The sequence below is a fragment of the Paracholeplasma manati genome (assembly GCF_025742995.1).
In the GTDB taxonomy this organism is placed as follows: Bacteria; Bacillota_I; Bacilli_A; order Acholeplasmatales; family UBA5453; genus Paracholeplasma; species Paracholeplasma manati.
Genome location: NZ_JAOVQM010000003.1, coordinates 115,344 through 173,014 on the forward strand (window position 1 = coordinate 115,344; position 57,671 = coordinate 173,014).

Here is a 57,671-nt window from a genome sequence, read left to right on the forward strand (position 1 = left end):
GTGTTTGCGTACATCGGGATGTTCTATTTGGATGCGCGTTTGGCCTTATTCACCTTTGTTATTTTCCCATTTGTATACATTTGGTTGAGATACTTCATTAAGAAACTCAATACCATCGCGGTTAAAGTCAATGAACAAAATTCGATGATTACAGCCAATCTAAATGAGATTATCAATGGTATTTCCGTATTACAAATATTCAACTTTGAAGAACAAACGTCGGAAAAATTCAATCAACTCTCTGAAGATTTCCTAAAAGAAAAACTGAAGGAAACCAAACTTCACTTGTCGATTGGTTGGAACATGATTCGATTGATAGGTCAACTTGTGACCGCATTTGTCATTTTGTATTTTGGTGTATCGTATTTCAATGTGGCAGGATTTGTTGTGACCGCAGGGGTCATTTATGCATATAATGACTATTTATCGCGGTTGATTGAACCTGTCGGTACGCTATTTAGAGAAATTGGGAACTTACAACACGCCATTGTTCGAACCGAACGCTTATTTGTCATCATCGATGGTGAACAAGAGGATGGGGATTTTCATCCGATTGATCGTTATCAAGGTAAAATTGTCTTTGATAATGTTTGGTTTTCCTACGAAAAGAATAATCCCGTCCTAAAGGGGATAGATTTAAACATTGAACCAGGTCAAATGGTTGGTTTGGTTGGACACACAGGCTCGGGCAAAACCTCACTGATGAGTTTATTGTTAAGATTCTATGACATCAAACCAGATGATATGGGTAGCATTTACATCGATGGTGAAGACATCAGAACTTATACCAAACGTACCTATCGACAACATATTGGAATCATTTTACAAGATCCAGTCTTATTCAAAGGGACCATTGCTGACAATATACGCTTTGGTGAAGATATTGCTGATGAAGCCATTGAACGTATTTTAAGAGAAATCGGTGGCGACAAGTTATTAGACAAACTGGAAGACGGTATCCATTCTAAAGTATCCAGACAGGGTAGCAACTTTTCGGTTGGCGAAAAACAAATCATTTCGTTTGCGAGAGCGGTTGTTCACAACCCTTCGATCCTTGTGATGGATGAAGCGACTGCGAATATCGACACGGAAACCGAAGTGATGATCCAACAAGCGTTAAATAAAGTTAAAGTGGGGAGAACCACCATTGTCATAGCACACCGATTGTCTACGATTAAAAATGCGGATAAGATTGTTGTCCTTGAAAAGGGTATTAAAGTAGAAGAGGGCACGCATACCGCTTTACTCGAAAAAAATGGGGTTTACGCCAATATTTATCGTTCTCAAATCAAATGATGTAAACGTTACATAGATAACCGTCTATTTATAGGCGGTTTTTTATATTGACATTTTCCTTTATAAGGAATATAGTAAAAATTTGGAGGGATACGTTATGTCTAATAAAATTATTATCATTGGTGGTGTCGCCGGCGGCGCTACCACAGCAGCTAGATTGCGTAGACTCGATGAATTTGCCGATATCGTCCTTTTAGAACGTGGCGAGTACATCAGTTTCGCAAACTGTGGTTTACCTTATCATGTTGGGGGTGTCATTGAATCAAGAGATGCCTTGGTCGTTCAAACCGTTACTGACATGAAAAATAAATTCAATATCGATGTGAGAAACTTCAGTGAAGCCATCAAGATCGATACGAATTCAAAAGTTGTACAAATCAAAGATCTTAAAACCGGTAAAGTCTATACAGAAACTTACGATAAAGTGGTTTTATCAACCGGTTCTGTACCAGTTAAACCGAGAATTCCAGGGATTGAAGAAGCCAAAACATTGTTCACGCTTCGTAACATTCCAGATATGGATCAAATCATCGCTTACATAAATAGCGAAAAACCAAAACACGCAACCGTCATTGGTGGTGGGTTCATTGGTATTGAAATGATGGAAAACCTGCATCATTTAGGATTAAAAGTATCCTTGGTTGAAATGGCACCACAAGTGATGGGCATGTTCGATTATGAAATGGCTCAAATCATCCACCAAAACATTGCGAATCAAGGGGTTGAACTCATTTTAAATGATGGTGTGAAATCTTTTGATCAACAAGGTAAGCAAATCACTTTATCCTCAGGTAAAGTCATCAATACCGATTTAATCATTTTCGCGATTGGTGTTCGTCCAGACAATGCGCTCGCAAAAGAGGCTGGATTGGCATTATCTGACCGCGGGTCTGTCAAAGTCAATGAGTATATGTTGACATCTAATCCAGATATTTACGCGATTGGTGACGTTGTTGAAGTACCTAACCGTGTTTCAAATCAAATGATGATGGCCGCACTTGCTGGTCCTGCAAACCGTCAAGGTCGTATTGTTGCGAATCACATTTGTGGCATTCAAGAAGCTTATCAAGGCACATTAGCAACCTCAGCTGCTAAAATCTTTGACCAAACCGTTTCATCCACAGGTCTCAATGAAAAACAAGTGAAGAACCTCGGTTGGAACTTTAAAGTATTACACATTCACCCAAGCAATCATGCGTCTTATTACCCAGGTTCGGAACCGATTTCGTTAAAAGTCATTTTTAACCCAGAGACCGAAGAAATTTACGGGGCTCAAGCGATAGGTGGCGATGGTGTAGACAAACGTATCGACGTTTTAGCAACCGCCATTTTCGCGAAAGTAAAAATTACTGACCTCAAAAACATCGATTTGGCTTATGCACCACCGTATTCATCCGCTAAAGACCCAGTCAACATGGTTGGTTATGTCGCAGAAAATATGATTAAGGGCTTGACCAAAGTCGTTACATGGCATGAAATTCAAGAATTGGCTGCTAAAGGGGCTTATATTTTGGATATTCGTGAAAATGCTGAAGTTCTCATCAATTATTTATCCGGTTCGGTCCATGTGCCACTCTCTGAGTTACGTTCCCGTTTAGGTGAATTACCGAAAACAGAAACCATTTATGTTTACTGTCAAGTCGGTACCCGTGGTTATACAGCACAACGCATCTTATCACAACACGGATTTAACGCCATTAACTTAGATGGTGGATTCAAATCATTCTCATGTGTATTTGATGCCAATGGTAGTGAAGTTTGTTTCTTCCCGGTCAATGAATTGGGCGACCCAGTATCAAAACCAGTGGTTGAAGAAACCCCAGTATCCAATAAGAGTGTGGTTGTCGTGGATGCTTGTGGCCTACAATGTCCTGGCCCAATCATGAAAGTATATCAAACCATGGAAGGGATGCAACCAGGGGAAATGCTTGAAGTCAAAGCGTCTGACCCAGGTTTCATGAAAGACATTCAAACATGGGCGACCAAGACCGGTAACACCTTGGTTAATATTGCGAAAGAAAATAAAACCATCACTGCCAAACTTCAAAAAGGCAAACCGGTGAAAGCAGAAAAAGAAGATCCGAAAAATGGATCAACCATCGTGGTATTCTCTGAAGATTTAGATAAAGCTATCGCCGCATTCATCATTGCGACTGGGGCTAAATCGATGGGTAAAGATGTCTCCTTATTCTTCACCTTCTGGGGATTAAATATCTTACGTAAGCCAAAACATGTACGTGTTAAGAAATCATTCATTGAAAAGATGTTTGGCTTTATGATGCCAAAAGGCACTGAAAAATTACCAATTTCCAAGATGAATATGCTTGGCATGGGTCCAAAAATGATTCGTTATATCATGAAGAAGAAAAACGTGGATTCGTTACAAACCTTGATGAACAATGCGATGTCCATGGGTGTTAAGATTACTGCTTGCGCCATGTCGATGGATATCATGGGTATTAAAAAAGAAGAACTCATTGATGGCATCGAAATTGCAGGTGTCGCAACCTATTTAGGCGATACCCAATCATCCAATCATAACTTATTCATATAAGAATAAAAAACGTCATTCCGCGGAATGACGTTTTCATTTTCTTATGAGAATTTATCGTAAAAGACATTGTGTTGTTTGATTTCGTGCTTGTTCAATACTTTGATACACGCATTGATCATGCCTGGTGAACCACACAAATAAGCTTCAGCTTCAGTCAAGTCACCGGTCAAACGGTCAACCACATCCGTGATCAAACCCGTTTCACCTTGCCAATTGTCTTCTGGCAGTGGTTCAGACAACGCAGGGATATATTCGAAATTTGGGAATTCCTTTTGAAGTGCGTCGAACTCTTCAGTCATATACAAATCGCGTTTCGATTTTGCACCAAAGAAATATTTGACTTTACGGTTCATACCACGGTCTTTTAAGTAATACAAAATACTTCTGATCGGAGCTTTACCGGAACCACCAGCGATACAAATCATATCGCGATTGGATTGTTCTTGAAGGTAGAAATCACCAAATGGACCTGTTAAAGTGATCTTATCCCCTACTTGAAGGGCTTTGTGCACAAACGTAGTCGCTTTTCCATTTGGAACTTGGCGAATGATGAGTTCGATTTCTTCAGGATTGGCCGGATTGGATGCGATAGAATAAGCACGAATGACATCAATGCCGGGAACGACAATTTGTGCAAATTGACCCGGTTTAAAATTCATCACTTTTGGATTCAATAATTTAAATTTAACCAATTTGATGTCATAGGTTTGATCCGTGATGGAAACCACTTTGGTTTTATAGGATTTCGCATTGAGCAATTGCTTCGGGATTTCGATCTTCATGTCGTCCTTGACTTTGACTTGACAGGATAATCTCACGCCATTTTCTTTTTCAACAGGTGAAAGGAATGGTAATTCGGTGGGTTTAACTTCACCACCACCCTCAATTAAACGGAATTTACACGTACCACAGGTGGCTTTTCCACCACAAGCGGACGGTAAATAAATCTTTTGTTCTGATAATGTATTTAAAACGGTATCCTCATTTTTAACGGGCACGATGATTTCATCGTTGATCATAAGGATCTTTTCTTTACCGCCACCGAGTAACTTATCGACAACGATGAGTAATAGAGTAATGACGATCAATACCCCAACTAATATGATTGGTACAAATATGTTCATCATGATCCTCCTATATGCTTGCCAAGCCAGTTAAACCGATGAATGCCAACGCAAGGATGCCCAATAAGACAAACACAATGCCTTTACCTTTAAGCCCTTTTGGCACATCAGAATACTTCGCCATTTTTTCTCTTAATCCGGCAATCAACACGATGGCTAACATCCAACCTAAAGAAGAACCAAAGGAGAAGACCGCTGTTTCACTAAAGGTATATTCGCGGTTCACAAAGAAGAGCGAAACCGCCAAGACCACACAGTTTACGGTGATCAGTGGTAAGAAAATACCAAATGCATTGTATAGTTTAGGGACAAATTTTTCCATCAGTAATTCAAGGATTTGAACGGTAGCCGCGATGGTGATGATAAACACCAATAACGCCAAACTGGTGGTTTCGGTTTGTTTTAACAATTGGTAGATTGGATAGTTGATGATCCCTGTTAAGGTGACGACCAAAACAACCGCAATCCCCATGCCTTTTGCATTTTTAACGCTGGTAGATATCGCAATCAACGGACACATCCCTAAGATATAAACCAAAGCGATGTTGTGATTTAAGATGGTTGCGAAAAACAGTTCAATGAGTCTGTCCATCGATTACGCCTCACTTTCATAAAACTTCAGCCATTCACGAATGCCCCAAATAAATAAAGCAATCACGAAGAAGCCGCCGGGTGCTAAAGCCATGATCGACCAATTGGTAAAGGACGCGGGCATGACTCTAAATCCTAAAATGGTACCAAATGCTAGAGATTCACGAATAATGGAAACGACCACCAAGACAAAGGTATAACCCATACCAGCGGCGAACCCATCCACAAGTGAATATTTCACTGGGTTTTTCACTGCGTAGGCTTCAGCACGACCCATAACGATACAGTTGGTGATGATTAAGCCTACATACGCACCGAGTTGTGCAGCGATGTTTGGGAAATATGCCTCAAGTGTCATTTGAACCAAGATAACAAAGGTAGAAATGACCACCATGTAAGTAACCATTCTCAATTTGCCTGGAATCAATTTGCGTAAAGCAGAAATGAAGGCAGAAGATGCCATGACAACGAATGTCACGCCTAATCCCATCGCGATCGCATTTTCAACTTTGTTCGATACCGCTAAGGAAGAACAAATCCCCAAAACAGTAACGACTATCGGGTTATTGACGGAAATACCGTCTTTTAGGATATTAAACCACTTTTTATATTTAAGTCGAATGAGTTTCATAGTTTACACCCCCACGACATCCCATTTAGCCTTGTTAGCTGCATAGGTTGTATTTAGGATTTCCATAAATTTTTCAGAGGTTCTCGTGCCACCTGTGATGGCATCCACTTCATTAACCAAATTGTCTTCCTGACCATGTCGGATAATGATGTAAGGAGAAGCGGTTGCGAAAACGACGCCTTGATAAGTATCTAAATACCATCGTTCAGCCACAATACCACCTAAACCTGGGGTTTCGGATTGTTCAAGAATACTGATATTCACGACAGTTCTAAAATCACTTTCAAATGTGATAACCCCACGAATGGTTCCCCATACCCCACCACCTGAGAAGATGTAGGAGATTTGGCCTGTGCGATTGTCAATGTAAAAGGTATCTTCACCCTCATACTGAATCACTTGGATTTCATCTTCAAAAACGTCATGAATATTATTCAAGTTATAGCCAATATCATAGGCATCCAAAATGGCTGATTTAAGGCTCGCTTCTTTATTTAAAGCGATACGGTCTTTGGTGAGTAAATCCATACCGACCAATAACCCTGAAGTCACACCACCTAAGATGATGACGAATAATAACATACGGATGTATTGTTTCACGCTGCTACCTCCAAAGAAGGTTCTTTTTTATAACTATCGATCAATGGTGCGATGGCATTCATGATGACGATGGCAAATGCGGTACCTTCAGGATACGCACCTGCATCGGCACGAATGACCATGATGATGGCACCAATACCGATACCATAGATGAGTCGACCCCAACCAAATGTTGGCGCGGTCACTGGGTCGGTGGCTACAAAGAACGCACCAAATAGAACACTACCTACCAATAAGGATGCGACTGGGTCTCTGAATAAATCCGGGAATAAATATCCGCCCAACCAGTTGATGACAAAGACAGACCCCAGCATACCCAATGGGATGCGCCAATCGATGATTTTTAACACGACTAAAGCAATCCCCAATACCAAAATACCCAATCGGAAGGTTTCACCCAACGTACCAGGGACATTGCCCACGAGTAATTCCCATAAATTGTAAGCCAACGCATTGTTGTTGAGTTGGATGAGTGGGGTAGTAGAAGCTATCACATCGGTTTGAGGGTTCAACCATTGCGTGTTCAAATATCTTGGGAAAGAGATGGACACAAAGATATATCCGACGAGTGCGGGATTAAACACGTTTTTACCCAATCCACCAAATAGCGATTTAGCGAAGAATGTCCCAAACACACTACCTATGATGACGATCCATAATGGCACAGTTGGTGGCATAATCAACGCGAAAATCAATGGTGTGATCAGTAAACTGTAATCCAATGATTTTTTTCTCACTTTTGCAAAAACGAATTCAACCGAGGCTGATCCGAGGATTGCGACCAAAGCGATTAATAAGGCGTAAAGCCCAAAGATGATACTGGATGCGACCAGTAAAATGAGTAGGAAACCTGTATAAATGCCGAGGTTTCGCTTGCTTAAAACATCTAAATGACTAGATGCTTTCGCTGTTTCCATATAATATTCACCGCTTTCTAGGTTGAAGTATTGAACTTCAAACCTTCATATTTAACTGTATTGTATCATAGCGCTTTCAATAATGACAAATCGTTTGCACTGAAAACCGGGATAAAATGTATATGAATAAAAAAATAAACCTGCAGGTTTATTTTTAGAGTGCTTCAATATTGAATGCTAAATTTGTCAAAACGTTTCCATCATAGTTGAAAATACACATACTGCCATTATTTAATAATGTTTGAAAGTTATAAGACTGTGGGTCAGATAATATGAGTAGTGATTTGATGACGTGGGAATGTACTGATAACAAAATTGTTTTAGTTGGGTATTTTAAATAAATGGTTTGAATCGCCTGTTGGATGCGCTGTAATAAGGCTTCATCATGCTCATATCCATCGCATTTAAACCCTTTGACATAGATGATCGGCATCGTTTCATCCACAGACTTGCCTTCAAACACACCAAAGTTTCTTTCGATGAATAACGGTTCAATGACGACTGGTAACTTTATTTTCATGACATTTTGAATGATTTCAACTGTTTTTAAGGTTCGACCTAAAGGTGACGAAACAATGAGATCAAACACACTGTTTTGTTCTTTTAGAAAGTGTCCTAATTGAACTGCTTGAGTCTCTCCATTCGCATTGAGCGGGTTGTCTGACCAGCCTTGTACGATGCGATTTAAATTGTGATCGGTTTGTCCGTGTCGAATGGCGTAGATTATCATAAATTCGCTCCCTTGCCTATTATAACATAAACCATTTCTATATAAAAACGTTTCTATGATATAATGTTTTTACGAGGTGTTAATACGATGAGAATGTTAGATTTAATTACGAAAAAACGCGATGGCTATGCGTTAACGAAAGCCGAAATTGAGTTTATTGTGCATGGGTATACCCAAGGCAATATTCCGGATTATCAAATGTCATCCTTCTTGATGGCCACTTACTTTAATGGGATGACTGACCAAGAGTCTACCGATTTGGCCATCGCCATGATGCACAGCGGTGATACATTCAATTTAGACGATATTGATGGCATCAAAGTCGATAAGCATTCTACCGGTGGTGTGGGTGATAAAGTCACTTTGGTTTTGGGACCATTGGTTGCTGCTTGTGGTGCGAAATTTGCGAAAATGAGCGGACGTGGTTTAGGTCATACCGGTGGTACGTTGGATAAATTGGAATCCATTCCAGGTTACAATATTGTTTTGGATGAAGATGCCTTCAAAGCACAGGTCAATAAGATTGGTATTTCAGTCATTGGACAATCTAAAAATATTACCCCAGCGGATAAGAAAATGTACGCGTTACGCGACGTCACAGGAACTGTCCCTAGTATCCCATTAATCGCATCATCGATCATGTCTAAAAAGCTTGCTTCCGGTGCGGATGCAATTTGCCTAGACGTTAAAGTGGGTAATGGAGCATTCATGACCGATTTAGAAGAAGCGAAAAAATTAGCGATTTTAATGGTTCAAATTGGTAAATTGGCAGGTAAGAGTGTCAAAGCCATTTTGACCAACATGGACGAACCATTGGGCTTTGCAGTTGGTAATACATTGGAAGTCATCGAAGCGATTGAAACATTAAAAGGACAAGGTCCTAAAGACTTAGAGTCTGTTGTTTTAGAAATCGGTTCTTATTTATTAGAAGATGCGGGTATCGCATCCAAACAAGCAGCGATGGATTTATTAAAATCTAAACTTCACAATGGTGAAGCATTGAATAAATTGGTTGAACTTGTCAAAGCACAAGGTGGCGATGCATCCTTCATTTTAAACCCTGAAAAATTCGTTAAAGCCAGCCAAATCTTGCCATTAGTTGCAAAAGAAGATGGCTATATTGATTCGATGGTGACCATCGATATTGGCTTAGCAGCGGCCTTCTTAGGTGCTGGTCGTGAAACCGTGGATGGGATTATCGACCCTGCTGTAGGTATTGTATTTAAAAAGAAGATTGGTGATTATGTCCGTAAAGGTGATGTCATTTTAGAAGTGCATGCCAACCAAAAAGGTGTTCAAGAAGCGATGCAAACCTTAGAAAAATCCATCAAGATTGGACAACAAAAACATGAAGTTGTCTTGATTGAAGGCGTCATTTTATGAGTTACGCACTCATCACGGGTGGTGCGATCGGTTTAGGCAGAGCCTTTTCTGATTTATTGGCAGATCGAGGGTATGATATAATCATTACCTCACGTAGCTTAGACCATCTGGCAACCGCACAAAAAGAAATTCAAACCAAATATCGTGTCAAAGTACAAATATTTGTAGGCGATATTGCGAAATCAGAGTTTAGAGATAAACTCATCGAGTTTGTACAACCCTATGATATCGATTTATTGATTAATAATGCTGGTTTCGGTCATAATGACCTATTCATCGATGCGCCTTTGGATAAAGAATTCAACATGATCGATGTAAATATCAAAGCTTTACAACACTTAATGAAGTATTTTTATAGGTATTTCAAAGAAAAACAAGGCGGTAGAATCATCAATGTAAGTTCATTGGCTGGGTTTGTCCCAGGTGCTTATGCAGCTACCTATTATGCGTCAAAAGCCTATGTGACTAGTCTCACTAGAGCAGCGGCTTATGAAGCGAAAGTGACCAAAAGCAATGTTCAAATTCAAGCGTTATGCCCAGGGCCATTAAAAACACAATTTTTTGAAACCGCTGGCACAAATATCAAGTTTTACAAACGTGACCCTAAACTCGCTGCTCGAGCAGTTTTGGATGCGAAAAGGGTTATAGTTGTCCCAGGATTTAAAGAAAAAATTGCCCATGGTTTATTAAAAATCATGCCTGCAGGTTTATCGGTTAAGTTCGCAGGATTTGGCCAAAAAAGAAAGAAAATGCAATAAGCCTTTGGGTTTATTGTTTTTTTCTGAAATGGCTTTAGATTGCAAAAAAATCAGAAAAAAGATACAATATAAGTGAGGTTAAACTATGAAAACAGAAGATAAAAAAGGACTAGCCCCAAAAGAAGCTGAAAAGTTGAGAGAAAAACAATTAGGTCAACAAATCAGTAAATTTAAGGAAGCCGACAAAGAAGTTTTGAAAATTGAATATGAAGAATACGATGAAGATGAAGACTACGCTGTCATCGATTTGGAGATCAATCAAGAGAGCGATATTTATCAAAAGTTCACCATGTTAAGCCGACGTCGTATCAGTCAAGAAATCATGAATCACTTGGAAGAATATGCGAAATATGTCCCTTTATATAAACCTTTGTTGATTAACGTGACGAGACCAAACCAAACCATCGATGGTGACTTGTTAAAAACGATTGAACTAATGGTTGAGCGCAGTTTAACCAAACGGATCATTGATTTAACTGTTAATATTAAACAGATTAAAGTACTATCGACATTGATGGTTCTTTTTGGGCTAACTGCGATGCTTATTTCGATTTTATTGTCAGAACGATACCTCAATTTATTCATCATCAACGAGGTATTCTATATATCCAGTTGGGTTTTTGTATGGAAAGCAGTAGAAGGTTTTTTATTTGATTTACGTAAAACAACCGAACAAAAATATAAACTACTTCAAATCTATTCGGCAGATTATGTTTCAAAGATTTAAGTCATTTTCATTGTGTTTTGGATAATTTATGATAAACTAATTGTGTACTACGGGGAGCCGCAAGGCTGAGAGGAAGTATTTCGACCCGAATACCTGATCTGGATCATGCCAGCGGAGGAATAGTCACATCACTAGACATTCTTTTGGCATCCCAAAGGAATTTTTTATTTTTATAAGGAGAAATGTCTATGAATAAAGATTTAAGTAAATTAACAGAATCAGCGGTTTTAGTGGCGTTAGCGGTAGTCCTCGAATTGATTTCGAAAATGATTCCAATTTTACAAATGCCTTATGGTGGATCGGCTTCTTTAGCCATGTTCCCCATCTTCATTTTAAGCTATCGACATGGTTTGAAATGGGGTGTTCTATCCGGTTTCGTCTTCGGCATTATGAACTTTTTTATTGATGGTTATGCGTTTTTCTGGGGTTCATTCGTGTTTGACTATACGTTCGCCTTCGCAGCGATAGGTTTGGCTGGTTTATTCAGTAAAAAAGCACTGGATCAAAAGATCAGTGCCGTCTTGTTAGGGATTGTTTTGGGTTCATTTGTTCGTTTCATCATTCACACGTTGTCTGGGATTTTATTCTTCGCAGAATATGCTGGTGATCAAAATGTAATCCTATACTCAGTCACTTACAATGGTGGTTACATGCTGGCTTCGATGGCGCTTTGCTTATTGGTAGCTATCCCAACGTATAAGCGCTTGCTTATGAAAGACTTGGTATAATGATGTCATCGATGATTTTTAAGTAGTCGATGCGTGGATTAAAGCCAAATTTGATGGGATAAGCTAATGTTTTAAACGTCTCATAAGTGATTGATTTTCTACCGCCATTAATAGACGATAGATAATGTTCATAAAGCACATCAAATGGTAAATAATAGTATTCATTATACACAGAAAAATAGACAATCATGAAACCTATGCCACCAGCATCAACGATGCGTTTTAGGTGGATGATTTGATGTTCTGGGATGTTTTTTAAAGGAATCGACGTTTTTGAACTCGTTTCTTTCGCATCAAAGTCAATATAATAACCTTTATATACCCCATTGAAGTCTGTTGTCGATGGGGTTTTATAATACGCTTCCGTGATTTTGGCCTTATTGCGTGCAGGATAGCTGACCGTTACGACTTGTACAGGGGTAGGTTTTTTATAAATCACAGCCCGTTGTTTATCTAGATAAAACTGATTCGTCGCTTCGATATCGCCTTCTAAGGTCATCCCTAAGTTGGCGCGATTGATGAGTTTGGTTGTGGTTTTTTTCGGATTTGGATAGTTAATAGCCATAAAGATCACCTATTTGTATATTACCATAAATGGGGATTTTTTACTTTAAAACCGCAATCAGTCATAAATTTGTAAATGGTGTAATAAACTTGCTGAAATTTTGGTCTCCATGTTATAATTAATTAAACTTTAACGTTTCTAGTATCGAAAGGAAGTATTCTATGAGCTTAATTAAAATTTTCGCCTTAGGCGGTCTCGGTGAAAACGGGAAAAATATGTATTGTGTTGATGTGGATAATCAATTATTCATTTTAGATGCCGGGATTAAATACCCAACTTCTGAATTGTTTGGGGTCGATGAAATTGTACCAGATTATAAGGTATTAATCGACTTTTTACCAAAAATCAAAGGTTTTTTCATGACGCATGCCCATGAAGACCACATCGGTGCCTTATCACACATCTTAAAAGATATTAACGTGCCTGTGTACGCGACTAACTTCACCATGGAATTGATCAAAGACAACCTCAAAGAAGAGGGTTATGACTTAGAAAAGTTGAAACTCCATGTCATCAACCAAAATTCGATCATTAAATTTGATCATGTTAAAATCACATTTTTCACAACCACACACTCCATTCCTGAAAGTGTTGGGGTTGCTATCAATACGATTGATGGGTCAATCATTTACACATCCGATTATACCTTTGACCAAAGTGCTGACCCACGCTATCAAACCGATTTCAAGAAAATCAACGAATTGGCTGAAAAGAAAGTGCTCTGTTTACTGACGGAATCCCTTGGGTCAGGATTGGTTCTCAATGGATCCATTACCAAAGAGCTCGACCACGCCATCAATCAAGCGATTTCAAATGCGCCTGGACGTGTCATTGCGTCGCTGTTCTCATCCGACTTATTGAAAATTCAACGTGTTATTGACATCGCATTAAAACATAAAAAACGCATCGCCATCATCGGACGCCGTGCCCAACGCATCGTCGATATCGCGATTGAAATGAACTATTTAAATATTCCAAAAGAGTCTTTAATCGCACTACGATATATCGATGATAAAAACAAAAACGATGATAAAGACATTGTTGCGTTAGTCACCGGAAATCGTCATGAACCCTTCTTCATGTTACAACGCATGTGCAAAAAGGCAGACCGTTTAATTTACATCGATGAGAACGATTCTGTTTTGGTGGTCGCTTCTCCAATCCCAGGGACTGAAAAGATGGCAGCTAAAACCTTAGATATCTTGTATCGTACAGATGCGAAAGTGACTGTGATTGATAAAAAGATTCTAACCACATCACACGCCACAGCCGATGAAATCAAGATGATGATGAATATGCTTAAACCACGCTACATTTTACCGGTCATCGGTGAATACCGTATGCAATACGCTGTGCAAAAATTAGCGATGGAAATGGGTTATCAAAAAGACGATGTATTCTTAATGGATAATGGCGACGCACTGGTCTTTAAAGACGGTGAACCGGATGTCCAAAGAGCGCGTTTCCGCAGCGGCGACATCCTCATTGATGGGTCCGCGATTGGGGATGTCAATGACATTGTCATCCACGACCGTGAACTGTTATCCGAAGATGGCGTATTGCTGATCGTTGCGAACATCAATCCACGTTCCAAACGCATTTTGGGTGAGATTGAAATCGTCACCAAAGGCTTTGTTTACGTCAAAGAATCCGAACAACTTTTAAAAGAAGTCAAAGATTTATTCATCAAAGCCTGCGACAAACACCTTAAAGGCAAATACATCAATTGGAATGAACTCAAAACCAATGTTAGGGAAGACATCAATAAGTTTTTATACAAAGAAACCAAACGCAGTCCAATCACCATCCCTGTGATTATTGCGACGGAAATATAATATGTTTAATAAAATACTCTATGGGGTTGTGACCCTAATCTTAGTGGTTGTGATTTATATTTCTTCACTGCTAGGCATCATTTATGAACGTCAAGCCATTTTATTAGAACAACTGATCGATGAATCAATAGAAGAACGTGATTTTACCAAATACATCAAGTATTCATCCTTGTATTATAATGAATTGACACCGACGACCATCAATGACCACGACGACTATTTAGTTACCTATTTCCAAACGGTTGAAACCAATCGTGAAGGTAAAACCATCAGTCAATTGATTGTCTTTGTCATGGCAAATAATGAAGTCACGATGAGCGATACTGAAAAAAATGAAGCGGATCAAACCCGCATGGAAGTCTGGTCTGGTACGAATAAAGTATATTCTACCAAAGACGATGACATTTATAAAGATTTCGCCATCAGCTGGGGTTTGAAAGAACAATCATTTTATTACTATAACTTCTTAATTGAAGACAACCAATTTGATGTGAAACTATTTGATTATACAGGGTTTGTCATTGAAATTGCATCCATCGATACACCAGTAGTGGACTTGAGTGATGAAGATGCCATCCGCGATGCTGGGTTCTTAACCTCTTACACTGTGGATGAAATTGAAGTGATGTTAAAGATTGAAGACCATGTATGGAAAATCTATTTGTACATTGGTATTTTTATGGTGATTGATATCGCTTTCGCCTTCTTTATTTTCAGAAAAAAATCAGCGTAAAAGATATGAAAACGACCTGTACGGGTCGTTTTTTACTATGTAAACCCTTTGAATATAAAGATTCTAGTGTTTGGATATGCTGAATTTAAACTTAGACACACTGAAATTAAATGCTTGAAACCCTTTACAATTTTTTTTTGTACGCTATAATGGAAAGTAAGGAAACCGATTTCCAAACAGCGCGAGGTGTCACATGGGAACGATTAATAAATACAATTTAAAGGGATTCAATGGGTACTATTTCCCGCTTTTCAATAAGACGGGATTCATGTCATATGTCACGCCAACACTCTCAGGCGATATCAAATTAGACTATCATCATTATGTCACTGAACCTTTCTCGGAAAAAGATTTGGTCAACAGTCTTTTTTCGCGTAATATCATTTTTAGTGTCGATGGCAAATCATACCATCTAAACGGCAATACTGCTTTACAACAAAATGATTCGATTGATTTGGAAGTAGGTCCACTTTATCAAATCGTCACACGTAAAAATAAGGCACATCAAATCGAAATCACGTCATTTATTGTGAATGATGAACCGATTGAAGTCCATCAAGTGGTTTTCACCAATCTTAAAAAATCTGCCGTAGAACTGAAGGTTTTAACGGCATCACCGTTATATGGTAGAAGTGCAGATAATCTTCGAGACCACCGTCATGTAACATCTTTATTGAATCGTGTTTGGGTGAAAGACCATTTAATTCAACTCAATCCAACATTGTCATTTGATGAACGTGGTCATAAACCCAATGATGTTTTTTATGGTTTTCATGCGAAATCAGAGGATTTAAAGATTGAAGCGTATTATCCTTCATTAGATGAATTCATTGGTAACGGCAATTTACTATTCCCAAAACCACGTCAAGCATCCAATGTTGGTGACTGTGTCGAAGGCTATGAAGCCATGGGTGGTATACAATTTGAGACCGTCAACGTTCTACCAAATGCATCAGTTACACTTTACATGGGTTTTTCTGCGAGTTATGAAGATGAACTGGCAAGCTTGAATCGATTCTTAAACAAAAAAGCATTTAACCAAGCTTTCGAAGCCTCTAAAACGTACTGGCTCGATGAAGTATCGAGACTCCAATTTACTTACGGCAGTGCTTCTAAAACCGCTTTACTCGATATGGTTGCTATCCAACCCATTCTCAGACGTTTCTTTGGCAATTCCTATATGCCACACCATGACTATGGTAAAGGCGGTAAGGGATGGCGTGATCTATGGCAAGATTTATTGTCATTAATCATGTACAATGACCCAACCGTCAAAGAATCCTTAGTCAATAACTTCGCTGGTATTCGTATCGATGGTTCTAACGCAACCATCATTGGATCCAAAAAAGGTGAGTTTAAAGCCGATCGAAACAACATCGTGCGTGTTTGGAGCGACCACGGTGCGTGGCCACTCATCACCACACTCATGTATGTGCATGAAACCGGGGATTTGGACTTCTTGTGGATCAATACCCCTTATTTCGACGATCAATTCACACATTACACCAAACAAACCAAACAAAACTTCCCTAAAGATTACGTCTTAAGGGTTAACAATCAACCTTATCAAGGCACCATTTACGAACACTTACTTCTAGAAAACGTGGTCGCGGCACTGAATATTGGTGAACAAGGTTTTATCAAACTAGAGGATGCTGACTGGAACGATGGTCTCGATATGGCAACCAAACGAGGGGAAACATTGGCGTTCACCCATTTCTACGCGAATAACCTCCGTATGTTGGCTGAAATTTTAGAAGTTTCCAATCAACCTCAAATTACCTTATTCAAATCCTTGGCTGAACTCAGCTTGAATGTCCATAAACATGCGAATTTAGAAAGATTCTTTGATGATGTTCGTCAGTTCCATGGAGAAGTTGTATCTGCGGATACACAAGCATTGATTCGTGCCCTCAAAGCGAAAGCCAAAGCCATGATTAAACACTTAGAATCCTTTGGGGTTCATCCGAATGGGGCATTACAATCCTATATTGATAATGATGGTTTATTCTTAGACCGTAAAGATACGTTGTCCTTAACTGGTCAAGCCATGGCATTATTGTCTGAAACTGTATCTAAAAAACGAGCAGCGCGTATCGCCATCGAAACGAAGAAAGCTTTATTTGACGCCAACATTGGTGGTTATAAACTCAATTCCAATTTCAATGAAGTCAAACTCAACATGGGTAGAGCCTATGGTTTTGCTTATGGCCATAAAGAAAACGGCGCTGTGTTCTCACACATGGCTGTGATGTATGCCTATGGGTTATACCAATATGATTTGGTAGCCTATGGTCATCAAGCCATCAACGCACTCATGAACCGCGCGATACACAAGGATGCGAATATGCTGGCAGGTATCCCTGAGTACTTCACACCTAAAGGGGAAGGTAAGTACAGTTATTTAACAGGTTCCGCTTCTTGGCTATTGAAATTGCTTAGGACGGAAGTCTTTGGTATTCAAATGCATTTAGGTACACTCACCCTCCATCCAAAACTCATGAAATCCGATTTCATCGATGGTAAAGCTTCGATTGAAACTTATTTGTTTGGACAAAAGAGACGTATTACCTATCATAACCCTAAAGGCTTGTCCTATGGTAAATACGAGATTAGAAGCATCCACATGAACCAACGTTTGGTACCAAACTACTTTGTTGAACTCGAAGGCGATTTGGAGGTGCTTTTAGATGAAAGGTATTGAAATCCATCAATTTAATGGCATTGGGTATCAAAAATTATTTCATTTTCAATCTTGGCGCATAGCGATACTCAATTATATCGATGAATTGTTGCCGGAAAACATCCATCGTTTTCAAGCCCATAATTTAACCGATGAGGCTTTTGTGTTACTCGAAGGTGCTTGTACATTATTCATCTATGAAGATGATCAAATCGTGCCTATCCACATGGAAAAGCATCAAATTTATAACATTAAAAAAGGGGTATTTCATTCACATACCCTATCTAAAACATGCAAATTATTGATCATTGAAGAAGAAAATACATCGGATGATAATTCACCGATGATGTACTTAACATTAGAACAACGCAATCAATTGGTTGCATTAGCGAGGTTAAATCATGGCTTATAAATTATTGTGGCAAGACGTTTTTAATCAAGATGGTAAACCCGATGAATCGATTTGGGTCTATGAAACGGGTGGTCACGGTTTTGGTAATGGGGAAGCTCAGTACTATACCGACCGTCTCGAAAATGCGTTTGTCAAAGATGGGATTTTGAATATTGTTGCATACAAAGAAGATTATCAAAAGAACCACTATACCTCTGCGAAACTGACGACTTATGGAAAAAAATCCATTTTATTTGGGCGTGTTGAGGTATCCGCTAAACTCCCTTTGGGTCATGGCACTTGGCCAGCCATATGGTTATTATCTGACGCATTTAAAGCAGGTACATCTTGGCCACTTTGTGGTGAAATTGATTTGATGGAACACGTGGGACATCACCCTGGGTTCGTTCATTTCTCATTACATTCTAAAAGTTATAACCATTTAAATCACCTTCAACCTACCCACATCGTTGAAGATATGAATCTCACCGAAGGGTTCCATGAGTATGCATTTGAATGGGATGAAACAGAATTGCGTTTCTTCATTGATCAAAAACACCATGTCACCTTCCATAAAGGGGATGAACATCGATTGACAGATATTGGCGGTTGGCCATTCCATCAGCCATTCTACCTTATATTGAATTTAGCCTTGGGCGGTTGGTGGGGCGGTAAAATCGATGATTCGATATTTCCTGTCACCATGCAATTCAAATACGTCAAAGTATACGAAAGGATTGGATAGTTTTGAAAAGAACCATTTATACGATTGCTTCAGAGCTTGGCTTATCCCCTGGTACCATTTCGAAAGTCATCAATCGTACCGGGAACGTCTCTGAGGAAACCCGTGAACGTGTCCTAGCCCACATCAAAGAAGTTGGGTATGTACCGGTTACGTCAGCACGCATGTTAAAATCCAAACGCAGCTATACCATTGGTGTCGTCTTTTCTGAAGATCTACACATTGGTCTAGAACACCCGTTCTTTTCCTCCATTCTTCAACATTTTAAAAACTATGTTGAGAATGAAGGCTATGAATTGTCTTTTATTGTGTCTAAATTAGGCAATAACCGTATGAGTTATTATGAATGGTGTATGAATAAAAAAGTCGATGGGGTTTACATTGTGGTCGGTGACTATGGCGATGAAGGGCTATATGAACTCGCGAAGAAGCATATCCCATGCGTTTCCACCGATATCCTCATTCCGGGTATCCATTCCATCATTTCAGACAATATCATGGGTATTCAAGTGAGTTTAGATCATTTATATCATACCAATCGGTTAAAATCTGTTGGTCTAATTGCAGGACCACAACAATCCAAAGCTTTTTTTGAACGTTATGAAGCGTTTAAAGCATATCACGCTGAACATCAGTTGCCGATTCGACCAGAACATGTCGTATTCGCAGAATCATTTGGGTTCACCTCGGGGTATCAGGCCGCATTAAAACTGATTGAAAACCCACTACCCGAAGGCTTATTGGTTGGTTCAGATGATATTGCTTTAGGTGTCCTTAAAGCATTCAAAGATAAAGGCATTCGAATTCCACAAGACATCCAAATCATCGGATACGATGATATCGCATTCGCAAAACACTTCACACCTGCCTTAACCACTGTAAAACAGGACCGTGAATTGATCGCCACCACAGCAGCGAAGAAGCTTTTACAACTGATCAATAATCCGAACATAAAAGTCGAAGAAGTGATTCGAATACCAGTAGAACTGGTGCTTCGAGATACGACTCGATAAAACAGAAACAAAAATGCTTGTAAACGATTACACATTGTGATATTATAATTATATGGAAAGTGAGAAACCGATTTCCTAAAATATGTAAGCGTTTTTAATAAAGGTGGCACAGGGTGCACCCTTTAATTGTTAAATTAAGAAACCGATTTCCGGAGGACAAAATGAAGTCGAATCAACACACCACTTTCATTCAAAAGAATTATCAAAAACAAAAACCATTCTCATCTTTTTTACCGGGGATTGCAGGTAAAAAGGGGATTCCATTATGGAGTTTTTATGTAAATAGAGGTCAAGTCATCACCAGTTTTGGTCGACGTGACAAGAATGGTGCAATCTTAGAGTTTTTCCCAGCCAACGCGGCTTATATGTACACCAAAACGATTGGATTTAGAACATTCATTCGTGTCGACGGGATCATCTATGAATTTTTCAAAGAAGATGGTCTAAATCAAACGCTTTATGTTGAACGCGATTCGGTGTCTATTTCAGAAGTCAATGAAGCCATTCAGGTCAAAGTGACGGTTAAATACTTCACCTTACCAAATGAAAAGATTGGCGCACTCGTTCGAAAAGTAACCTTTGAAAACTTATCCTTATCCAAGAAACACATAGAAGTCTTGGATGGATTGACACAAATATTGCCTTCAGGGATTGATTACGGCGGTTTCAAAGCCATTTCAAACCTATTACAATCTTGGATGGATGTCGATTTTAATCCAGGCTATGCATTTTATAAATTAAGAGCATCTACAGGTGACTCGGCAGAAGTCAGTGAAGTCACCGATGGTAATTTCTACATATCTAAATTAGAAAACGAAACCGTGAAGATCATCGCGGATACAAAATTGGTATTTGATACCGATACATCATTCTCTAAACCTTATGGCTTTATGTACCATGGGTATGACGCATTCAAAGATAAACCTCAAGTCGTTGTAAACCAAGTACCGTGTGCTTTCAGTTTATTTGCATGCGAGCTAGACAAAGTCGTGACATTGAATACCTTGGTTGGTTATACATCCGATAAAAATTTACTCGACGAATACGTCGAAAAACTCAATACCAGTTATCTCATGTCAAAAGACAAAGAGAACAATGAGTTACACCGTGAATTAACCAGTGCCATTGATACCGAAACGGCAGAACCACTGTTTGATGCGTATTTAAAACAATGTTACTTAGATAACTTGTTGCGTGGTGGTGAACCGTTCCCGATTGAAACCAAATCAGGGGTAGCCAGCTATCACTTATTCAGTCGCAAACATGGTGACTTAGAAAGAGATTATAATTTCTTCGTCATTGAACCTGAGTATTATTCTCAAGGCAATGGTAACTTTAGAGACGTTTTACAAAACAGACGCAGTGATACCTTATTCCATAGTTTCGTTAAGGACCACAACCTATGGCACTTCGCTTCATTGATCAGCGCTGATGGTTATAACCCATTATCGATTGAAGGTATTCAATTCGAATATCAAGGTAAAGTCGTTTATAAGGGACTGGATGGTTTCATTGAAAAACCATTTACCCCAGGTTCGATTTATAAAAAGTTAATCGACCTTGGTTATGATGATGAACAAGCTGAAAATACAATGAAGGTGATTTTAAAAGAATCTACCCCAAACATCAAAGCAAGTTTCGGTGAAGGTTATTGGAATGACCACTTCACTTACATCTATGATTTGATTGAAGGATATCTCGATATTTATCCTGAAACAGAACAAGCGTTGTTGTTTGAAAAGAAAGTGTATCGTTTCTTTGATAACCATACCGATGTCTTACCGAGAAGTGAAAAGACCGTTTTAACCAAAGATGGTAAAGTTAGACAATATGGCGCACTTGCACATCATCATGGGCATTCAGACTGGTTACTCATTCAAAATAAACCGGTTGAAGTCACTTTAGCGTCTAAACTGCTCACCCTTGTATTGAATAAATATGGATTATTAGACCCCGCTGGTATTGGTTTATCGTATGACGCGAACAAACCTGGCTGGAACGACGCGATGAATGGTTTACCTGGTTTGTTCGGTTCAGGCGTTTCTGAGATGTTTGAATTAAAGCGTTTAAACCAATATGTCTTGAATGCTTTCAAACAACATCCAGCGAACCACATCGAAGTATTGACACCTCTGGTTGATTTAATTCGTGCCTATGAATCGCTCCAAGGCGAAGGCCACCAACTTTGGGATCAAAGAACCACCGCATTAGAAACCTATCGTGAAGCTTTAAAACAACCATTATCGTTAAGCTGGATCGATACCAAAGCCGCTGTTCGTGTATTAGAAAGAATTCAAGCGGATTTGGAAGTTGCAGAAAGAAGAGCCCATGAGATTGACCCAGTATACCCAACCTACCTCACTTATGAAGCGGTTAGATATGAGCCCATTTTAGACAATGGTCAACCTAAGATTGGTAATTACAAACTACCATTGGTTAAAGTACTCGAGTTTAAGATGAACCCAATCCCGGCATTCTTAGAAGCACCTGCACGTTATTTAAAACAAACCAAAGATGTCGCACAAGCTAGAGCCTTATATCAAACGATTAAAGGTACGGAATTGTATGATGCTAAGATGAAGTTCTATCAAACCAGTGTTTCACTCGATGCGTATTCCAATGAGATTGGACGTATCCGTGCATTCACCAAGGGTTGGTTAGAAAGAGAATCGAACTTCTTGCACATGACTTATAAGTATTTGCTCGGGTTGTTAAAAGCTGGTCTTTATGATGAGTTCTACAATGAAATGGATACCAATATGGTTTGCTTCATGGACCCAGAGGTCTATGGCCGCTCACCACTTGAAAACTCCAGTTTCATCGCCACCTCAACCAACCCAGATCCGAAAAAGCATGGTCAAGGGTTCGTATCTAGATTGTCTGGTTCAACCGCGGAAATGTTGTCGATGTATAAAGAGATGTTTATCGGTAAACACCCATTCACCGTTGTCGACAATCAATTGGTTCTATCATTCAAGCCAGTCTTGAACAAACGATTCTTTAAAGAAGGCAAAGTATCCTTTAAATTCTTTAATACAAAAGTCACTTATATCAACCCACTCGGATTGAATACGTATGACAAAGCAGCACGCATCACCGATATTGAAGTCATCGATGCATTCGGTTCACACTGGATCAAAGGTGATCAATTGACCCAATTGGCATCAAATGTTCGCTCCGGCGGCATTGATCAAATAAATGTATACATAAATAGGGAGGAAGCCAAATGAAAAAAACATTTATGTTGTTAGTATTAACGGTTTTAAGTGTTGTAGCATTGGTCGCTTGTCAAGAAGAAGCCAAGTTGACTAAGATTACGTTCACAGGCGTAACCGACGTTACAGACATCGCTTACGGTACAGAATTCAACGTTCTTACCGGTGTTAAAGCGATTGGTGACGATAACAAAGATTATACAGACAAAATCACTGTACAATCGGTTGCGACCATTTCAGAATCAGGCGTTTTAGATACCCAAGCCGTGGGTGTTGCAGCAGTTAAATATGTCGTAACTGTCGGCAATGTTACCGGTGAAAAATGGCGTTATCTAACCGTATTAAACCCAACTGCAGTTGAAGGCGAAATGCTTATCAACGGAGACTTCTCCGGTGGTACAGGAGGATGGACTGACCCGAATGTCAACTACATCGCAGATGGCGCAGAAATGACCATTTCTGCTGAAGATGGTGCTTTAAAAGTAGAAGTTGTTGCAGGTGCCAACGTTTATACCCCTCGTTTCGGACAAATGAACGTGCCATTTGAACTCAACAAAACTTACCAAGTATCCTTCAGAGCGAAATCATCTGTTGAAAAGACCATTAACCTACAAGTTGGTGAATTGTTAACCTCATCTCCTTGGTTTACAGATTTCAAACCTGGTCAAACTGAAAATAGATTAATTACCACTGAATGGGCAACTTATTCTTACAAGTTCACTCACAAGTTAGACAACAAACGTGGTGGTATCTTATTTGAATTAGGTAAATTAGGTAACGATCAAATCAACGCAACTATGTGGTTTGATGACATTGAAATTACCGAATCTACACCAGATGCAGACACAGTAGCACCTACATTCTCAGGCTTAACCGCTGAAAGATCCGTACTTATTGGTGCATCATTCGACCCACTAGCTGGCGTTACCGCATTTGACGTTGTTGACGGTGATGTTACTGACAATATCGTTGTTGTCATTAAAGACGCTTCACAAGCTGTTGTTACTGCAGTAGATACTTCAGTTGAAGGCACATTCACATTAGAATATGCGATTGAAGACGAAGCTGGCAATGAAGCAACCTTCACAGTTACCTTATCCGTATTAGGTATGTTATTCTCTGAAACAAACGTTCTTAAGAATGGTGACTTCGCAGCACCAATCAATGAAACCACACCAGAATGGACCACATGGGGTCAAGACTGGGGTAATGTCGCTGTATTTACAGGTTCTATCGTAGATGGCGCTTACCAAATGGACATTACAAATCCTGGTGATGCAGGTACTTGGTCTGTTCAATTCGTTCAAAAAGTTGATCTCGTTGAAGGTGTCACATACCGTGCGTCCTTTGATGTGAAATCTTCTGTAGCAAGAGACATTGACTTTGTGGTTACTCAAGACGTTACTTATTATGAACACTTCAAACAAGCTGGTATTCAATTAACCACTGAATTCCAAACATTCCAATATGTATTTACAGTCGATAAGACCACTGATAATACGAAGTTTGAATTTGATTTAGGTGCTACACCAAACGCTGCACCTTCAATCATTACTTTTGATAACATTAAGTTACAAGAAGCAGTGTTAGATCCACTACTAGTCAATACAGAATTTGACGCCCTTGGATGGCAAGGTTTCTACAACGATTGGGAAGGCTCAATGGCATCTCTATCTGTTGTTAATGGCGAATTCAAGTATTCATTGACTAAGTATACCAATGGTTCTGCAGGTTACTTACTACAATTAATCTATGGTACTAAATTAGTCCTTGAACCAAACACAACTTATACATTCACATTCGATGCATATGCATCTAAAGATTTAACATTGAACCCATTCTTCACTCAAGGGGATGCTGCTGGTTGGAACAATATCGTTACTTCCGGTACAGTCGCAATCACAACCACTAAGGCTACTTATACTGTGACTGCAACTACAGGTGAAGGCGTTGCGTTACCATTCGAACTTAAGTTTGAATTCGGTACACAATTCGCACCGTTTGAATCTGGTGATGAATACATTATGTGGGATAACCTATCCTTCAAGAAGGCTGAAGGCCCTGAATTATTAATGAATGGTTCTGCACAAGAAGTCTTACAATGGACTTATGACAACTCCGGTGGTGCTACTGGTAACATGCAATTAGTTGATGGTAAAGCTGTTGTTACAGTTGAAACCTTAGGCGCAGCATATCAACCTCATATGTACCAAATGCTTTCTGGCTTAAAAGCTGGTAACTACATGCTTAAAGTGGTTGTTAGTTCTTCAGTTGCTAGAGACCTTAGAGTAAACTTTGTAGTTCCTGCATGGGGTTATTCATCCATTATCCCTGGTGGATCACATGATTTCGCAGTTGAAGTAGACACTGAAAAAGTCGTTTACGTGCCATTCACAGTCGCTAATGACATCACTGATCAAGTGAAGTTTGAATTTGACTTTGGTACACTTGGTGGCGAACTCATCAGCTTACCTGGTACATTCACCATTTCTGAAATTCTACTTTACCAAGTCATAGCATAGGAGATATCTATGAAAAAATTATTCGCACTACTCGTTATTTCATTATTTGCATTGACACTCGCCGCTTGTAATGGCGGCGGTGGCAATACTGTTAAATACATTGAACTAACTTACGCTGACTGGGGTGATCCAGTGTTCAATCAACGTATGATTGACAAATTCATGGAAAAATACCCTAACATCACTGTTACATTAAGACAGGACATTACCGGTTCAGGTGCAACCTTTACTGGGAACCTCGTAACAGCAGCACAAGCTGGTCTATTACCTGACGTATTCGCAACCGATAACGTACCAACCGTCGTTAGAGCTGGTTTGACCTTAGACGTTGCTGATTTATGGGACGCTGACTCAGATACCACCATGGTATATGAAGATGTCGCTAAAACTGCGGTTTATAACGGCCACAGATATGCGGTACCTAGTTTCCAATTCTTAAAAGGTATTTTCATTAATTTGGATATTTTTGAAGAATCTGGTCTACAATCCGTTACTGGCAAGTATCGTTTAGACGCTGATGGTTATCCTGTCAAAGACTGGACCCATTCAGAATTCGTTGAAATTGCAAAAGCAATTACCAACTATGATATTCAAAACGTTGAAAACTTAGTCATCGGTTTTGATACATGGTACGGTTCACCAGACTTCCAACAAGTATGGCCAATGATGAACTCCACCCGTTTCGGTTACGATACATGGGATGGCGAAAAGTTCAACTATACCTCCACTGAATGGATTGATGCGATGCGTGCTAAAGTTGAAATCGACAACTACGAACTCAACTTAGGTGTGACTTCACGTTATCCAACTGCTGACTGGGAAAATACCCCTGCACTTCAAACCTATGTCATCCAATCCGGTTATGCCGCAATGGATATCGAAGGTTCATGGCAATTCTGGGTCATCCAAGAAGCACAAGATCAAGGAATCAACATGGGCTTCTGGCCTTATCCATCGGGTTCCGAAGGATTATTCCCACCAACCATTCTTGACTACCAAGCCATTTCTAGCCAAACTGCTCACCCAGAAGAAGCTTATCTACTTGCTAAATGGATGACATTTGGACAAGACGGATGGAACGCTCGTTTAGATTTATATGAAGATGACAAAGCCGCTGCAGAAGCTGCTGGTCAAACCCCTAAATATCTAGACCGCTTCCCAGTAGCTGCTTATCCTGGCGTTTGGGAAAGAGTTGCTGACTTAGTCGACGGTATCCCTGGTATTGAATACACATTGGACAGAATTGAAAATGCACGTCCTGACCTTGACAAATGGTTAGCCGGTTATAAAGATTTCTGGGCATGGGTAAGCGATACTGAAAACAACCCTTGGAGCTGGACTGCATTACAAACTGCTGGTCCTAACTCAGTAGCTGCATTCGCAGAACAATGGAATTTAAAAGCAAATGAATTGGTACAACAAGAAATTGCCAATTTAGGTAAAGACGAATAACAAATCCATGATTCAAGAGGGCAACCAACCACTGCCCTCTTGATATCATATCTATTGGAGGAAATCTATGATTAAACGCCTGAAAAAAATGAAATGGGTGCGCTTTTTAAGTGAATACTACCAAAAAGTCAAAGCGTTTTTTATTGCTTTTGGCTTCAAAAAGACATTGTCGTCTTTAATAGCTTTGGTATTGGTCATTTATGTGGTTGCATCTTTTTTTAGAGTAGCATCAAACGATGTTTTTTTCGATGCGCGCGCACTCACACGTGCTTATGAGGACAGCGCGACACTCAGTTTGAGTGAACAAACGTATTCCACGGTTAAAAAAGGATATTTATCCCATAATTACACCGAGAGTACCCTCGAGAAAACGTTTGACCCAATAGATATGACAGGCGCGTTGGTATCGGCACTAGACCCGAGATACCAAGACGCCATCAATGATTATGCGGATTATCGAAACGGGGCCAATGATACCGTTTCTGCATATCGTAGTCTAAGCGACCAAGTCACCTTTAACGTCGGCGCAATTCCAAGCGGCTTGTATTATATCGCTGTGGACTATTATGAATTATCGGAAAGTGTTCAAGCGACACAGGTTGGACTTAGAGTCAATCAAGTATATCCATTCTATGAAGCACGTACCCTCATTTTAGAAAGTGAATGGGTATTCGATAGTACTGAATTTGAATTAGACCGTTATCAGAATGAAATCCAACCCGGTTCAAGCAAACAACTGGCTTGGAAAACCATGATTTTGCGAGATCTTAAGGGCATGCATGCCGGATATTTTCAATTTTATTTACAAGCCAATGATGAAATCACTTTAGAACATGTATCTGGTGAATACCTCATTGGACAGGTTCATTTCGTTCAAGTGGATGAAACCCCTTCTTATGAAGCGTATTTGAATCAATACCCTAACGCAACCGTGATGAATCAGTTGGTTCAAGTATCGGCTAAAGATTTGGCATCCCGTAATGACGCATCGATTCGTCTAAGAGCAGAACGTGACCCATCATCATTACATTACGACACACAATTTTTGAAGATGAACACCATTTTTGGTGACTCATGGCAAAATGGTGGTCAAGCTGTCACTTATGAAATTGAAGTGGAAACTGCTGGTTTCTATCACATTTCATTCAAATACCGCCAATATATGATTAAGGATATGCCTGTGTTCAGAAAGATTTATGTGAATGGTGAAGTCCCATTCGATCTACTTGAAAGCTATGCATTCCCATATACCACGTCATTCATGCATCGTACATTGACCGATGAAAACAACGACGCATTGAAGATTTATTTGGAAGCAGGTACCAATACCATCACATTAGAAGCGGTATTGTATCCATATCGAAACACCATTGAATCTATTAAATACATTATGTCAGAAATACAAGATTTGGCATTACGTATTAAGAAATATACCTCTGGTGGCACTGACCGCTATCGTGACTGGGATATCGAAACTTATTTTCCAAACGCGGAAGGCGATTTACGCTTCTGGGCATTGGAATTAGATCAAATCTATGAAGATTTATTGGTCTTAACCGATACCAAAGCCCCGTCTGAAATACTTAACTTAAAGGTAGCAGCTACGCGTTTGCGCAGCATCGCTGGTAATGTTAATAAACTGCCTGGTCGTATGGTTCAATTCTCCGATGGTGACTCCTCCGTTAACCAAATGCTTGGAGATTTGATGCAACGACTCATGCGTGCTAACCTTGAATTAGAAAGAACCATGGTTCATGGTGATAAAGCCTTGCCTAAACCGTATGCAAACGTCTTTGTGAGCTCATGGGAAGGCTTAAAACGTTTGGTATTATCCTTCGTGAATAACCCATATTCCACCCAAAGAAGAGGTGACAATGAATTGGTTGTTTGGGTCAATCACCCACGCCAATACATTGAAATCATGCAAATGATGATTGACCAATCGTATGATGGCGATATGAAAGTGACCCTTTCACAAATGCCAGACCAAAATAAACTCATTCTCGCCAATGTGGCTGGTACTTCACCGGACGTGGCGATTGGGGTTGACCACTGGATTCCATACGAATTTGCCATTCGTGACGCATCCCTGGATTTACGACAATTCGAAGGTTATGCCGATTTGGTCACCAATTTTACCAAAGGTGCGATGATCCCTTATGTATTTGAAGATGGCGTTTTTGGTATCCCTGAAACCCAAAACTTCTGGGTAACTTACTATCGTACCGACATTTTAAACTCGATTGGCGTCACTGAAATCCCACAAACTTGGGATGAAATCATTGAAATATTACCTTTATTACAAAGTTACGGAATGAATTACTTCGTTCCACTTGCCCAATACGAAGGGTTAAAACCGTTTGTTGCAACCCTACCATTCATCTATCAATTTGGTGGTGACCTATACGCACCGAATGGTATGTCTACCGCGATCAATAGCGATCAAACCCTCCAAGGGATCCAATTGATGAGTAATTTATACACCTTGTATAATTTACCTCAACGTGTAGCGTCGTTCTATAATCAATTTAGATATGGTACCTTGCCAATTGGTATTTCCGATTTATCCAGCTATATTTTACTATCCACCGCCGCATCTGAACTCGATGGTTTATGGTCCATGGACTTACACCCAGGGGTTTATAATGAACTCACAGATGAAATCGTTCGATACTCTGCCGTCGGTGCGCAAGCGTCGATGATTCTATCTTCCACAAAGAACAAAGAAGAATCATGGGATTTCCTGAGCTGGTGGATGTCTACTGAAGTTCAAAGTGACTTCGCATTCAATTTACAAACCACTTATGGACGTCAATATTTCTGGAATTCTGCCAACGTGAATGCATTTATGAATTCATCGATGCCAGAACAATTCAAGAATGTCGTTCTTGAACAATGGACTTATGGTATTGAAGCATCTCGTATCCCGGGTGCTTACATGGTTGAACGTGAGCTCTCCAATGCTTGGAGTAAGGTCGTTTACAATGGTACCAATGTTCGATTAGCGCTAGATGACGCAGTGAGAATCTCTAACCGTGAAATCCTCTATAAGATGGCTGAATTTGGTTATGTTGAAAATGGAGTCATCATTAAGAATTACACAGTGCCTTCGATTTATAACATCGATTTGTGGCTAACGGAGGTAAACAATGCTTAAACGTATGAATCATCCAGCATGGTTTATTCTCCCGTACTGGATCCTATTCTCACTATTTATCATCATCCCAGTATTGATTGCGATGGGGTTATCGTTCACCTACTTTAACTCCATTCAAGCACCACGATACATTGGGGTTACCAACTACATTGAATTGATTACGATGGACAACATCTTCATGCAAAACGTATTGCCAAATACCGTTAAGTTTGCATTGATTGTCGGTCCGATTGGTTATTTACTATCGTTCTTATTGGCATGGATGTTGGCTCAAATTCCACAAAAACCGCGAACGGTTTTGGCCATCATTTTATATTCCCCATCCTTAACCATGGGGGTTGCGATGGCATCCATGTGGCGTATCATTTTCTCAGGAGACGCGAATGGGTATTTGAATAGCTGGCTCTTAAACTGGGGCGTTATTCTCGAACCAATTCAGTTCCTTCAATCCCCACAATACTTGATGAACATCATGATCATAGTCTCTTTATGGAGTAGTATGGGCGTTGGCTTCTTAGCGATGTTGGCCGGGGTGTTAAACATCGACCAAACCTTGTATGAAGCTGCTTATATTGACGGGATTAAAAACAGAACGCAAGAAATTTTTTACATCACCATTCCACAAATGCGACCACAAATGCTATTCGGTGCCGTTATGGCTGTGGTGGGAACCTTCCAAGCCGGGGGCATTGGGGTCGCCTTATCTGGGTCGAACCCAACGCCACAATACGCTGGTCAATTGATCGTAAACCACATTGAGGACTTCGGGTTCATTCGATACGCGATGGGTTATGCATCGGCCATCAGCGTGGTCTTGCTGGCATTGGTCTATATGTTGTCTAAAGTGACACAAAAAATTCTAGGAGAGAGGGATTAATATGGCTAGTTTCCAAGGCACAAAAATCAATCCGACGAGCTTCCATCGCAGTCAACTCACCTTTTATGCGTTTTTGATTCCACTATCGATTTTGATGTTATTACCGATTTTATTCATCATCAATCACGCATTCAAACCCATTTCTGAATTATTTGCGTATCCACCAGCATTTTTCGTTAAGAACCCTACAGTAAACAACTTTACGGAATTGGCACGCATATCGAGTGCATCAGGGATTCCATTTTCAAGATACTTAATCAACAGCTTATTGATCACTTCGATTGGTGTATTCTTCGCGATTACCATCACTGCACTCAGTGCATATGGTTTATCTAAATTGCATTTTAGAGGGAAGAAGGTATTGTTTGAAATCAATACGCTCGCACTCATGTTCGTCCCAATCGCAGTCCAAATTCCTAGGTATTTAGTCATTGCGAGAATGGGCATCATTGACACCTATTTGGCACACATTTTGCCAGTCGTCGTCATGCCAGTAGCGATGTTCTTAATCAAACAATTCATCGACCAAACACCGAATGAACTGATCGAATCGGCGAAAATCGATGGCGCATCGGAAATGCAGATTTTCTATCACATCATCGTACCAATCGTTTCACCTGCGATTGCGACAGTAGGTATCTTGGCGTTCCAAGCCATTTGGAACGATACATCGACATCGACCATCTTCATCACAGACGAGTCGAAACGTACACTTGCCTTTTATATGATGAGTTTAACCAGTTCCGTCGGGAACAACATCGCAGGTCAGGGGATGGCTGCTGCAGCGAGCTTAATCATGTTCGTACCAAACTTGTTATTGTTCGTATTCTTACAGAGTAAAGTCATGAATACCATGGCGCATTCGGGTATCAAATAATGAAAAAGGTCCTGATTGCTGCCCTATTCCTACTCGTTTGTCTCCTCCCAGTCAACGTCAAAGCGAACAATGGTATTCCTTATTACACCTTCACGTACTCTTCGACTCAACGTCGAATCGTACCAACTCAAGATGCGTATTTACCACTATCCATTACCAATGAAATTGGGGGTTATACCCTCGATTCTCCGGAAGATCTCACGATTGATAAAGACAACAACGTGTACATCGCGGATACGAAAAATGGACGTGTCATCAAATACAATTTACAAACCAATGCTGCAACCCTCATTGGCGATGGTTTCTTAACCAGTCCAATGGGTGTCCATGTTGGCTTAGACGGTGCTGTCTATGTGGTCGATTTTTCTCACAAGAAAGCCTATAAATATGTTTATGACAATGCCAATAATTCGTATGATTTAACCGTCACGTATGAACGTCCTGTCAATTCACCTTATTTCGCTCCAACCGATACGTTTGAACCGACAAAAATCATTACCGATTCGGGTAATAACGTCTATATCCTATTGGCTGGTTCCATCAATGGTTTAGCAGAATATAAGAACGATGGGGAATTCTTTGGATTCTTTGGGGCCAACCGTATTCCGAATACTTGGGATAACATCATCAAATCGTTATTGTTCGATGAACAACAACGTCGTGATTGGTTCAAGATGATTCCTAAAGCACTCAATAACGTCGCCGTTGACCAAGATGGTTTGATTTTGACCATCACCAATGGGCAAGACGGTTATTTGAAATTAAACATCGCTAACTTGGTGTTTAGCCAATCCAATTGGGGTTTTGATAACCTCATGGACTTGTATGTGGGTCCAAATAATACAATCTTCACCATCAACGCCGAAGGTTATATTACCGAATATACCCAAGAAGGACAGACCTTATTCATTTTTGCAGGTCCGGATAAGTCTTCCAATACCAAAGGGTTGTTCAACTCACCAACATCGATTGCAGTAGATGCCAGAAACAACATTTACGCCCTCGATAAATCCACATCCTCGTTACAAATTTTCGTGCCAACCGCTTTCGCGGATTTGGTACATACCGCCATCACTTTATATCAAGCAGGTCGTTATAGTGAATCCGAAGAACCTTGGAAACAAGTCCTTAAGATGAATAGCTTATTCGACTTAGCAAATAAAGGCATCGGCGATGCGCATTTCGCGAAAGCAGAATATGAACAAGCGATGCACTATTACGCGATTTCAAGACACTTAGAAGGTTATTCTAATGCGTATTGGGAAGTGCGTAATACCGCGTTACTAGCGGCTGCATCGTGGTTGGTTTATGTCATTTTCGCTTTAATTATTCTATCGATTGTTAACCGTTTCTTGCCATTCATGAAATACATCAAAGCGCCATTTAAAAAAGCACATGTGTTTATGAAGCGTTTCAAATTATACAATGAATTATTGTTTGGATTCCATGTCATTCGAAATCCGAATGATGGGTATTATGGCATCAAACGTGAAGGCAAAACATCGAATTTATCCGCAACCATTTACTTACTCACATTCTTCTTGATGTACATTGTGTTTATCTATACCACATCGTTCTTATTCAATGACCGTGTGGTTGCAGAAATCAATGTCTTACAACAAGTCATCACCGTGTTCGTACCATTCTTCTTGTGGGTCATCGCGAACTACTTGGTATGTAGTATTCGAGATGGTGAAGGTAAATTAAGCGATGTATATCAAGCCAGTGCTTATGCCTTATTACCGATGATCATTGCTTTACCAATCTTAGCGTTCATTTCCCATGGATTAACCTTAAATGAAGCATTCATTTTTGACTTCCTATTCAACGTATCGATTGGCATCACGGTGATTTATCTCATTGTCATGGTCAAAGAAATTCATTTCTATGAGATGAGAAAGACCTTAGGCAATATTTTCATCACCATTTTCACAGCACTCATGATATTATTGATGGTTTCCATCGTTTACATCCTATTGAGTGAAATTTTACAAGTATTCCTAGACATTTACAGGGAGGTGACCTCACGTGCTTAAAGTATTTAAATACCTCATCGTCGTGGTGATATTCAGTGCCTTAACCATCACTGTGGTCAACGCTAGTACCCAGAATAGTGCCTATGAAATTGTCCTTTCGGATAACTTCGGATATATTGAAGATTTGGTTTTACAAAGTTCTCGATATACCCAACAAGAACAAGTATCCCCTGAAGCTTTACAGTTGTATCGTGACGATTATACCCTCTCATTTACTGAAGATGAATTGGCATTTTTAGGGTATGAAGAAATCTTAAACGATGCACAACTCAGGGTTTACTTTGAACAAAAATCATTCTCTGTTGTCATTCAAAACAAAGAAACGGGTTATTTTTGGTCATCTCGTGCGGAATTCCAACACATTGAAGGTACCAATGAAACCCCACTCTTTAGAAACATGATGAACTCAGGCTTATGGATTGAATCGGTTCGTATGCTCACCAATGGTGGCGCACCGATCAATATCAACGAAAAGTCATTGGAAACCGAGTCCTTATACCGTATCGCTGGGGTTGCATATCCAAATGATGAAAACTTAATCGCGAACTACCCAGAATGTGCGCTTGGTTACGCCACATCCAATGTATGTTCACAAGTCATCATTCCCGAACGTTACAATGAAAGTCGTGTCCGTGTTGACCGCGTTTCAACCAGCGCTGATGCGATTGTTACCAAAGTCAATATCTTTGAATATGGTTTCTCATTCAACGTCGAATTGCGTCTTGAAAATGGCGTATTCAAAGCCAAAGTGTACTCTGACACCATTGTTGAAAATGATCCTAAGTTCAAACTTACAGGGATTTATGTATTTCCATATTTAGGCTCAACCAGAAAAGATACCACCCCAGGATATTTTGTCATTCCGGATGGCGTAGGTGCTTTGGTTCGAATCAATCAAATGCATGGGGATACTTTCCAAAGCCGTTATTTTGGTTCAGAATATGGTTATGATTCTTACACGACCAGCCAATTGACCATGCCAATCTTCGGGATTGTCCATGAAGTGGGTGGCAATGGTTTCTACGCTGAAATCGTCGAAGGGGCGCAACAAGGCATCCTTTACGCCGATTTATATGGCGCAAACAGTCGTTACAACTACATGCGTACCAAATACAGTGTGCGCGAATTATACCGCCGCATCATCAATGCAGAAGGTGGTGGCTCACTGACTTTACTTGACCAATTGACACAATACGATTACGCAACCGATTACCATTTCTTAGGAGGTTCGGATGCGTCATATGTTGGGATTGCTGCTAACTATCGTGAGAAATTGCGCGATGCAGGCATCCTTAAAGATTTGGTTGAACCAAGTGCCAACATTCCAATTCACTTAAATTACCTCATGGCAGATACGGAAAATGCTTTTATCGGTGTTCGACGTATCCGTATGACCCGAATCAACGATGTATTAGACATGTATGAAACCTTAAAAGAAGCAGGCGTTACCAATCAAATGGTGACTTTACATGGTTGGAGTAATGATGGCAATGGTGTGGGTCTAGCAAGAACCAAACTCAACGAATCCAGACGTCAATTTGAAAAACTCTCCGATACACTCGCTGAGGATGGCAATCCAGTTTATCTCAATAATGATTATGTGGTTGCATCAGATTCTAGACGTGTCAATTACATCAATGATATCGCTAGAAATGTATCCAGACTTAAAATGACTTATAGCAATCTTTCCTTCTCAGGGGTAGAATCCAACATTCAAGTGTTATACCCTAAAGCCACAGCTGCGAAGCTCAAAGGCGATGAAAAGTTCTATAACAATTTGGGTTATGGTTTAGAAACTGGATCTGTGGGTAATATGTTGTTTAGCTATTATGATAATAGAGTCTACGAACGTGGTGACGCGATGGCTTATTATCAAGATGCGCTTGAAGGCTACGATAACCTATTATTGTCTACACCCAACAGTTACCTATGGCAATATATGGATGGTTATCTAGACATGGCTGTCACCAATGGGCAATTTAATTTCTATACCGATTTAGCACCGATTTTACCGATCGTGTTGTCGGGTAGTGTACCTGTATTTACCCCTTATTTAAACTTTAATGCGCTTGGCAATGAACGTCTGTTGATGATGATCGACTTCAACATCAACCCACGTTATGTCTTGACAGAAGAAAATACATATAAAATGCGTTACACCCGTTCTTCAAATCTATACACCACCGCTATTTCAGATTATGAAGCGGAAATCATCGATACGTATCAATATATCAATGATGCGTTAAAACATGTCATTGGTGCGATGATCGTTGAACGTGAAGTGGTTGCGTTAGGTGTGGTTAGAGTTACTTATGATAACGGTGTATCGATATATGTCAACTATAGCGATGAAATCTACATGAATAATGATGTCATCCTATTTGGTAAATCGTATGAGGTGGTCCTATGAAAAAACAAACCATAGCCCCTGAAAGCAACGTTATTAAGGCACCAAAAGTGAAAAAAGCGAGTCGTTTGACCCGCAAACAAAGAGAATACCTTCATGGTTTCCTCTTCATCGGATTATGGCTATTTGGCTATTTGGTGTTCACATTCTATCCAATGATCAAATCGTTTTATCTCACATTTACAAAATCCTTTTACAACATCAATCGTGGGATTTATCAAGTGGAATTCAACGTGGGTCAAGGTAACTTATTTGGTTTCTCAAACTACATTAACGTGGTAAGAAGCCAAACATTATTGCCATTATTCTCCGATTACTTGGCGAAGATGGCGATTGCAGTACCGCTCATTATTGTATTCTCGATTTTAATTGCCATGCTCATCAACTTACCGATCAAAGGCAAGGGATTATGGCGTACCATATTCTTTTTACCAGTCATTATTTCATCCGGACCAGTCATTTCCGAATTATCCAGACAAGAAGCGACTAGCTTACCATCCATCAGTGAATCGGCAGCTTTACAATTCTTATTCGATAACTTAGGTGAATGGATTGCTCGACCAATTGAAGCCCTATTCGCATCCCTATTACTCATTTTATGGTATGCCGGGGTACCGATTCTCATCTTCTTGGCCGGTTTGCAAAAGATTGACTCCTCGGTCTATGAAGCCGCGTCGATTGACGGTGCTTCGCCATGGGATCGTTTTTGGAAAATTACGTTACCTTCCATCAAACCATTGATTTCAGTCGCCATCATATATGTGGTCGTATCGATGTCCTTGTTTGTTGAAACCGGTGGTATTCTCGAATTAACCAGAACGCACATGTTGGCTGGTGCACCAGACAATCAAATCTGGCTAGGTTATGGTTATGCCGCTACCATCGCTTGGATTTACTTCATTTTGATGGTCTTAGTCATGTTGATTTTCATCGGTCTACTATCGATTAGACGAAAAGAGGTGAAACGATGGGGTTAATAGATAAACTAAAAAACCGCTTAGGTGATCAACACCAACGCAAAGTTCGTATCAAAAAACTATTGCTTGGGATGAACTTAACCGACGGTTTGGTATTTAAAATCGCTATTTATACCTTACTCATCAGCTTCGCCTATGTTTACTTGTACCCATTGTTATTTATGATGGTCAACTCACTTAAAACCGTAGATGACCTCATTGACCCAGGTGTCAAATGGATCCCAACCACGATTGAGATTGAAAACTACAACCGTGCGTTTAAGGTTTTAGCCTTACCACAATCGATTTTTGGAACTTTAGGTTATGTCTTAAAGGTATCCATCGCATCGACAGTAACATCTGCATTGGTTGGTTATGGGTTTGCGAAATTCGAATTCCCATTTAAAAAGATTTTATTCGTTTTGATGTTGGTTACCTTTATATTGCCACCACAAGTGACGATGGTGACCAATATTGAAATCTTCAATACCTTGGGTAAATTGCCGCCATTCACATGGATTGGTGGATTCATGAGTTCACAAAACTCAATGTTGTTCCCAGCCATCTTTGGACAAGGGTTGAATCAATCGATTTTCATATTGATTTTCTATCAATTCTTTAAAACCATTCCACAAGTCTTGATGGAATCTGCAGAAATTGATGGGGCTGGTCAATTTAAAATCTTTACAAGAATCGCTTTACCATCCGCTGTACCTTCGATTGTGATCGTATTCTTGTTCGCAACCGTTTGGTATTGGAATGAAACATTCATGACCGCTCTTTATGTGGGCGGCAACGTGACGATGCCACTGCGTTTAGTACAATTTGTATCGTCGTATGAAACATTATATCCACCTGGAACCCTCGGTTCAGAACTCAATGAAGCCATTCGCTTGGCTGGTAATATGGTTTCCATACTACCATTGTTGGTGCTCTACTTTGTTGCACAAAGACAATTCACTGAAAGTATTGACCGTACTGGTATCACAGGCGAATAAGGAGGCATTAGATGAAAAAAATCAATTTACTGGTCATATTTGTATTGGCCTTGGTCTTGGTCGCTTGTACCAAAGAACCTAAACTACCACCCCTTGAAAGTGCAGAAGATTGTAACGAACAATCCCTTGAAGGTGGTTGGGTCTGCGTTTGGGCAGATGAATTTGAAGGTACCGAAGTCGATTTAACCAAATGGACTTATGAAGTCAATGGGTATGGTGGCGGTAATGGTGAGTTACAATATTACACTGCCGATAATACCGTGGTTGAAGATTCCATTTTGAGCATCATCGCGAAAAAAGAAGACTATCTAGGCAAACAATACACCTCAAGTCGTATTGTATCTAAGTACAAAGGTGACTGGACTTATGGTCGATTCATCATTCGTGCTAAAAACCCAGTGGGTGGCGGTACTTGGCCAGCAATTTGGATGATGCCAACCATGAATGTGTATGGTGGCTGGCCAAAGAGTGGTGAAATTGACATCATGGAATATGTTGGTAACAACCCATCCAAAGTGTCGGGTACAGTACATACCGAAATCCGTAATGGTGGTAATACACCGGTTCGTGAATATACCTTACCAACCGCGAATTCTGAGTTCCATAACTATGAAGTTCAGTGGGAACCTGGTAACATACGTTGGTATGTGGACGGCGTCAAATTCAATGAAGTCATTTATACCCCACAATTCACACAACAATATAAGTACAACCAAGTATTCCCATTCGATCAAAACTTCTTCATGATCTTAAACCTCGCCATTGGTGGGGCTTTGGGTGGTAATGTGGATGATTCCATCTTCCCAACCGCATTTGAAGTGGATTATGTCAGAGTCTATCAAAGAGACTATGGACAAGTCGATAAAGAAGCGCCAAGTAAGGTTACCGAAATCAGCTTACAACAACTCGCCAATACGATTTATTGGAAGCGTGCAGAAGATGATTATGGTGTTGAAAAATACAACATTTACATCGATGGTGAATTTAGAGGCGTCTCAAGGGTCAACCAATTTACATTTGGTGGCTTAACCAAGGGTCAATCCTACAGCATTCGTATTGAAGCTGTCGACTTTAGAGGTCGTGTTTCAAAAATGAGTGAAACCTTCAGTTTCACGTATCAATAACCAAAAAATAAACCGTTAAGTCATTTGAAGGCTTAACGGTTTTGTTTTATACGTATTGTGGTTTTGGATATGATTGTCCTTTTAAATCGATGGTCACCGATTCAATCACGATATCGGTATGTGGTTTATCGCTATAATCCCGTGGGCTTCGTACAATCGCGTCTACGACTTCAATGCCTTTGGTGACCACACCAAATGCGGCATAAGCACCATCTAAGTGCGGTGATGGTTTATGCATGATGAAGAATTGTGACGTGGCAGAATTGGGATTACTGGTACGTGCCATTGAAATGACACCGCGATCATGTAGTAAAGGGTTATTGAATCCATTTTGTTTAAAATCCCCTCGAATGGGTTTGAGTTCAGGTCCCCAGCCCCCCTGAATCATAAAATTAGGGATGATTCGATGAAACTTTAAGCCTGTATAATACCCTTTTTGGACCAAATCAATAAAATTATACACGGTGTTTGGCGCGACTTCAGGAAATAATTCTATTTCGATGGTGCCAAACCCTTGAACCACCATCACGACTTGTGGATTGGTTGGTTTAAAATAGTGTTCGTATGACATGATAAATACCTCCATTTGGACTCATTATACTAAATCTCACTTCATTTGTCATCTCTCATATATGAATAGCATTTTTGACTTAATTATTATATAATTAGAGTGTTGATTTTATTTTGTATAAAGGGGAATACAATGGCTAAATTTAAACTTGCATTTGAAGAAAACTTTGATTATACGGGGAAACCAAACCCAGACATTTGGACGTATCAAGTCGGGCCAAAATGGGCAAATAATGAAAAACAATGCTATGTCGATTTTGATGACAATTGTTATGTCAAAGATGGGGCATTGCACATCATCGCTACCAAAACGAATGACCTTGGTTGTCCATACTACTCCTCTCGTTTAATGACAAAGGATAAAAAACACTTTCAATATGGACGTTTTGTCGTCAGAGCTAAAATGCCTCAAGGTCGTGGTTCATGGCCTGCCGTTTGGTTTTTAGGGACCACCAAAGAGCACCGCTGGCCAGCGATGGGAGAAATTGACTTATTGGAATATGCAGGCAATCGCCCAAATCAAGTCACTTGTGCGATTCACACCGAAACCTATAACCACAAGATTGATACCCATAAAGGTTCAACCTACCCGATGACCGACTTGGCTGGGGAATTCCATGATTATATCTTGGAATGGACACCTGAGCATTTATCGTTTCAGGTCGATTATCATGAGATATTAAAAGTTGAAAAACAACCAGGCGATACATTTAAAGAATGGCCATTTGACCAACCATATTACATGATTGTCAATCTCGCTGTGGGCGGTTGGTACGCAGGAGACATTCAGGATGCGGACTTACCATTCCATTTTGAAGTCGCATTTATCAGACATTTTGAGCTTATAGAAGCATAAAAGCCGTTATCCACGGCTTTTCTTTTTTTGGATCCATTCTAAGCGTTCTTTAAGTGCTTTTTCATAGGTAGAATCTTCTTTAGGTTCAAAATAATGTTTGTTTAAAAGGTTTTCAGGCAGATAAGTTTGGTCAACCATGGCATAGGGGTAATTGTGGGGGTATTTGTATAATGAAGCATCCCCTTTGATTTCTCGGTTGATGATGTGTTTTGGAATCGGGCCAGAAACGCCATTTTGAAAATCCTCTAACGCCTGATCGAGTGCAACTAAGGCTGTGTTAGATTTAGGGGATAATGCACAATCAATCACCGCGACAGACAGTGGAATTCTTGCCTCTGGTAAACCCAGTTTGATCGCAGCGTCACATGCAGCCATGACTTTCGGACCGATTTGAGGGTTGGCTAAACCAATGTCTTCATACGCAATGACCATCAAACGTCTGGTTAATGACACCAAATCTTGCATGACAATCAATCTCGCTAGGTAGTGTAGACTCGCATCGACATCCGAACCACGAATAGACTTTTGGAAAGCACTTAAAACCTCGTAGTAATTATCTGCATTCCCATCCAGTTGCAACACCGGTTTGCCAATCGCGAGTTTCGCGATTTTGGGTGTGATGATTTCATATTGGGTGAGCAGTAAGGTCGCCTCAAGCATGTTGAGCGCGGTGCGAATTTCCCCACCAGCACTTTGGGCGATGTAAGCTAATGTATCTTTAGTCAATGTTAAATCGGTATCCACTTCATCGGATAATAACGCGTTTTCAAGCACCTTAATGATATCGGATTCAGTAATGTCATTGAGCTGATAAATATGACATCTCGAGCGAATCGCAGGGTTCACAGTGATGTAAGGGTTATTGGTGGTTAAACCGATGATGGTTACCTTACCTTCTTCAACGTAAGGTAATAAGTAATCCTGAATATCGGTTTTCATGCGGTGAATTTCGTCGATGATCAATAAAACATCGTTGTAGGCTGTCATATCGATGATTTCTTTTAAACGTTGTTTCGAATCGGTGGCTGCTGAGAAGGCAAAGGATTCTAAATTCGCACGTTTGGCTACCAAACCAGCGATGGTGGTTTTGCCTGTGCCAGGGTTACCATATAAGATGAATGAAATCAATTTGTGTTGTTCAATCATATGGGTGATGATGCCATCTGGACCAATCAAATGGTCTTGACCAACCACGTCTTCAAATCGGGTAGGTCTCAAACGATGTGCTAAAGGTTTCATCGAATCAACTCCTTAATCATTTATGATTATAGCACATAATGCTTGCATCAAGGTGACAAACAAGGCTAAAATAGAAGCATCAAGAAAGGGTGTGTCGCTATGTTAAGGTATTTCGAAACCATCATTGAATCTTTAAGAGGGAAACAAAACCCAATGGTGGATAATACGCAGGGCGTTTTTTATTTATTTAGCAAAGAAGAAGGCATCGTTTCTGGTTTGGATGAAATTCAAACATTATTGAATTTATACGATATTGAGATTGCTTTTAGAAAACATAAAAACAATGGCCAAAGTGTTAAACGTGGTGAAATATTATGTTCGATGCAGGGCGAAAAAGCATCGATTTATATGATTTTACCGACTTTGACCTATGTGGTTGGTAAAATGATGGGAATCGCAAGTCTGGTTAGACTATACCAATCCAAATTACAACATGCAGGAATCATTGATTTAAATGAATTTTCAACGATTGAAACAGCCATTTCTGCAAAAGCCATGAAAGATGGTGGCGCACAAAACTTGGACTTATTTAAATTAGATGAAACCATGATTGAATTGTATGGCAACAGGGTGTTGGCCATTGAAAAAGCAAAAACCATTCAAGAAAAACCAGTCATGGTTGAAATTACAGATATCCAACAATTTTATGAAATCGATTCAACTTCAGTGGATTATATTTGTCTCAAGTATTTTAACGATGAAGCCATCAGACGAATCATCTTGGACAATCGAGGCAAAAAACGACTTATCATCGGAGGACTGATTTTACCACAGCGATTAGATGTGATAGGTTCTTATCAATTTGACTTCTTGTACACCAGTCTGTTTAGCAATGCATCGCGAATCTATGATATCGGTGTTAAAGTTGGCGTTTAGTCTAGTAAAAACGCGGTATTTATAGTAAAATAACTATGTTACACGGAGGAATTGTATGAACTTAAAAGATTATATTGCATCCATTGAAAATTTTCCAAAAGAAGGCATTTTGTTTAGAGATATTACACCGCTCATGCTGAATGGCGAAGCGTATAAATATGCTTGTGACCAAATGGTGGCGTTTGCTAAAGAAGTCGGCGCTACAGTCATCGTTGGTCCTGAAGCAAGGGGATTCATTTTTGGTTGTCCTGTCGCTTATGCATTAAACCTAGGGTTTGCACCAGTGAGAAAACCAGGCAAATTACCAAGAGAAACTGTCACTGTTAAATACGATTTAGAATATGGATCGAATGAGTTATCATTACATGCAGATGCTGTTAAAAAAGGTGACCGTGTGCTCATTGTAGACGATTTACTCGCAACCGGTGGAACCGTGGATGCGACAGTACAACTGGTAGAAAAGTTGGGCGGACAAGTCGTTGGCGCTGCTTTCTTCATTGAACTTGAAGCGCTCAAGGGTAGGGAACGCTTGGCTAAATATCCGATTTTTGCTTCATTGAAATACTAAGGTGATAGATTGGAAACGTTGATGACTTTTGAAAAGTTAATCGACAATGTCAAGACATATATCCGACGTGAAAGTGACTTGGCTAGACTTGAGGCGGCATATCAAATGTCGTCTTTTAAGCATGCTACTCAAACCAGAAAAAGTGGCGCGCCATACATCACACACCCACTCGCAGTCGCGTACATATTAAGCGAACTCTCGGCAGGTCCAAATACCCTGATTGCGGCTTTATTACACGACACCCTTGAAGACACACCGACCTCCTATGATGAAATCAAAGCACAATTTGGAGAAGAAGTGGCTCAACTGGTGGATGGAGTTACCAAAATTGGTAAGATTTCGTTTAACCAAGAAGTATCACAAGCCGATAATCATCAAAAAATGTTGCTCGCGATGGGAAAAGATATTCGTGTGGTCTTGATTAAAATTGCCGATCGATTGCACAACATGCGTACGATTCATTACCAATCTTCAGAAAAACAATTGAAAATTGCCAATGAAACGTTAGATATTTATGCGCCACTTGCCCATCGACTTGGTCTATTTAAAATTAAAGCTGAACTTGAAGATATCTCGTTACGCATTGTCAATGGGCCTTTTTATCATCGCATTAAACACTTGATTGAAAACCAAGAACAAATCAAAAATGTGTCGATTGAACACATGATGAGCAAGATTAAAGAACATTTGAGTGAGCATCATGTAGAACACTATCAGATTTCTGGTCGTACAAAAAATATCTATTCCATCTATAAAAAGATGACCAAGCAAAATAAAGATTTTGAAGACATCTACGATATTTTAGCGATTCGTGTCATCGTCGATCGAATTGAGGATTGTTATCAAGTCTTAGGTGTGATTCACGCGCACTTTATACCAATTCCAAAGCGATTTAAAGATTATATTGCCGTACCTAAACCAAACATGTATCAGTCTCTGCATACAACGATTTTATCCGATGATGGCTCGATTTTTGAAGTTCAAATTCGTACTTATGAAATGGATAAAGTTGCAGAATACGGGATTGCAGCCCATTGGGCGTATAAAGAAAGTAAAGAGTATTCCAAAGAAAAAGAACAATTTGAAATTGCACAAAAACTCAAATGGTATGCAGATTTACTCAAGATGAGTGAAGATGCTGACGATAAAAATGAGGGTGCAAACGAATTCGTTCAAACCGTTAAAAACGACATTTTAGAGGCCAATGTTTATGTATTCACCCCTAAAGGTCAAGTCGTTGAATTAACCAAAGGCTGTACTCCGATTGATTTTGCCTACCGTATCCACTCCGATGTCGGTAACAAAATGGTTGGTGCATCCGTCAACAATCGTATTGTCCCACTCGATTATGAACTTCAAACGGGTGACATCGTTGCGATTAGAACCTCTAAAAACGTCACTGGTCCATCTGAAGACTGGCTTAAAATGGCCAAATCTTCTCATGCTAGACATAAGATTAAAGGCTTTTTGAACAAACAAAACAAGGACAATCTACTTGAAATGGGTAAGGACATGATTGAACGTGAACTAACACCATTGAAACTAGAAATGTCGCAAATAACCGATGAATTTGTTGTGAAACATTTCTCGAAGAATATGACTGAAACGGTCGAAGACCTCTTTGTTGAAGTCGGTAAAGGCATCATCAGTCCTAAAACCGTGGCGGCTAAACTTTCTGGCAAAGAACTCGACAAAGAAACGATGTTACAACGCCAACTTGAAAAAGCCAAACGCATATTAACGACGAACCACGAATCTGGATTGATCGTGGAAGGTCTATCCACACCACAAATCAAGATTGCCAACTGTTGTTTACCAGTCCCTGGTGATTCCATTGTAGGTTATGTCACCAAAGGCAGTGGGATTGCTGTCCATCATGAAAACTGTCCAAACGTTAAAAACTTAACGGAGATGCGTTTTGTCGATGTCTATTGGGCAACCAATATCACGAGAAAGTACCCAACCAGAATTCAAATCATTGGTCAGAATCGTGACAATATCCTTTCAGAAATCATCGCGACCATCAATGCGACCTCATTAACCATTGCAGAAGTCAATGCCATAAGCAATGCGCGTTTAGAAAGCATTACAACCCTAAAGATATTGACAAGCAGTAAATCGGAAATTGAGAATGTCATGGTGAACTTAATGAAGATCAACAATATTTATCACATCGAAAGAAGATTTAAATAATGAGAGCGGTCATTCAACGGGTCACCAGTGCTGAAGTCACAGTCGGTGACTACCATCAGTCGATCGGGTTAGGCTATCTCATTCTATTGGGCATTCATGTCGATGATGAGCCTTCAGACTATGATTATATGCTAAAGAAAATTTTATCGCTTCGCATATTTGAGGATGCAGAAGGTAAGATGAACCTCAGTTTATCACAGGTCAATGGCAGTATTTTATTGATTTCTCAATTCACGCTTTTAGGCTCTGTTAAGGGTAATAATCGCCCTTCATTTACACAGAGTGCTAAACCCGATAAAGCATTGGATTATTATTTGAGACTATTCGATGATTTGTCCAAAACGGTACCCATCGTGAAAAAGGGTCTATTTGGAGAAGATATGAAAGTATCCCTCACCAATCAAGGCCCCGTGACCATCATCATCGATACGAAGGAGTGATTCCATGAAAAGCAAATTGAATTGGCGCTATGTGAATATCCTCATGTTACTGTTGATTATTTACATGCTTTATGTGCTATCACCATTGTGGGGTAGTTTATTCGAAAAGGCGATTTTAGCACTATTGCCCATCATCATTGCGTTCGCCATCGCATTCGTCTTTAATCCGATTGTGACGACGCTAGAAAAACGGTTTAAAATCCCGAGGGTCGTTGCTATATTGTTTTTATATGCATCCATCATCGGTATGGTCTTATTGATTGTATTCGTATTTGTGAAACCTTACATTGAAGATTTAAGCAACATCACCGTTGGTTTAGGGAATCTATTGATCCAAATAGGCGATTTGCTCAATATTGATACCAGTTCAGTCCAAGTATCATTATCTGCGATGGTCACCGATATTTATAACAGTATTTTCTCGTTCTTCACTGCGACAGGTGAAGGCGCAGACTTGGTTATTGGTACGATATTTGGTGGTGCAGTCATTGTCATTGTTGGGATCATATTCCTCATTAACTTCGAACACATTAAAAATCGTTCAAAAGAATATTTGCTTTCAAGAGAATCACAAAAAATGTATTTATATGTTTCCCAGCTTTATCATGATTTAACGAATTATTTGGTTGCGGAAATCATCATCGCTGGCATTCAATTCATTGAATATGCGGGTTTGTTCCTCTTGATCAGCATCTTTATCCCTGAATACTTGAATCTCGCATTGTTGTTAGGCGTATCGGTCGCAGTATTTTCATTAATTCCGTATTTTGGTGGATATCTATCCTCATTCTTCATGATTTTGATTGCGTTATCGCTACCAAAACCATTGATTGCAGCCGTACCAATTGGGTTATTCATCCTCATTTTCCCAAATTTAGATGCTTACCTCATTAATCCACATATCTATAAGAAACAATTGAAATTAAACCCACTATTATCGGTTTCAGCCATCCTGCTCATGCAAGCATTCTTTGGATTGGTTGGTGTGGTTATTTCAATCCCTGTCATCTTATTTATTACCATCACGTATAACTTTTATAAAGAACCGATTCACGCCAGACTTAAACGTTTTAAAGAATCGTTATAAGATTGACTTTAAAAGCAGAATATTGTATCATTTAACTGTAATTTAATCGTCTGTTGATTGAAAAGAATGACAAGGCAAGGTCTAAGAGCGAGGATGAACGGTGGAAGCATCCAGAATAACCTGTCAGGGACACTTCAGGAAGACATAACTAGTTGAGGGCTATGGGATAACCATAGAACTAAGGTGGTACCGCGCATGTTTAGCGTCCTTAGAAATAAGGGCGCTTTTTATTTTTTTTGTGGGTGAATCGATGATAACGAACCGAAAAATGCCGACAATTGAATTGGATAGAGTCATCCTTAGAACCTTGTTGAAGAAAGATGCCAACGATTTCTTTGAGGTTGGAAAAGACCCGATCACAACGGAGTTTTTAACCTGGGGGCCATTCAAAACCATCAAAGAAGCGAAAACCATGATTAAATTCACTTATTTTAGACGCATGGCCCGTCAAGAACCGATTGGGTATGCCATTTTAGACAAAGAGACCCATCAAATGATTGGTACGATTGAATTTCACACATTCAATCGAAAGAATAACACGTGTGAAATTGGGTATGTGTTAAAACGTGCCTATTGGAACCAAGGCATCATGACAGCCTGTGTTGATGCGATGACCAAAGTTGCTTTCGAGCACTTAGATATCGATTGTGTCATCATCAAACACATCAAAGAGAATATGGCCAGCCAACGCGTCATATTAAAAGCAGGTTATCAATTCATTGAAATCAATAAACAAAGCTTTTTTCATCCGAAAACGCACCGTTTTCACGATGTTTATGTATACGAAAAATGGAGGAAACAATCATTATGATTAGCAAAGCAAAAGGGACCTATGATGTCCTACCAACCGAATCCTATAAATGGCACACATTAGAAGAAAAAGCACGCCAAATCTGTGTTTTATTCGGTTACAAAGAAGTGAGAACACCGATTTTTGAATACCGTGAAGTATTTCATCGACAAAATGAACAATCCGACATGGTCACCAAAGAAACCTATAACTTCATGGACAAAGGTGACCGCGGATTGACCCTGAGACCTGAAGGTACAGCCGGTGTCATTCGCAGTTTTGTAGAAAACAAGTTATATGTTGAAAACCCACTCAATAAGCTCTATTATATCGGTCCTAACTTCCGCTATGAACGTCCTCAAAAAGGTCGTTTTAGACAATTCTCACAATTTGGGGTGGAAGCGATTGGTTCTAATGACCCTGCACTAGATGCAGAAGTCATCGGATTAGCCTACGCATTCATCCAAAAATTGGGGTTAAAAGGGGTCAGAGTTCGTATCAATACGTTGGGTGATAACGAATCTCGTGCTGACTTCAAAGACGCTTTAAAGAAGCACTTTGAACCTCATGTCGATACCCTATGTGATGACTGTAAATTACGCATTGAGAAGAATCCATTGCGTATATTGGACTGCAAAGTCGATCAACAACACCCAGCGGTACTCAAAGCACCAACCACACAAGACTACTTAAACGACAGTTCAAAAGACTATTTCCAACAAGTATTGGCTTATTTAGACGCTGCTAATATCGATTATGAAATCGCTCCAAAATTGGTAAGAGGTTTGGACTACTATACCCATACCGTATTTGAAATCGAAGCCGATATCGAAGGTTTTGGTGCTCAAAATGTCCTTGGTGGTGGTGGACGTTATCAATCATTGGTTAAAGAACTCGGTGGACCAGATCTACCTGGTATCGGATTCGCTTTTGGCATGGAACGCTTAATCATCGCGATGGAATCAGAAAACATCGCATTTAATGAGGATAAAGTGAATGATATCTTCTTGATTGCAACAGACACAACAGCGCGTATTCAAGCCATCAAACTCTTATTTGAAGCAAGACAACAAGGGTTGGTTGCCGATATGGATTTCGTATCGACCTCATTCAAAGCCCAACTCAAATCCGGTTTAAAATCCAATGCGAAGTATTTGGGTATCATCGGTGAATCTGAGTTACAAAATAAAACCGTATCACTAAAAAATACCACAACACAACAACAGGAAGAAATACCAGTCAAGATTGCGATCCGTTCCGTCAAAAGCTGGTTAGGTAAATAATATGGCTTATACACATCATAACAATGAATTAAATTTAGCCCACCTCGGACAAACCGTACGTCTTAAAGGTTGGGTCGCAAGAAAACGCAACTTAGGCGGTTTGATTTTTATTGACCTTCGTGACCGTTTCGGTATCACACAGCTCTTGGTTCAACCAGGTCACCCATCGTATGAACTCGCAAGTACACTGAAGAGTGAATATGTGATCGCAATCACCGGTGTTGTCATTGAACGTGAATCGAAAAACCCGAATATGGCAACAGGTGACATCGAAGTCAACATCGAAGAACTAGTGGTTTTAAACACCGCTGAAACACCACCTATTGGTATTTCAAATGAAGATACCGCTTTAGAAGATACCCGTCTAAAATACCGTTATTTGGACTTAAGACGTCCTGTCATGCAAAACTTCATGATTAAACGCGCTCAGATCACCCAAGCGGTACGAGAAGCCCTTTTATTAGAAGGATTCAATGAGTTTGAAACCCCAATTTTAGGTAAATCAACCCCAGAAGGTGCGAGAGACTTCTTGGTGCCATCCCGTTTGTACGCAGGCGAATTTTACGCATTACCACAATCCCCACAAATCTATAAGCAATTATATATGGTCGCTGGATTCGAAAAATATTTCCAAATCGCTCGTTGTTTCAGGGATGAAGATTTACGTGCAGACCGTCAATTGGAATTCACCCAAGTGGACATTGAAACCTCATTCTTAACTGAATTAGAAATCCAATCGATGATTGAACGCGTATTGGCTCATACGTTTAAGAAAGTACTCAATGTAGAGATTAAACTACCGATTGAACGCATGCCTTTTGACCGCGCGATGTCTCTATATGGTTCAGATAAACCGGATTTACGCTTTGGGTTATTATTGAAAGACTTAAATCCACTATTCGATCATTATGCCATCCCATTTTTAGCAAACAAGTCCATTCGTGGCTTTGTGGTGCCAAATGGTGCGCATTTATCGCGTAAAGAACTCGATGCTTTTACAACAACCGTGAAGAAGAACCACGGGGATGCTTTAGCATTCTTAAAAGTATCAAACCATGAATTATCTGGTTCCCTGTTAAAAAATATTACGGACCCTAAGCAATTCATCGAATCGGCTGGTTTGGTTGAAAATGACTTATTATTGGTCATTGCCGGTAAGGACTTCGAATCGGCATCCAAAGCCGCTGGTGCGCTTAGAAAAGAACTTGGTGACTACTTGAAGTTAGCGAGTGATGATGATTATCGTTTCGTATGGATCGTTGATTGGCCTTTATTTGATGTCAATGAAGATGGTTCGCTCACTGCAGCCCATCACCCATTCACTTCCCCTAAAGAAGCCGATAAACCATTACTATTTTCCAACCCACAAGCTTGTCGTGCACAAGCCTATGACATTGTTTTAAACGGTTATGAATTGGGTGGTGGGTCGGTTCGTATCCATGAATCACATATCCAACAACAAATGTTTGAAGCCATCGGCCTATCTAAAGAAATCATTGAAGAACGTTTTGGATTCTTGGTCGGAGCCCTCAAGTATGGTACCCCACCTCATGGCGGACTCGCATTGGGTCTGGACCGTTTGGTAATGTTGATGACCAACACCAAAAACATCAAAGACGTCATCGCATTCCCTAAGACACAAAGTGCGAGAGACTTGATGATGCAAGCCCCATCGAGTGTCGCAGATGCACAACTAGAAGAACTCAATTTAATCATCAAAAAATAAAGACGAGCAATCGTCTTTATCTTTTTCAAAATGGCTTCATTTAGCCGTTATTTTGTTGTGTTTGTTGTCTTACCATATGTTCATAGCGGAATTCAAGTCTGGCTTGAACATTGATTTGTGCCATTTGAAGTCTGAATTGGTTGAGGACTTGATTGTATTGTAAAAGGGTTGCTTGAAGTTGGAGATTCAATTCACCTAAGAATAAATCTTCAAACGCTGCTAAATCGACTTGATGTTCTAAGAATAATTGGCGATAGGTTTCGCGAATGGCTCGATAATCATCCATGAAGTTTTCTAAAAGCAGGATTTCAAGTTCACCATTTTGATAGAAGAACAAGTACTCGTGTGGTATATTTTCTGCATCCACATACGCTTTAACCATTTGATCTAGTTCAGCTTTGGTAGACATGAAGTTCATGAAGATGGTTTGAGCTTGGGTTCTAAGGTTCGCGCGTTCTTGGCGATTACCATTGAATTCTTCGTACAATGCTTTTAGTTCTACTTTATAACCAATCAATAATTCATTTTTGGCTTGGATAGCTGCATCCGCATCAATTTTCGCTTGAATAGAAGTTTCATAGGCGTCAGCACTAGGAATTTCAATCGCTTCGATGGCATCGACATATGCTCCATATAGCGCGACTAAAGCTTGAGCATCCAAATCTGAATCCACCAATAATGCATCAAATCCAGATGGGTTTGTGATCAACATTAGATTGGCTTGGGTTTCAATATAGGATACACGTAAGAAGTGGAAAGCGGCTTTCGCATTCGCTCTAAGTTGTAGATATGCAAGTCTAACGTGGTCGGTTGCGAAATCGTTCAATGCTTCACGATTTTCATTGATGATGTTTAATAATTCACGAACACTCATATTGACAGCTACTTCATAAGTTAAATCGACATCTAAAGCCATCGCCGCTTTGATGATGCGATATTTACCGACTGAGATACCAAGTGCTTCCGCTTGATCGATGTCTTCTTGGGTGATGCCTGCATTACCATCCACCACATTGACAGTCATATTTTTGGACTCCAAGTGGGCTTGAATGCGGCTACGAATATTGGCTTGGATGCGGCTCATACGATTAGCATTATCGGTTTCAGTCGTGACGACAACCGCGTTTTCCATACCCGCTTTTAAATAGCCATATTGTCTGGCCAATTCCGTGATATCGACGACGACATCAGCCGCCACTTTACCTGTAAAATCGGTATCTAATAATAACGTTTGTGCATCGTCATTGAGCGGTGTTACGCGTTCAACACGACCTCTGGCATTGGTTGTGATTTCAACGCTTGGGTTGATATCGACCGTAATTCTCGCATTCGCTGCGTTCACCGATTCGGTGCAGGCAGCGAGGATCGTAATCATTAATAAGGCTACAGTAATGACAAATAGTTTTCTCATGATGTTATTGCTCCTTTTGTTGGTAATTTTGTAAAATTGTTTGAATATATGGGGATGATTTTAGGGATTCAGTGACTTGATTCGAATTGTAATAAACCATGAATTCTTGGTAAGCTTCATCCAAAATACGACGATAAGCATTCCCTGATCCAGCAGAAGGCTGGTTAAGTATGGTGTCTAATCGTTTCGCACTAGCCAAGAACAATTGATCATACAATGAAGCATCTAAGTACAATTCAACTGAAGTTAGGACTTGCATGGCATGGGCTGGCGCTTGCCATTCACTCAATTGATTTAAATTGGCATGTGTATCGACCAAATGGGTATATAATCCACGAACACTTAGCTCGAATAACGTGTCTACTTGTTGTTTTAAATAGGCTTCATAAGCATCTATTTTGGATTCAAGCACCAATAATTTTTGATATTTCACGCTTGGCAACAATGGAATGGTCGCGTTTGGAAAGTATTCTGTTGAGAATGTTGCATAGGCTTGATTGAACTGTACAAGGTTTGAATCATACAATTCTTTTAAGTTATCAATGGCTGCTCTTAGGTTCTCTATATACGTATCCACTTCGAGTAACAAAGATGCTTTTTGATCATCGAGATTTCGTTTTAATGCTTCGAGTTGCGTTTTAAGTGCATCGATTTCTGTTGCCACAAAGCCGCGTCTGATTTCATTCAATCTTGGAATATCATAGGATAGAAGTGTATCTAAGCTATAGGATGGATCGATGGCGATGATGGCTTTAATCAAAGCGAGTTTTCGAGGTGTGATATTGAGCGATTTGGCTTCTGAAATCAAGGCTTCAGTCACTTGGATCATTTGAATTCTGGATTGAAAACGCGCTTGAATACGCTCATTTAATTTGTTTTCAATCGTTGATTTTTCATTATATGCGTTGACATTTACCACAGAAGCATCTGTGACATAACCCAACACAGTGGCTTGTGTAATGACTGCTTCAATGGCGTCATTCACGGATAAGCTGGTCAAAACCATGTTTTCAATGACCACTTCACCATCCAAATTGAGGGCACGATAGGACGTGACTTCATCTTTCTCATCCACGGTAAACTCGATAGATGGGTTGATGTCAACCGTCACAATCGATGGGGTCGTAGGGTTTTGTCTAAATAAGGTGATACCAACCAAAACCAATAATAGAAGTCCAACTGTCATGGCAAGTTTTGGATGCCAGTGGATAACGCTCGATTTATGCTTTTCTTGTCTAGGGATTTGGGATAAAATACGTGCTTTATCCAGTTCAATGGTCTTTCCTTCGGCTTTTAATTGTTCAATTAAAGATTTATTTGTCATGATTGGTACCTCCTTCCAGCTGGTGTTTCAATTTTTCAAGTGCCACATTGAGTTTAAATGTCACACCTGAGGTGGATAAATTCAGTGTTTTCGCAACTGTTTGTCTCGTTTTTCCTTCAACAACACAATGCATCACAATATAGAATTCATCTTCATCCAATACTTGGGCCGCTAAATCCATGAGCGGCGTTTCTGTGTCTTCTTGGGTGGGTTGATTGAGTGTTTCCACATCCACGAGTGTTTCTCTCGATTGTTTGTGGTAATGATTGATGGCTTCATTTTTAGCAATGCGCATGATCCATGATTTGGGTTGGTCATCCTGATAAGATGCACGGTTTTGATAGATTTTCATGTAGACGTCTTGCATGATTTCTTCAGCAACCGCTGTCCGTTTCACGATTTGGTAGATTTGATAGAACACCATACGGTTGGTTATATCATAAATCACATCCATCGCGTTACTCTGACCATTTTTTAACTGTTTCATGGCTTGTTTCAATTTAATTTGATCAAACATATGACCACTCCCAACATCCCTGACACCTATATAACAAATAACTTGTATGGTTTCGCCAGTAAAAAGTAAAAAATCTTTAATTCCATTATACGCCAACTGATGATAAGACTAAATTTGATTTGGACCATTCTACAAAAAAAATCCCATAATTATGGATACATCATCAAATAATGGGTTGTTTACTAGTCAAAATGACCAATTTAAGGTATGATATTTATAAAGCAATTTGGAGGTAATCACATGAAAAGAATCATTTTAGCTGGTGGCTGTTTTTGGGGCGTTCAAGCCTATTTTAGAGATGTCAAAGGGGTTAAACATACCGAAGTTGGATATGCCAATGGAAACAAAGAGAACCCAACCTACAAAGAAGTATGTAACGGGGTTGCGACACACGCCGAAGTAACATTGGTTGAATACGATGAAACCGTGGTTCAATTACCAACCCTATTGGAACACTTTTTTAGAATCATCAATCCTTATACCCTCAATCGTCAGGGACATGATGTTGGAGTTCAGTACCGCTCAGGGGTGTACTTTGAATCCGAAGAAGACGCTCAGGTTGCCCGTCAATTTATCGCTTCAAGACAAGCATTATCGGAACGCAAGTTTGCGGTTGTGGTTGAACCATTAAAAAACTATTATATCGCTGAAGAGTATCATCAAGATTATTTGATTAAGAATCCAAACGGGTATTGTCACGTGAATCTTGGTTTATTAAAAGAGGATGAGAAAAATGAAAAGAACTGATTACATTTCTTGGGATCAGTATTTCATGGGGGTTGCTTCTTTGTCAGCGCTTCGCTCAAAGGACCCAAGCACACAAGTTGGTGCATGCATCATCAATCCCGATAAACGCATCATCGGTATTGGCTATAATGGCTTACCACAGGTCTTATCGGACGATGAATTCCCTTGGACCAAAGAGGGCGACCTACAAGACACCAAATACCCGTATGTCGTTCATGCGGAAGCAAATGCCATTCTAAATGCCACACAATCCCTCAAAAATGGGGTTTGTTATGTCACTCTATTCCCCTGTCACGAATGTGCCAAACTGTTAATTCAAAGTGGAATTAAAGAATTGGTTTATCAAGAAAATAAATATGAAGATACACCATCGAATCGAGCATCGATGCGGATGTTTACAGCTGCAGGTGTTAAAATTCGACAATTTCATTTGGGTCATCTCGAGATTAAAAAATGAAATGGATGATTAAACACAAATGGATTAGCCTAGTCATATTGCTTGTCTATGCCAGCTTAGCCATTTTATTCACGTATCGAATGGATGATTATACCTTAACCCTCAAGGGTGACTTGACGCCAGTTAAAACCACATTGTTAGATTCGGAAGATGACCATTTCTATACCATTTACGTGGTCAGTATGGATCGTCCAACCTTATTTCAATATTGGATTGGCACACTCACCGATTCAATCGATGTTTCCAGGTTACCTGAAGCATATCGTGGTATGAGTGCGATGACACAATACAAAATGGGTCAAATCGCAGAAGAAATCAGCTACCAATACGCAACCATCCAGGCTTATACCAAAGCCAACTTGGTTGATCCGTCCATTCAAATCGAATATGATCTGCTTGGATACATGGTCAGTTATGTTGAATTGGAACAAACAGGCATCGAATTGGGGGATCTTTTGGTAGAAGTTGAAGGGCAAAATTATGCAAATTTACCTCAAAACGCCTTTTTTGGATACTTTTCGAATCAAAACACAGTCGAAGTGGTTGTCATTCGAGAAGGTAATCCGATTGAGCTCACATTAAATAAATTAACCTCTATTGACCGTTATGGGATTCGTTTAGAACCATATTATGATATCGAAACCACACCGAATCTCGAAACAACCTATGGCAATGATTTTATTGGTGGTCCATCGGGTGGTATGATACAAACCCTCGATATATATATGAAACTACTCAATATTGATTTGAAGGATTTGAAGATTGCCGGCACAGGTACCATTGAGATGGATGGTACCATCGGTGAAATTGGTGGCATTGAACAAAAAATATGGACAGCTAATGATCATGATATCGATATTTTCTTGTGTGCAGCGGCCAATTACGACGCAGCACTGGCCATTTATGAAACATTAGATCATCCTGGTTTTACACTGATCAAGGTAGGTGACATCGATGAAGCGATTCAAAGCATTATGGATAGACTATCTTGATGCCAGAAAGAACTATCGGAACATTAAAAAGCAATGGACATGGAAACAGTCACTAATTTACACCCTAAACACTGTAGGTATGGCCTTATGGATCATGATTATTCCAGCGCTTTTGGTCATCAATTTGTTGATGTTCGTGACTTACATGAAGGTTTGGATTGTCTATGGTGCACTCATAGGTTATGGGTTCATCCACCTTGTTTATTTATTTGAAACGAATGTAATAAAAGACTATTCAAATGACCTTGAATTTGTTAAAATAAGAAGGCTATTCAAACTGTATACTTTTTTATTGGGTACCTTATGGTTTGGATTGGTTTATACCTTATATATGATTTTTGGAGGTTATATCGTATGATTACAGGCATCATCATCATTGTCGCCATCATTATTTTAGACCAAATAACCAAATACCTGACGGTTACCCAAATTGGCGACCGTACAATCGTTATCATCGATGGGTTTTTCAACTTGATTGAAAGACACAATTATGGTGCTGGTTGGAGTATGTTTGAAGGCAACTGGCTATTTTTAGTAGCAGTAACCATCGTATCACTCGTCTTCTTTGGTTATTTGTTCAAATCGGTCAGTTTTAAAGAAAAATGGGTGTATAGCACAGCCATTTCACTCATGATTGGTGGTACGCTCGGTAACTTTATTGACCGCTTAAGACTGGGTTATGTAATTGATTTCTTGCAGTTTATTTTTGGTAGTTATGAATTTCCAACCTTTAATATCGCCGATTCAGCGCTAACGGTTGGTGTGATATTATTCGCAATCGATGTATTCTTTTTGGAGCAAAAACGATGAATAAATGGGTATTTAATGTAGAAGAATCACACGTCGGGTTACGTGCAGATGTGTTTGTCGCACAACTATTAACCGAAACCACGCGCAGTCAAATTAAAAAATTATTTGATGCGAAACAAGTCCATATCGAAGGCGAACCCATCAAGGCTAGTTACGCAGTTCG

50 protein-coding genes and 1 riboswitch (2 of these 51 cut by a window edge) are annotated in these 57,671 nt (G+C 39.8%); of the genes, 38 read left to right on the forward strand and 12 right to left on the reverse strand.

Annotated features, from left to right (window positions below; all coding sequences use genetic code 11):
* Both N7548_RS04835 and N7548_RS04840 read left to right on the forward strand, forming a co-directional pair.
* On the forward strand, positions 1–1,296 hold the 3' portion of the coding sequence (locus N7548_RS04835; RefSeq protein ID WP_263608330.1) for an ABC transporter ATP-binding protein. The gene continues 690 nt to the left of window position 1, outside the view; 1,296 of the gene's 1,986 nt are visible here — the last part of the coding sequence; its start codon lies off the left edge, out of view; its stop codon occupies positions 1,294–1,296.
* 97 nt (positions 1,297–1,393) lie between these two features.
* Positions 1,394–3,850: a CoA-disulfide reductase gene (locus N7548_RS04840; protein ID WP_263608332.1), complete on the forward strand. Its 2,457-nt coding sequence runs from the start codon at positions 1,394–1,396 to the stop codon at positions 3,848–3,850.
* A 41-nt stretch (positions 3,851–3,891) separates the two neighbouring features.
* Here the strand turns inward: N7548_RS04840 and N7548_RS04845 are convergent, their stop codons facing one another.
* The 6 genes from N7548_RS04845 to N7548_RS04870 form a co-directional block, all read right to left on the reverse strand.
* Complete coding sequence (locus tag N7548_RS04845; RefSeq protein ID WP_263608333.1) at positions 3,892–4,974, reverse strand: NADH:ubiquinone reductase (Na(+)-transporting) subunit F; 1,083 nt, start codon at positions 4,972–4,974, stop codon at positions 3,892–3,894.
* A 10-nt stretch (positions 4,975–4,984) separates the two neighbouring features.
* Positions 4,985–5,566 (reverse strand): Rnf-Nqr domain containing protein, encoded by a 582-nt coding sequence (locus tag N7548_RS04850; protein ID WP_263608334.1) that lies wholly within the window; start codon positions 5,564–5,566, stop codon positions 4,985–4,987.
* A 3-nt stretch (positions 5,567–5,569) separates the two neighbouring features.
* Entirely contained in the window at positions 5,570–6,196 is a 627-nt protein-coding gene (locus N7548_RS04855) for an Rnf-Nqr domain containing protein (protein ID WP_263608335.1), read from the reverse strand.
* 3 nt (positions 6,197–6,199) lie between these two features.
* Positions 6,200–6,796: an RnfABCDGE type electron transport complex subunit G gene (locus N7548_RS04860; protein WP_263608336.1), complete on the reverse strand. Its 597-nt coding sequence runs from the start codon at positions 6,794–6,796 to the stop codon at positions 6,200–6,202.
* Complete coding sequence (locus N7548_RS04865; protein WP_263608337.1) at positions 6,793–7,713, reverse strand: RnfABCDGE type electron transport complex subunit D; 921 nt, start codon at positions 7,711–7,713, stop codon at positions 6,793–6,795. The genes N7548_RS04860 and N7548_RS04865 overlap by 4 nt, the downstream gene beginning before the upstream one ends.
* Positions 7,714–7,867: 154 nt before the next feature.
* A complete protein-coding gene (locus N7548_RS04870; RefSeq protein ID WP_263608338.1) occupies positions 7,868–8,443 on the reverse strand; it encodes a histidine phosphatase family protein in 576 nt (191 codons plus the stop codon).
* An 87-nt stretch (positions 8,444–8,530) separates the two neighbouring features.
* On the opposite strand from N7548_RS04870, the gene N7548_RS04875 reads away from it, so the two are divergent.
* The 4 genes from N7548_RS04875 (at position 8,531) to thiT (ending at position 12,039) form a co-directional block, all read left to right on the forward strand.
* Complete coding sequence (locus N7548_RS04875; protein WP_263608339.1) at positions 8,531–9,826, forward strand: pyrimidine-nucleoside phosphorylase; 1,296 nt, start codon at positions 8,531–8,533, stop codon at positions 9,824–9,826.
* Complete coding sequence (locus tag N7548_RS04880; RefSeq protein WP_263608340.1) at positions 9,823–10,584, forward strand: SDR family NAD(P)-dependent oxidoreductase; 762 nt, start codon at positions 9,823–9,825, stop codon at positions 10,582–10,584. Before N7548_RS04875 ends, N7548_RS04880 begins: the two co-directional genes overlap by 4 nt.
* Before the next feature lie 85 nt (positions 10,585–10,669).
* Positions 10,670–11,311 (forward strand): hypothetical protein, encoded by a 642-nt coding sequence (locus N7548_RS04885; RefSeq protein WP_263608341.1) that lies wholly within the window; start codon positions 10,670–10,672, stop codon positions 11,309–11,311.
* 40 nt (positions 11,312–11,351) lie between these two features.
* Positions 11,352–11,448: riboswitch (TPP riboswitch) on the forward strand.
* Between the two features lie 51 nt (positions 11,449–11,499).
* A complete protein-coding gene (gene thiT / locus N7548_RS04890) occupies positions 11,500–12,039 on the forward strand; it encodes an energy-coupled thiamine transporter ThiT (RefSeq protein ID WP_263608342.1) in 540 nt (179 codons plus the stop codon).
* On the opposite strand, the gene recU is transcribed toward thiT, so the two are convergent.
* Positions 12,020–12,604 (reverse strand): Holliday junction resolvase RecU, encoded by a 585-nt coding sequence (gene recU / locus N7548_RS04895; RefSeq protein WP_263608343.1) that lies wholly within the window; start codon positions 12,602–12,604, stop codon positions 12,020–12,022. The genes thiT and recU overlap by 20 nt on opposite strands.
* A 161-nt stretch (positions 12,605–12,765) precedes the next feature.
* Here recU and N7548_RS04900 point away from each other — a divergent pair, with 161 nt between their 5' ends.
* The 17 genes from N7548_RS04900 (at position 12,766) to N7548_RS04980 (ending at position 39,622) form a co-directional block, all read left to right on the forward strand.
* Positions 12,766–14,439 carry a ribonuclease J gene (locus tag N7548_RS04900; protein ID WP_263608344.1) on the forward strand — a complete coding sequence of 558 codons (1,674 nt, stop codon included), beginning with the start codon at positions 12,766–12,768 and terminating at the stop codon, positions 14,437–14,439.
* A gap of 1 nt (position 14,440) precedes the next feature.
* Positions 14,441–15,172 carry a hypothetical protein gene (locus N7548_RS04905; protein ID WP_263608345.1) on the forward strand — a complete coding sequence of 244 codons (732 nt, stop codon included), beginning with the start codon at positions 14,441–14,443 and terminating at the stop codon, positions 15,170–15,172.
* A 193-nt stretch (positions 15,173–15,365) separates the two neighbouring features.
* Positions 15,366–17,876 (forward strand): GH36-type glycosyl hydrolase domain-containing protein, encoded by a 2,511-nt coding sequence (locus N7548_RS04910; protein ID WP_263608346.1) that lies wholly within the window; start codon positions 15,366–15,368, stop codon positions 17,874–17,876.
* Positions 17,863–18,267, forward strand: coding sequence for a cupin domain-containing protein (locus N7548_RS04915; protein WP_263608347.1), 405 nt, complete (start codon positions 17,863–17,865; stop codon positions 18,265–18,267). The genes N7548_RS04910 and N7548_RS04915 overlap by 14 nt, the downstream gene beginning before the upstream one ends.
* Positions 18,257–18,991 (forward strand): glycoside hydrolase family 16 protein, encoded by a 735-nt coding sequence (locus tag N7548_RS04920; protein ID WP_263608348.1) that lies wholly within the window; start codon positions 18,257–18,259, stop codon positions 18,989–18,991. The genes N7548_RS04915 and N7548_RS04920 overlap by 11 nt, the downstream gene beginning before the upstream one ends.
* A gap of 2 nt (positions 18,992–18,993) precedes the next feature.
* Complete coding sequence (locus N7548_RS04925; protein WP_263608349.1) at positions 18,994–20,001, forward strand: LacI family DNA-binding transcriptional regulator; 1,008 nt, start codon at positions 18,994–18,996, stop codon at positions 19,999–20,001.
* A gap of 161 nt (positions 20,002–20,162) precedes the next feature.
* Entirely contained in the window at positions 20,163–23,231 is a 3,069-nt protein-coding gene (locus N7548_RS04930) for a hypothetical protein (RefSeq protein ID WP_263608350.1), read from the forward strand.
* Positions 23,228–25,738, forward strand: coding sequence for a carbohydrate binding domain-containing protein (locus tag N7548_RS04935; RefSeq protein WP_263608351.1), 2,511 nt, complete (start codon positions 23,228–23,230; stop codon positions 25,736–25,738). The genes N7548_RS04930 and N7548_RS04935 overlap by 4 nt, the downstream gene beginning before the upstream one ends.
* Positions 25,739–25,747: 9 nt before the next feature.
* Positions 25,748–27,190: an ABC transporter substrate-binding protein gene (locus N7548_RS04940; RefSeq protein WP_263608352.1), complete on the forward strand. Its 1,443-nt coding sequence runs from the start codon at positions 25,748–25,750 to the stop codon at positions 27,188–27,190.
* A gap of 67 nt (positions 27,191–27,257) precedes the next feature.
* Positions 27,258–30,347: an extracellular solute-binding protein gene (locus tag N7548_RS04945; protein WP_263608353.1), complete on the forward strand. Its 3,090-nt coding sequence runs from the start codon at positions 27,258–27,260 to the stop codon at positions 30,345–30,347.
* A complete protein-coding gene (locus tag N7548_RS04950) occupies positions 30,340–31,224 on the forward strand; it encodes a carbohydrate ABC transporter permease (protein WP_263608354.1) in 885 nt (294 codons plus the stop codon). The genes N7548_RS04945 and N7548_RS04950 overlap by 8 nt, the downstream gene beginning before the upstream one ends.
* Position 31,225: 1 nt before the next feature.
* On the forward strand, positions 31,226–32,101 hold the full coding sequence (locus tag N7548_RS04955) for a carbohydrate ABC transporter permease (protein ID WP_263608355.1): 876 nt from the start codon (positions 31,226–31,228) through the stop codon (positions 32,099–32,101).
* A complete protein-coding gene (locus N7548_RS04960; protein ID WP_263608356.1) occupies positions 32,101–34,137 on the forward strand; it encodes a YIP1 family protein in 2,037 nt (678 codons plus the stop codon). The genes N7548_RS04955 and N7548_RS04960 overlap by 1 nt, the downstream gene beginning before the upstream one ends.
* Positions 34,130–36,547, forward strand: a complete 2,418-nt coding sequence (locus tag N7548_RS04965) for a DUF5696 domain-containing protein (protein ID WP_263608357.1) — start codon at positions 34,130–34,132, stop codon at positions 36,545–36,547. Before N7548_RS04960 ends, N7548_RS04965 begins: the two co-directional genes overlap by 8 nt.
* Positions 36,544–37,521, forward strand: coding sequence for a carbohydrate ABC transporter permease (locus N7548_RS04970; RefSeq protein ID WP_263608359.1), 978 nt, complete (start codon positions 36,544–36,546; stop codon positions 37,519–37,521). The genes N7548_RS04965 and N7548_RS04970 overlap by 4 nt, the downstream gene beginning before the upstream one ends.
* Entirely contained in the window at positions 37,512–38,498 is a 987-nt protein-coding gene (locus N7548_RS04975) for a carbohydrate ABC transporter permease (RefSeq protein WP_263608360.1), read from the forward strand. Before N7548_RS04970 ends, N7548_RS04975 begins: the two co-directional genes overlap by 10 nt.
* An 11-nt stretch (positions 38,499–38,509) precedes the next feature.
* Positions 38,510–39,622, forward strand: coding sequence for a family 16 glycosylhydrolase (locus N7548_RS04980; protein ID WP_263608361.1), 1,113 nt, complete (start codon positions 38,510–38,512; stop codon positions 39,620–39,622).
* Between the two features lie 46 nt (positions 39,623–39,668).
* Here N7548_RS04980 and N7548_RS04985 read toward each other — a convergent pair whose 3' ends face one another.
* Positions 39,669–40,193, reverse strand: coding sequence for a peptidylprolyl isomerase (locus tag N7548_RS04985; protein WP_263608362.1), 525 nt, complete (start codon positions 40,191–40,193; stop codon positions 39,669–39,671).
* Between the two features lie 132 nt (positions 40,194–40,325).
* Here N7548_RS04985 and N7548_RS04990 point away from each other — a divergent pair, with 132 nt between their 5' ends.
* Positions 40,326–41,048 (forward strand): glycoside hydrolase family 16 protein, encoded by a 723-nt coding sequence (locus N7548_RS04990; protein ID WP_263608363.1) that lies wholly within the window; start codon positions 40,326–40,328, stop codon positions 41,046–41,048.
* Positions 41,049–41,054: 6 nt separating this feature from the next.
* On the opposite strand, the gene N7548_RS04995 is transcribed toward N7548_RS04990, so the two are convergent.
* A complete protein-coding gene (locus tag N7548_RS04995; protein ID WP_263608364.1) occupies positions 41,055–42,287 on the reverse strand; it encodes a replication-associated recombination protein A in 1,233 nt (410 codons plus the stop codon).
* Positions 42,288–42,386: 99 nt separating this feature from the next.
* On the opposite strand from N7548_RS04995, the gene N7548_RS05000 reads away from it, so the two are divergent.
* The 8 genes from N7548_RS05000 to aspS all read left to right on the forward strand — a co-directional run bounded on the left by N7548_RS05000 (position 42,387) and on the right by aspS (position 51,250).
* The gene (locus N7548_RS05000; RefSeq protein ID WP_263608365.1) at positions 42,387–43,163 is read left to right on the forward strand and encodes a beta/alpha barrel domain-containing protein; all 777 of its coding nucleotides are present in this window, start codon (positions 42,387–42,389) and stop codon (positions 43,161–43,163) included.
* 55 nt (positions 43,164–43,218) lie between these two features.
* On the forward strand, positions 43,219–43,731 hold the full coding sequence (locus tag N7548_RS05005) for an adenine phosphoribosyltransferase (protein WP_263608366.1): 513 nt from the start codon (positions 43,219–43,221) through the stop codon (positions 43,729–43,731).
* Positions 43,732–43,740: 9 nt separating this feature from the next.
* Entirely contained in the window at positions 43,741–45,924 is a 2,184-nt protein-coding gene (locus N7548_RS05010; protein WP_263608367.1) for a RelA/SpoT family protein, read from the forward strand.
* Complete coding sequence (gene dtd, locus N7548_RS05015) at positions 45,924–46,364, forward strand: D-aminoacyl-tRNA deacylase (protein WP_263608368.1); 441 nt, start codon at positions 45,924–45,926, stop codon at positions 46,362–46,364. The genes N7548_RS05010 and dtd overlap by 1 nt, the downstream gene beginning before the upstream one ends.
* Before the next feature lie 4 nt (positions 46,365–46,368).
* Positions 46,369–47,451 (forward strand): AI-2E family transporter, encoded by a 1,083-nt coding sequence (locus N7548_RS05020; protein ID WP_263608369.1) that lies wholly within the window; start codon positions 46,369–46,371, stop codon positions 47,449–47,451.
* Positions 47,452–47,701: 250 nt separating this feature from the next.
* Positions 47,702–48,262 (forward strand): GNAT family N-acetyltransferase, encoded by a 561-nt coding sequence (locus N7548_RS05025; protein WP_263608370.1) that lies wholly within the window; start codon positions 47,702–47,704, stop codon positions 48,260–48,262.
* Positions 48,259–49,524: a histidine--tRNA ligase gene (gene hisS, locus N7548_RS05030; protein ID WP_263608371.1), complete on the forward strand. Its 1,266-nt coding sequence runs from the start codon at positions 48,259–48,261 to the stop codon at positions 49,522–49,524. Before N7548_RS05025 ends, hisS begins: the two co-directional genes overlap by 4 nt.
* Before the next feature lies 1 nt (position 49,525).
* The gene (gene aspS / locus N7548_RS05035) at positions 49,526–51,250 is read left to right on the forward strand and encodes an aspartate--tRNA ligase (RefSeq protein WP_263608372.1); all 1,725 of its coding nucleotides are present in this window, start codon (positions 49,526–49,528) and stop codon (positions 51,248–51,250) included.
* Positions 51,251–51,290: 40 nt separating this feature from the next.
* Here aspS and N7548_RS05040 read toward each other — a convergent pair whose 3' ends face one another.
* Genes N7548_RS05040 through N7548_RS05050 form a run of 3 tightly spaced genes read right to left on the reverse strand, consistent with a single transcriptional unit; the run spans position 51,291 to position 54,502 of the window.
* The gene (locus N7548_RS05040) at positions 51,291–52,661 is read right to left on the reverse strand and encodes an anti-sigma-I factor RsgI family protein (RefSeq protein ID WP_263608373.1); all 1,371 of its coding nucleotides are present in this window, start codon (positions 52,659–52,661) and stop codon (positions 51,291–51,293) included.
* A gap of 4 nt (positions 52,662–52,665) precedes the next feature.
* A complete protein-coding gene (locus N7548_RS05045; RefSeq protein WP_263608374.1) occupies positions 52,666–53,985 on the reverse strand; it encodes an anti-sigma-I factor RsgI family protein in 1,320 nt (439 codons plus the stop codon).
* A complete protein-coding gene (locus tag N7548_RS05050; RefSeq protein WP_263608375.1) occupies positions 53,975–54,502 on the reverse strand; it encodes an RNA polymerase sigma factor in 528 nt (175 codons plus the stop codon). The genes N7548_RS05045 and N7548_RS05050 overlap by 11 nt, the downstream gene beginning before the upstream one ends.
* A gap of 240 nt (positions 54,503–54,742) precedes the next feature.
* Here N7548_RS05050 and msrA point away from each other — a divergent pair, with 240 nt between their 5' ends.
* The 6 genes in view from msrA to N7548_RS05080 are tightly spaced (each overlapping or abutting the next) and all read left to right on the forward strand, a layout consistent with a single transcriptional unit that may run on beyond the window.
* Entirely contained in the window at positions 54,743–55,249 is a 507-nt protein-coding gene (msrA, locus tag N7548_RS05055) for a peptide-methionine (S)-S-oxide reductase MsrA (protein ID WP_263608376.1), read from the forward strand.
* A complete protein-coding gene (locus N7548_RS05060) occupies positions 55,236–55,706 on the forward strand; it encodes a deoxycytidylate deaminase (protein ID WP_263608377.1) in 471 nt (156 codons plus the stop codon). Before msrA ends, N7548_RS05060 begins: the two co-directional genes overlap by 14 nt.
* Positions 55,703–56,698: a S16 family serine protease gene (locus N7548_RS05065; RefSeq protein ID WP_263608378.1), complete on the forward strand. Its 996-nt coding sequence runs from the start codon at positions 55,703–55,705 to the stop codon at positions 56,696–56,698. The genes N7548_RS05060 and N7548_RS05065 overlap by 4 nt, the downstream gene beginning before the upstream one ends.
* A complete protein-coding gene (locus N7548_RS05070; protein ID WP_263608379.1) occupies positions 56,661–57,056 on the forward strand; it encodes a hypothetical protein in 396 nt (131 codons plus the stop codon). The genes N7548_RS05065 and N7548_RS05070 overlap by 38 nt, the downstream gene beginning before the upstream one ends.
* Complete coding sequence (gene lspA / locus N7548_RS05075) at positions 57,053–57,508, forward strand: signal peptidase II (protein ID WP_263608380.1); 456 nt, start codon at positions 57,053–57,055, stop codon at positions 57,506–57,508. The genes N7548_RS05070 and lspA overlap by 4 nt, the downstream gene beginning before the upstream one ends.
* Positions 57,505–57,671, forward strand: the 5' portion of a protein-coding gene (locus N7548_RS05080) for an RluA family pseudouridine synthase (RefSeq protein ID WP_263608381.1). Its footprint extends 745 nt past the window's final position; only the first 167 of its 912 coding nucleotides appear in the window; its start codon is at positions 57,505–57,507; its stop codon lies off the right edge, out of view. The genes lspA and N7548_RS05080 overlap by 4 nt, the downstream gene beginning before the upstream one ends.

Coding starts and splice junctions, on each gene's coding strand:
- N7548_RS04985 (WP_263608362.1), bottom strand. CDS start 40,193: ATGTCATACGAACACTATTTTAAACCAACCAATCCACAAGTCGTGATG.
- N7548_RS04950 (WP_263608354.1), top strand. CDS start 30,340: ATGCTTAAACGTATGAATCATCCAGCATGGTTTATTCTCCCGTACTGG.
- N7548_RS05000 (WP_263608365.1), top strand. CDS start 42,387: ATGTTAAGGTATTTCGAAACCATCATTGAATCTTTAAGAGGGAAACAA.
- N7548_RS04855 (WP_263608335.1), bottom strand. CDS start 6,196: ATGAAACTCATTCGACTTAAATATAAAAAGTGGTTTAATATCCTAAAA.
- N7548_RS04840 (WP_263608332.1), top strand. CDS start 1,394: ATGTCTAATAAAATTATTATCATTGGTGGTGTCGCCGGCGGCGCTACC.
- N7548_RS04930 (WP_263608350.1), top strand. CDS start 20,163: ATGAAGTCGAATCAACACACCACTTTCATTCAAAAGAATTATCAAAAA.
- N7548_RS05020 (WP_263608369.1), top strand. CDS start 46,369: ATGAAAAGCAAATTGAATTGGCGCTATGTGAATATCCTCATGTTACTG.
- aspS (WP_263608372.1), top strand. CDS start 49,526: ATGGCTTATACACATCATAACAATGAATTAAATTTAGCCCACCTCGGA.
- N7548_RS05045 (WP_263608374.1), bottom strand. CDS start 53,985: ATGACAAATAAATCTTTAATTGAACAATTAAAAGCCGAAGGAAAGACC.
- N7548_RS04900 (WP_263608344.1), top strand. CDS start 12,766: ATGAGCTTAATTAAAATTTTCGCCTTAGGCGGTCTCGGTGAAAACGGG.
- N7548_RS04970 (WP_263608359.1), top strand. CDS start 36,544: ATGAAAAAACAAACCATAGCCCCTGAAAGCAACGTTATTAAGGCACCA.
- N7548_RS05025 (WP_263608370.1), top strand. CDS start 47,702: ATGATAACGAACCGAAAAATGCCGACAATTGAATTGGATAGAGTCATC.
- N7548_RS05060 (WP_263608377.1), top strand. CDS start 55,236: ATGAAAAGAACTGATTACATTTCTTGGGATCAGTATTTCATGGGGGTT.
- msrA (WP_263608376.1), top strand. CDS start 54,743: ATGAAAAGAATCATTTTAGCTGGTGGCTGTTTTTGGGGCGTTCAAGCC.
- recU (WP_263608343.1), bottom strand. CDS start 12,604: ATGGCTATTAACTATCCAAATCCGAAAAAAACCACAACCAAACTCATC.
- N7548_RS05050 (WP_263608375.1), bottom strand. CDS start 54,502: ATGTTTGATCAAATTAAATTGAAACAAGCCATGAAACAGTTAAAAAAT.
- N7548_RS05065 (WP_263608378.1), top strand. CDS start 55,703: ATGAAATGGATGATTAAACACAAATGGATTAGCCTAGTCATATTGCTT.
- N7548_RS04885 (WP_263608341.1), top strand. CDS start 10,670: ATGAAAACAGAAGATAAAAAAGGACTAGCCCCAAAAGAAGCTGAAAAG.
- N7548_RS04880 (WP_263608340.1), top strand. CDS start 9,823: ATGAGTTACGCACTCATCACGGGTGGTGCGATCGGTTTAGGCAGAGCC.
- N7548_RS04945 (WP_263608353.1), top strand. CDS start 27,258: ATGATTAAACGCCTGAAAAAAATGAAATGGGTGCGCTTTTTAAGTGAA.
- N7548_RS04915 (WP_263608347.1), top strand. CDS start 17,863: ATGAAAGGTATTGAAATCCATCAATTTAATGGCATTGGGTATCAAAAA.
- dtd (WP_263608368.1), top strand. CDS start 45,924: ATGAGAGCGGTCATTCAACGGGTCACCAGTGCTGAAGTCACAGTCGGT.
- N7548_RS04920 (WP_263608348.1), top strand. CDS start 18,257: ATGGCTTATAAATTATTGTGGCAAGACGTTTTTAATCAAGATGGTAAA.
- N7548_RS04905 (WP_263608345.1), top strand. CDS start 14,441: ATGTTTAATAAAATACTCTATGGGGTTGTGACCCTAATCTTAGTGGTT.
- N7548_RS04845 (WP_263608333.1), bottom strand. CDS start 4,974: ATGAACATATTTGTACCAATCATATTAGTTGGGGTATTGATCGTCATT.
- N7548_RS04995 (WP_263608364.1), bottom strand. CDS start 42,287: ATGAAACCTTTAGCACATCGTTTGAGACCTACCCGATTTGAAGACGTG.
- N7548_RS05005 (WP_263608366.1), top strand. CDS start 43,219: ATGAACTTAAAAGATTATATTGCATCCATTGAAAATTTTCCAAAAGAA.
- N7548_RS04980 (WP_263608361.1), top strand. CDS start 38,510: ATGAAAAAAATCAATTTACTGGTCATATTTGTATTGGCCTTGGTCTTG.
- lspA (WP_263608380.1), top strand. CDS start 57,053: ATGATTACAGGCATCATCATCATTGTCGCCATCATTATTTTAGACCAA.
- N7548_RS04990 (WP_263608363.1), top strand. CDS start 40,326: ATGGCTAAATTTAAACTTGCATTTGAAGAAAACTTTGATTATACGGGG.
- N7548_RS04960 (WP_263608356.1), top strand. CDS start 32,101: ATGAAAAAGGTCCTGATTGCTGCCCTATTCCTACTCGTTTGTCTCCTC.
- N7548_RS04955 (WP_263608355.1), top strand. CDS start 31,226: ATGGCTAGTTTCCAAGGCACAAAAATCAATCCGACGAGCTTCCATCGC.
- N7548_RS05040 (WP_263608373.1), bottom strand. CDS start 52,661: ATGAGAAAACTATTTGTCATTACTGTAGCCTTATTAATGATTACGATC.
- N7548_RS04975 (WP_263608360.1), top strand. CDS start 37,512: ATGGGGTTAATAGATAAACTAAAAAACCGCTTAGGTGATCAACACCAA.
- hisS (WP_263608371.1), top strand. CDS start 48,259: ATGATTAGCAAAGCAAAAGGGACCTATGATGTCCTACCAACCGAATCC.
- thiT (WP_263608342.1), top strand. CDS start 11,500: ATGAATAAAGATTTAAGTAAATTAACAGAATCAGCGGTTTTAGTGGCG.
- N7548_RS04910 (WP_263608346.1), top strand. CDS start 15,366: ATGGGAACGATTAATAAATACAATTTAAAGGGATTCAATGGGTACTAT.
- N7548_RS04935 (WP_263608351.1), top strand. CDS start 23,228: ATGAAAAAAACATTTATGTTGTTAGTATTAACGGTTTTAAGTGTTGTA.
- N7548_RS04875 (WP_263608339.1), top strand. CDS start 8,531: ATGAGAATGTTAGATTTAATTACGAAAAAACGCGATGGCTATGCGTTA.
- N7548_RS04865 (WP_263608337.1), bottom strand. CDS start 7,713: ATGGAAACAGCGAAAGCATCTAGTCATTTAGATGTTTTAAGCAAGCGA.
- N7548_RS05070 (WP_263608379.1), top strand. CDS start 56,661: ATGAAGCGATTCAAAGCATTATGGATAGACTATCTTGATGCCAGAAAG.
- N7548_RS04940 (WP_263608352.1), top strand. CDS start 25,748: ATGAAAAAATTATTCGCACTACTCGTTATTTCATTATTTGCATTGACA.
- N7548_RS04850 (WP_263608334.1), bottom strand. CDS start 5,566: ATGGACAGACTCATTGAACTGTTTTTCGCAACCATCTTAAATCACAAC.
- N7548_RS04870 (WP_263608338.1), bottom strand. CDS start 8,443: ATGATAATCTACGCCATTCGACACGGACAAACCGATCACAATTTAAAT.